At 42.1% G+C, this 57,671-nt stretch carries 49 protein-coding genes; 34 read left to right on the top strand and 15 right to left on the bottom strand.

Annotated features, from left to right (window positions below; all coding sequences use genetic code 11):
- Positions 1–442: 442 nt before the first annotated feature.
- The 6 genes from tig (at position 443) to CWC17_RS03240 (ending at position 9,015) form a co-directional block, all read left to right on the top strand.
- On the top strand, positions 443–1,747 hold the full coding sequence (gene tig / locus CWC17_RS03215) for a trigger factor (protein WP_055015794.1): 1,305 nt from the start codon (positions 443–445) through the stop codon (positions 1,745–1,747).
- A gap of 163 nt (positions 1,748–1,910) precedes the next feature.
- Positions 1,911–2,528, top strand: coding sequence for an ATP-dependent Clp endopeptidase proteolytic subunit ClpP (gene clpP / locus CWC17_RS03220; protein ID WP_055015793.1), 618 nt, complete (start codon positions 1,911–1,913; stop codon positions 2,526–2,528).
- Between the two features lie 135 nt (positions 2,529–2,663).
- Positions 2,664–3,947 carry an ATP-dependent protease ATP-binding subunit ClpX gene (gene clpX, locus CWC17_RS03225; RefSeq protein WP_004586896.1) on the top strand — a complete coding sequence of 428 codons (1,284 nt, stop codon included), beginning with the start codon at positions 2,664–2,666 and terminating at the stop codon, positions 3,945–3,947.
- 150 nt (positions 3,948–4,097) lie between these two features.
- Positions 4,098–6,458, top strand: coding sequence for an endopeptidase La (lon, locus tag CWC17_RS03230; protein ID WP_138612070.1), 2,361 nt, complete (start codon positions 4,098–4,100; stop codon positions 6,456–6,458).
- A gap of 183 nt (positions 6,459–6,641) precedes the next feature.
- Complete coding sequence (locus CWC17_RS03235; RefSeq protein WP_286247754.1) at positions 6,642–6,941, top strand: HU family DNA-binding protein; 300 nt, start codon at positions 6,642–6,644, stop codon at positions 6,939–6,941.
- Positions 6,942–7,113: 172 nt separating this feature from the next.
- A complete protein-coding gene (locus CWC17_RS03240) occupies positions 7,114–9,015 on the top strand; it encodes a SurA N-terminal domain-containing protein (protein WP_055015791.1) in 1,902 nt (633 codons plus the stop codon).
- 65 nt (positions 9,016–9,080) lie between these two features.
- On the opposite strand, the gene CWC17_RS03245 is transcribed toward CWC17_RS03240, so the two are convergent.
- The 6 genes from CWC17_RS03245 to pspF are packed head-to-tail and all read right to left on the bottom strand — an operon-like array spanning position 9,081 to position 15,436.
- A complete protein-coding gene (locus tag CWC17_RS03245) occupies positions 9,081–9,842 on the bottom strand; it encodes an ATP-binding cassette domain-containing protein (protein ID WP_138612071.1) in 762 nt (253 codons plus the stop codon).
- The gene (locus CWC17_RS03250; protein ID WP_055015789.1) at positions 9,842–10,834 is read right to left on the bottom strand and encodes a peptide ABC transporter ATP-binding protein; all 993 of its coding nucleotides are present in this window, start codon (positions 10,832–10,834) and stop codon (positions 9,842–9,844) included. The genes CWC17_RS03245 and CWC17_RS03250 overlap by 1 nt, the downstream gene beginning before the upstream one ends.
- Positions 10,835–11,728, bottom strand: coding sequence for an ABC transporter permease subunit (locus CWC17_RS03255; protein ID WP_055015788.1), 894 nt, complete (start codon positions 11,726–11,728; stop codon positions 10,835–10,837).
- Positions 11,715–12,749, bottom strand: a complete 1,035-nt coding sequence (locus CWC17_RS03260) for an ABC transporter permease (protein WP_004586903.1) — start codon at positions 12,747–12,749, stop codon at positions 11,715–11,717. The genes CWC17_RS03255 and CWC17_RS03260 overlap by 14 nt, the downstream gene beginning before the upstream one ends.
- A complete protein-coding gene (locus tag CWC17_RS03265) occupies positions 12,749–14,356 on the bottom strand; it encodes an ABC transporter substrate-binding protein (protein ID WP_138612072.1) in 1,608 nt (535 codons plus the stop codon). The genes CWC17_RS03260 and CWC17_RS03265 overlap by 1 nt, the downstream gene beginning before the upstream one ends.
- 15 nt (positions 14,357–14,371) lie before the next feature.
- The gene (gene pspF, locus CWC17_RS03270) at positions 14,372–15,436 is read right to left on the bottom strand and encodes a phage shock protein operon transcriptional activator (RefSeq protein ID WP_138612073.1); all 1,065 of its coding nucleotides are present in this window, start codon (positions 15,434–15,436) and stop codon (positions 14,372–14,374) included.
- Positions 15,437–15,622: 186 nt separating this feature from the next.
- On the opposite strand from pspF, the gene pspA reads away from it, so the two are divergent.
- From pspA to CWC17_RS03310, 8 genes are all read left to right on the top strand, one after another.
- Positions 15,623–16,282, top strand: coding sequence for a phage shock protein PspA (gene pspA / locus CWC17_RS03275; protein WP_004586906.1), 660 nt, complete (start codon positions 15,623–15,625; stop codon positions 16,280–16,282).
- A gap of 66 nt (positions 16,283–16,348) precedes the next feature.
- Positions 16,349–16,582, top strand: coding sequence for an envelope stress response membrane protein PspB (gene pspB / locus CWC17_RS03280; RefSeq protein ID WP_004586907.1), 234 nt, complete (start codon positions 16,349–16,351; stop codon positions 16,580–16,582).
- Positions 16,579–16,980 carry an envelope stress response membrane protein PspC gene (pspC, locus tag CWC17_RS03285; RefSeq protein ID WP_138541630.1) on the top strand — a complete coding sequence of 134 codons (402 nt, stop codon included), beginning with the start codon at positions 16,579–16,581 and terminating at the stop codon, positions 16,978–16,980. The genes pspB and pspC overlap by 4 nt, the downstream gene beginning before the upstream one ends.
- Before the next feature lie 57 nt (positions 16,981–17,037).
- Positions 17,038–18,462 (top strand): YcjX family GTP-binding protein, encoded by a 1,425-nt coding sequence (locus tag CWC17_RS03290; RefSeq protein ID WP_138612074.1) that lies wholly within the window; start codon positions 17,038–17,040, stop codon positions 18,460–18,462.
- A complete protein-coding gene (locus CWC17_RS03295) occupies positions 18,459–19,487 on the top strand; it encodes a TIGR01620 family protein (RefSeq protein WP_138541628.1) in 1,029 nt (342 codons plus the stop codon). Before CWC17_RS03290 ends, CWC17_RS03295 begins: the two co-directional genes overlap by 4 nt.
- Positions 19,488–19,945: 458 nt before the next feature.
- Positions 19,946–21,127, top strand: coding sequence for a methionine gamma-lyase (megL, locus tag CWC17_RS03300; protein WP_138612075.1), 1,182 nt, complete (start codon positions 19,946–19,948; stop codon positions 21,125–21,127).
- 237 nt (positions 21,128–21,364) lie between these two features.
- Positions 21,365–22,162, top strand: a complete 798-nt coding sequence (phhA, locus tag CWC17_RS03305) for a phenylalanine 4-monooxygenase (RefSeq protein ID WP_055016174.1) — start codon at positions 21,365–21,367, stop codon at positions 22,160–22,162.
- Positions 22,163–22,200: 38 nt separating this feature from the next.
- The gene (locus tag CWC17_RS03310) at positions 22,201–22,545 is read left to right on the top strand and encodes a 4a-hydroxytetrahydrobiopterin dehydratase (RefSeq protein ID WP_055016173.1); all 345 of its coding nucleotides are present in this window, start codon (positions 22,201–22,203) and stop codon (positions 22,543–22,545) included.
- A 92-nt stretch (positions 22,546–22,637) separates the two neighbouring features.
- Here CWC17_RS03310 and CWC17_RS03315 read toward each other — a convergent pair whose 3' ends face one another.
- The 4 genes from CWC17_RS03315 to map form a co-directional block, all read right to left on the bottom strand.
- Positions 22,638–24,668, bottom strand: coding sequence for a BCCT family transporter (locus CWC17_RS03315; protein WP_138612076.1), 2,031 nt, complete (start codon positions 24,666–24,668; stop codon positions 22,638–22,640).
- Positions 24,669–24,948: 280 nt separating this feature from the next.
- Positions 24,949–25,776 carry a 2,3,4,5-tetrahydropyridine-2,6-dicarboxylate N-succinyltransferase gene (gene dapD / locus CWC17_RS03320; RefSeq protein ID WP_055016171.1) on the bottom strand — a complete coding sequence of 276 codons (828 nt, stop codon included), beginning with the start codon at positions 25,774–25,776 and terminating at the stop codon, positions 24,949–24,951.
- 9 nt (positions 25,777–25,785) lie between these two features.
- Entirely contained in the window at positions 25,786–28,404 is a 2,619-nt protein-coding gene (gene glnD / locus CWC17_RS03325; RefSeq protein WP_055016170.1) for a [protein-PII] uridylyltransferase, read from the bottom strand.
- Positions 28,405–28,473: 69 nt separating this feature from the next.
- Positions 28,474–29,292, bottom strand: a complete 819-nt coding sequence (gene map, locus CWC17_RS03330) for a type I methionyl aminopeptidase (RefSeq protein WP_268795581.1) — start codon at positions 29,290–29,292, stop codon at positions 28,474–28,476.
- A gap of 238 nt (positions 29,293–29,530) precedes the next feature.
- Here map and rpsB point away from each other — a divergent pair, with 238 nt between their 5' ends.
- The 14 genes from rpsB to CWC17_RS03400 all read left to right on the top strand — a co-directional run bounded on the left by rpsB (position 29,531) and on the right by CWC17_RS03400 (position 42,910).
- A complete protein-coding gene (gene rpsB, locus CWC17_RS03335; RefSeq protein WP_004586918.1) occupies positions 29,531–30,259 on the top strand; it encodes a 30S ribosomal protein S2 in 729 nt (242 codons plus the stop codon).
- 98 nt (positions 30,260–30,357) lie between these two features.
- Positions 30,358–31,209 (top strand): translation elongation factor Ts, encoded by an 852-nt coding sequence (gene tsf / locus CWC17_RS03340; RefSeq protein WP_055016169.1) that lies wholly within the window; start codon positions 30,358–30,360, stop codon positions 31,207–31,209.
- A gap of 159 nt (positions 31,210–31,368) precedes the next feature.
- Positions 31,369–32,118 carry a UMP kinase gene (gene pyrH / locus CWC17_RS03345; protein ID WP_055016168.1) on the top strand — a complete coding sequence of 250 codons (750 nt, stop codon included), beginning with the start codon at positions 31,369–31,371 and terminating at the stop codon, positions 32,116–32,118.
- Between the two features lie 13 nt (positions 32,119–32,131).
- Positions 32,132–32,689: a ribosome recycling factor gene (gene frr, locus CWC17_RS03350; RefSeq protein WP_055016167.1), complete on the top strand. Its 558-nt coding sequence runs from the start codon at positions 32,132–32,134 to the stop codon at positions 32,687–32,689.
- An 81-nt stretch (positions 32,690–32,770) separates the two neighbouring features.
- Positions 32,771–33,550: an undecaprenyl pyrophosphate synthase gene (gene uppS / locus CWC17_RS03355; protein WP_055016166.1), complete on the top strand. Its 780-nt coding sequence runs from the start codon at positions 32,771–32,773 to the stop codon at positions 33,548–33,550.
- A 21-nt stretch (positions 33,551–33,571) separates the two neighbouring features.
- On the top strand, positions 33,572–34,438 hold the full coding sequence (locus tag CWC17_RS03360; RefSeq protein WP_138612077.1) for a phosphatidate cytidylyltransferase: 867 nt from the start codon (positions 33,572–33,574) through the stop codon (positions 34,436–34,438).
- Positions 34,435–35,640, top strand: a complete 1,206-nt coding sequence (ispC, locus tag CWC17_RS03365; protein WP_138612078.1) for a 1-deoxy-D-xylulose-5-phosphate reductoisomerase — start codon at positions 34,435–34,437, stop codon at positions 35,638–35,640. Before CWC17_RS03360 ends, ispC begins: the two co-directional genes overlap by 4 nt.
- Before the next feature lies 1 nt (position 35,641).
- Positions 35,642–36,994, top strand: coding sequence for a sigma E protease regulator RseP (gene rseP / locus CWC17_RS03370; protein WP_055016163.1), 1,353 nt, complete (start codon positions 35,642–35,644; stop codon positions 36,992–36,994).
- Between the two features lie 102 nt (positions 36,995–37,096).
- Positions 37,097–39,568 carry an outer membrane protein assembly factor BamA gene (bamA, locus tag CWC17_RS03375; protein ID WP_055018260.1) on the top strand — a complete coding sequence of 824 codons (2,472 nt, stop codon included), beginning with the start codon at positions 37,097–37,099 and terminating at the stop codon, positions 39,566–39,568.
- A gap of 11 nt (positions 39,569–39,579) precedes the next feature.
- Entirely contained in the window at positions 39,580–40,098 is a 519-nt protein-coding gene (locus tag CWC17_RS03380; protein ID WP_138612079.1) for an OmpH/Skp family outer membrane protein, read from the top strand.
- A 7-nt stretch (positions 40,099–40,105) separates the two neighbouring features.
- Positions 40,106–41,128 carry a UDP-3-O-(3-hydroxymyristoyl)glucosamine N-acyltransferase gene (gene lpxD / locus CWC17_RS03385; RefSeq protein WP_055016161.1) on the top strand — a complete coding sequence of 341 codons (1,023 nt, stop codon included), beginning with the start codon at positions 40,106–40,108 and terminating at the stop codon, positions 41,126–41,128.
- Between the two features lie 27 nt (positions 41,129–41,155).
- Positions 41,156–41,608 carry a 3-hydroxyacyl-ACP dehydratase FabZ gene (gene fabZ, locus CWC17_RS03390; protein WP_138612080.1) on the top strand — a complete coding sequence of 151 codons (453 nt, stop codon included), beginning with the start codon at positions 41,156–41,158 and terminating at the stop codon, positions 41,606–41,608.
- Between the two features lie 2 nt (positions 41,609–41,610).
- Positions 41,611–42,381: an acyl-ACP--UDP-N-acetylglucosamine O-acyltransferase gene (lpxA, locus tag CWC17_RS03395; RefSeq protein ID WP_055016159.1), complete on the top strand. Its 771-nt coding sequence runs from the start codon at positions 41,611–41,613 to the stop codon at positions 42,379–42,381.
- A 136-nt stretch (positions 42,382–42,517) separates the two neighbouring features.
- Positions 42,518–42,910, top strand: coding sequence for a septal ring lytic transglycosylase RlpA family protein (locus tag CWC17_RS03400; RefSeq protein WP_055018254.1), 393 nt, complete (start codon positions 42,518–42,520; stop codon positions 42,908–42,910).
- On the opposite strand, the gene cydC is transcribed toward CWC17_RS03400, so the two are convergent.
- The 5 genes from cydC to CWC17_RS03425 are packed head-to-tail and all read right to left on the bottom strand — an operon-like array spanning position 42,893 to position 49,286.
- On the bottom strand, positions 42,893–44,635 hold the full coding sequence (cydC, locus tag CWC17_RS03405; protein ID WP_138612081.1) for a thiol reductant ABC exporter subunit CydC: 1,743 nt from the start codon (positions 44,633–44,635) through the stop codon (positions 42,893–42,895). The genes CWC17_RS03400 and cydC overlap by 18 nt on opposite strands.
- A complete protein-coding gene (gene cydD, locus CWC17_RS03410) occupies positions 44,628–46,400 on the bottom strand; it encodes a thiol reductant ABC exporter subunit CydD (protein WP_138612082.1) in 1,773 nt (590 codons plus the stop codon). Before cydD ends, cydC begins: the two co-directional genes overlap by 8 nt.
- Positions 46,390–46,554, bottom strand: coding sequence for a cytochrome bd-I oxidase subunit CydX (gene cydX, locus CWC17_RS03415; protein ID WP_004586934.1), 165 nt, complete (start codon positions 46,552–46,554; stop codon positions 46,390–46,392). Before cydX ends, cydD begins: the two co-directional genes overlap by 11 nt.
- Positions 46,555–46,566: 12 nt before the next feature.
- Positions 46,567–47,706, bottom strand: a complete 1,140-nt coding sequence (gene cydB, locus CWC17_RS03420; protein ID WP_138612083.1) for a cytochrome d ubiquinol oxidase subunit II — start codon at positions 47,704–47,706, stop codon at positions 46,567–46,569.
- Positions 47,703–49,286: a cytochrome ubiquinol oxidase subunit I gene (locus tag CWC17_RS03425; RefSeq protein ID WP_138612084.1), complete on the bottom strand. Its 1,584-nt coding sequence runs from the start codon at positions 49,284–49,286 to the stop codon at positions 47,703–47,705. Before CWC17_RS03425 ends, cydB begins: the two co-directional genes overlap by 4 nt.
- 290 nt (positions 49,287–49,576) lie before the next feature.
- Here CWC17_RS03425 and lpxB point away from each other — a divergent pair, with 290 nt between their 5' ends.
- The 6 genes from lpxB to CWC17_RS03455 all read left to right on the top strand — a co-directional run bounded on the left by lpxB (position 49,577) and on the right by CWC17_RS03455 (position 57,547).
- Positions 49,577–50,734 (top strand): lipid-A-disaccharide synthase, encoded by a 1,158-nt coding sequence (lpxB, locus tag CWC17_RS03430; protein ID WP_138612085.1) that lies wholly within the window; start codon positions 49,577–49,579, stop codon positions 50,732–50,734.
- Positions 50,724–51,326, top strand: a complete 603-nt coding sequence (gene rnhB, locus CWC17_RS03435) for a ribonuclease HII (RefSeq protein WP_055019460.1) — start codon at positions 50,724–50,726, stop codon at positions 51,324–51,326. Before lpxB ends, rnhB begins: the two co-directional genes overlap by 11 nt.
- Positions 51,327–51,329: 3 nt before the next feature.
- On the top strand, positions 51,330–54,821 hold the full coding sequence (gene dnaE, locus CWC17_RS03440) for a DNA polymerase III subunit alpha (protein WP_138612086.1): 3,492 nt from the start codon (positions 51,330–51,332) through the stop codon (positions 54,819–54,821).
- A gap of 16 nt (positions 54,822–54,837) precedes the next feature.
- Positions 54,838–55,794 (top strand): acetyl-CoA carboxylase carboxyl transferase subunit alpha, encoded by a 957-nt coding sequence (gene accA, locus CWC17_RS03445; protein WP_055016150.1) that lies wholly within the window; start codon positions 54,838–54,840, stop codon positions 55,792–55,794.
- A gap of 91 nt (positions 55,795–55,885) precedes the next feature.
- Positions 55,886–57,190 carry a tRNA lysidine(34) synthetase TilS gene (gene tilS / locus CWC17_RS03450; RefSeq protein WP_138612087.1) on the top strand — a complete coding sequence of 435 codons (1,305 nt, stop codon included), beginning with the start codon at positions 55,886–55,888 and terminating at the stop codon, positions 57,188–57,190.
- Positions 57,191–57,547, top strand: coding sequence for a hypothetical protein (locus CWC17_RS03455; RefSeq protein ID WP_138612088.1), 357 nt, complete (start codon positions 57,191–57,193; stop codon positions 57,545–57,547).
- Positions 57,548–57,671 lie beyond the last annotated feature (124 nt).

Raw genomic sequence — 57,671 nt, forward strand, 5'->3', positions numbered from 1 at the left:
AAAGAATATCTTCCGATTAGCGCAGTTTGGTAGCGCACTTGGTTTGGGTCCAAGGGGTCGCAGGTTCAAATCCTGCATCGCCGACCACTTTCTTAACCTTAAAGAAAGTAAACGAGTAATCACTCAGCAATAACGTCTATTTACTTCCTACTAAAATATCGCTTTAACGTACCTGTTAGTCTTTTTTTTACGCAGTTGGTCGCGATCGTAGCTAAACTAGTCCAAATAATTGCCCCCTACACTCGACTATCATAATTATTAGGTTATAATGCCGCGTCTATTGTTTAACATAGTGCCCGAAGGGCAGAGCAGCAATGGGATCTCATGGTAGTGACGGATGCTTTTTAGTGAAAAATCGCTTTAAAATTTATCAAGACTCATGAAGATTACTTTGTTTGTAAGGAAGGCGAACAGTCGCCAAAATTGAATATTGAGGTAAATCATGCAAGTTTCTGTTGAGACGACTCAAGGCCTTGAGCGCCGTCTGACCATCACCGTTCCTGCAGAGAACGTTGAGACCGAAGTAAAAAAACGCTTACAACAACTGTCAAAAACGCAGCGTATTGATGGCTTCCGTGCTGGTAAAGTACCAGTTTCAGTAATTAACAAGCGTTTTGGACCTGCGGTTCGTCAAGAAGTAGCTGGCGAAGTAATGCAGCGTAATTACATTGAAGCAATTGTTTCTGAAAAAATTAACCCAGCTGGCGCACCATCATTTGCACCAAAATCACTTGAAGCAGGTAAAGATTTAGAATTTACTGCAACATTTGAAGTATACCCTGAAATTGAAGTTCAAGGTTTAGACAAAATTGCAGTAGAAAAACCAGCTGTAACAGTAACTGACGAAGATTTAGCAAACATGCTAGAAACACTTCGTAAGCAACATGCTTCTTGGGCTGATGTTGATGCAGCTGCTGGCGAAAACGACCGTGTAACAGTTGATTTCGTAGGTACTATTGACGGCGAAGAGTTTGAAGGCGGCAAAGCTGAAGACTTCCCACTTGAACTTGGCCAAGGTCGTATGATCCCAGGTTTCGAAGACAACATCGTTGGCAAAAAAGCAGGCGAAGAAGTCGTTGCTGATGTAACTTTCCCTGAAGATTACCACGCTGAAAATCTTAAAGGTAAAGCAGCTCAATTCACTATCACAGTGAAAAAAGTTGAAGCACAAGAGCTACCTGAATTAAGCGAAGAGTTTGCAACTAAATTCGGTGTTACCGAAGGCGGTGTAGACGCGCTTAAAGAAGAAGTTAAAAAGAACATGACACGTGAGCTAGACCAAGCGGTTAAAGCTAACGTAAAAGACCAAGCAATTAAAGGTCTTTTAGAAAACAACGAAATCGAAGTGCCTAAAGCACTTGTTGATCAAGAAGTTGACGCATTACGTCAGCAAGCAGCTCAACGTTTTGGCGGCGACGCTAAAAACATGCCTGAGCTTCCAGCTGAATTGTTCCACGAGCAAGCAGTAACTCGCGTTAAAACTGGCCTATTACTTGGTGAAGTGATCAAAGCAAACGATATCAAAGTTGATGATGAAAAAGTTGAAGCATTAATTGCTACAGTTGCATCTGCTTACGAAGATCCAACTGAAGTAGTAGAATACTACAAATCAAATGATCAACTTATGCAGCAAATGCGTAATGTTGCAATGGAAGAGCAAGCTGTTGAAGCTATTTTAGCTAAAGCAAACGTGTCTGACGTTGAAAAAGCATTTGATGACATCATGAATCCTCAGCAAGGTGCTTAATAAGTCATTGACTTAAGCGCTCGCTAACGATTAAATGGCTCGTGTTACTCTGTTTATGCAGTGTGCCCGGGCCATTTTAGTTTGTGCCCCATAATTTGCGAAAAATGATAACTATGCTTCCTTTAGTAAGAAAAAGCATAAGCGCATAAGGAATTAAAAAAGTATGAACACTGGTATGACAGATCCCCTAAATGCATTAGTCCCCATGGTTGTTGAACAAACAGCTAAAGGTGAGCGCTCGTATGACATTTACTCGCGTCTATTAAAAGAGCGAATTATCTTTTTAACGGGCCAAGTTGAAGACAACATGGCAAACCTAATTTTAGCGCAAATGCTATTTTTAGAATCAGAGAACCCTGAAAAAGATATCTTTTTATATATTAATTCACCAGGTGGTTCGGTAACCGCTGGTATGGCAATTTACGATACAATGAACTTTATCAAACCAGATGTAAGTACTATTTGTGTTGGCCAAGCTGCAAGCATGGGCGCATTCTTGCTTACTGCTGGCGCTAAAGGTAAGCGTTTTTGTCTACCAAACTCACGTGTAATGATTCACCAACCATTAGGTGGTTTCCAAGGTCAAGCATCTGACTTTGAGATACACGCAAAAGAAATTCTGTCTATTAAAGACAAACTTAACCGCTTAATGGCAGAGCATACCGGCCAGCCATTAGAGGTTATTTCACGCGATACTGACCGTGATAACTTTATGAGTGCATCACAAGCTGTAGATTACGGCTTGGTTGACTCAGTGTTTACAAATCGCGAAAGCAAGTAAGCGTGTAGGCAAGCAAATAATTGCTTGCCACTTTGAGTTACTATGCGAAAACCAGTAAATTTTGGTATAGTTAAAAGCGAATTTGAAATAGTTGCCAACCTTATTTGGCAGCCAACGTATAAAAGAGGTAGCTGAATGTCTGACACTCCTACAGACGGCGACAAAAGTAATAAATTGTTATACTGCTCTTTTTGTGGCAAAAGCCAACACGAAGTGCGTAAATTAATTGCAGGTCCTTCAGTATACATTTGTGATGAATGTGTAGAGCTGTGTAACGATATTATCAGGGAAGAAATCAAAGACATTGCTCCTAAGCATAATTCGTCTGATAAACTACCTGTGCCAAAAGAAATTCGTAATCACTTAGATGACTACGTAATTGGTCAAGACCATGCTAAAAAAGTATTGTCTGTAGCGGTATACAATCACTACAAGCGCCTACGCAACCAATCTACAAAGCAAGAAGTAGAACTAGGTAAAAGTAACATTTTGCTTATTGGCCCTACAGGTAGCGGTAAAACATTACTGGCAGAAACACTTGCGCGTTTACTTGATGTACCGTTTACTATGGCAGATGCAACTACATTAACCGAAGCAGGTTATGTAGGTGAAGATGTAGAAAATATCATTCAAAAACTACTACAAAAATGTGATTACGACGTAGAAAAAGCCCAACGTGGTATTGTTTACATTGATGAAATTGACAAAATTTCGCGTAAATCAGATAACCCATCTATTACACGTGACGTGTCGGGCGAGGGCGTACAACAAGCGCTGCTTAAACTAATTGAAGGCACGGTTGCCTCAGTTCCACCACAAGGTGGTCGTAAGCACCCGCAGCAAGAGTTTTTACAGGTTGATACCTCTAAGATTTTATTTATTTGTGGTGGTGCATTTGCAGGCCTAGATAAAGTAATCGAACAGCGTAGCCATAAAAATACCGGAATTGGCTTTGGTGTAAACGTTAAAGAGTCAGCGTCGAGCCGCTCTTTAAGCGAAACATTTAAAGACGTAGAGCCAGAAGATTTAGTGAAGTACGGCTTAATTCCTGAATTTATAGGTCGTTTACCTGTTGTTGCTACATTAACTGAGCTTGATGAAGCGGCACTTGTACAAATATTAAGTGAACCTAAAAACGCCATTACTAAACAGTTCTCTGTATTGTTTGGTATGGAAGACGTTGAGTTAGAGTTCCGTGACGATGCACTGAGCGCTATTGCTCACAAAGCAATGGAGCGTAAAACAGGTGCTCGCGGACTTCGCTCAATTGTTGAAGGCGTGCTACTTGATACTATGTATGAACTTCCATCAATGGATGACGTAAGCAAAGTGGTTATAGATGAAACCGTGATTAAAGGTGAATCTGACCCAATCTTGATTTATGAAAATAATAATCAAGATAAAGCTGCGTCAGAGTAGTTTTTAAGCTATTTGTATAAAAAAGGAGCCTTAGGCTCCTTTTTTTATAATTAATTTGAACGAGTTGGGGAAATTTGTTGAACTTTAATTAGATTATCCCCATATACTTGAGTAATCTTTTAAATAAATGAAGTGCGAAGAGAAACTATAATGACGCTTGAGAGAACCGATCGAGTCGAAATCCCAGTGTTAGCACTGCGCGATGTTGTGGTATATCCGCACATGGTGATCCCGCTTTTTGTTGGCCGTGAAAAATCAATAAAATGCCTCGAAGCGGCAATGGATAAAGACAAACAAATTTTCTTGGTTGCACAAAAAGATGCAACTGTAGACGAACCTGTACAAGACGATATTTACCGTATCGGTACTATTGCGACTGTACTTCAGTTATTAAAATTACCAGACGGTACAGTTAAAGTTTTAGTCGAAGGTACGCAGCGCGCACAAATTGAAGAATTTGTAGATAACGATGAGTTTTTTGTAGCGAATGCTCAGTTCATCGAATCTGATTCAGTGGATGAGCAAGAACAAGATATTTTCATTCGAAGCGCTGTTAGCCAATTTGAAGGCTATGTAAAACTTAATAAAAAAATTCCGCCTGAGGTATTAACCTCTGTGTCAGGCATTGATGAGCCAGCTCGCCTTGCCGATACAATGGCAGCGCATATGCCCTTAAAAGTGCCTGAAAAACAAAAAGTGTTAGAGATTTCAAGCGTTACAGAGCGTTTAGAATACCTAATGGCACTGATGGAAGGTGAAATAGACTTATTGCAAGTTGAGAAAAAAATTCGTACCCGCGTTAAAAAGCAGATGGAAAAGTCTCAGCGCGAGTACTACCTCAACGAGCAAATGAAAGCCATTCAAAAAGAACTTGGTGAGCTTGATGATGTACCTGACGAATTTGAAGCGCTTAAAAAACGAATTGAAGAATCAGGGATGCCAGAAGAAGCGAAAGAAAAAGCATCAGCTGAGCTTAATAAGCTTAAGATGATGTCGCCAATGTCTGCAGAGGCCACGGTAGTGCGTTCATACATTGATACGTTAATTAACGTACCATGGAAAAAACGCTCTAAAGTGAAAAAAGACTTAGCAGGCGCGCAAAAAATTCTTGATAGCGACCACCACGGCTTAGATAAAGTTAAAGAACGCATAATTGAATACCTCGCGGTGCAACAACGCACCAATAAACTTAAAGGGCCTATTTTATGTTTAGTAGGGCCACCGGGTGTAGGTAAAACGTCGCTAGGGCAGTCTATTGCCCGCTCAACGGGTCGTAAATATGTGCGCATGGCATTAGGTGGTGTACGTGACGAAGCTGAAATTCGTGGCCATCGTCGTACTTACATTGGCTCTATGCCAGGCAAGCTGATTCAAAACATGACAAAAGTGGGCGTTAAAAACCCATTATTCTTGTTAGATGAAATCGACAAAATGTCATCAGATATGCGCGGCGATCCAGCATCAGCACTATTAGAAGTACTCGATCCGGAGCAAAACAGTCATTTTGCTGACCACTACTTAGAAGTAGACTACGATTTATCGGATGTAATGTTTGTAGCAACATCAAACAGCTTTAATATTCCTGGTCCACTATTAGACCGTATGGAAGTTATTCGCTTATCGGGTTACACCGAAGATGAAAAGCTAAACATTGCAAAAGAGCACTTAATTACTAAGCAAGTTAAACGCAATGGCTTAAAACCGTCTGAACTAGTAATAGAAGACAGTGCAATTATTGGTATTATTCGTTATTACACGCGTGAAGCGGGTGTACGTAATTTAGAGCGCGAAGTCTCTAAACTATGCCGTAAAGCTGTTAAAAATATCTTATTAGATAAAGAGACTAAAACGGTCACTATCAGTCAAGATAACCTAGAAGAGTTTTTAGGTGTACAACGCTACGACTACGGTAAAGCAGAAGACGGCGACCGCATTGGCCAAGTAACAGGCTTAGCGTGGACCGAAGTAGGCGGCGACTTACTGACCATTGAATGTGCGGCGGTGCCAGGTAAAGGCAAATTAAGTTACACCGGCTCACTGGGCGATGTAATGCAAGAGTCGATACAAGCGGCCATGACGGTAGTTCGAAATCGTGCTGATACGTTCCGTATTAATAGCGATTTTTACGAAAAACGCGACATTCATGTGCATGTACCAGAGGGGGCGACCCCTAAAGATGGCCCAAGTGCCGGTGCAGCAATGGTAACGGGTTTAGTATCGAGCTTAACAGGTAACCCCGTTAAAGCCGATGTAGCAATGACAGGTGAAATAACACTACGCGGTGAAGTACTGCCTATTGGTGGTTTAAAAGAGAAACTACTTGCTGCACACCGTGGTGGAATTAAAACAGTCATCATTCCTAAAATTAACGAACGTGACTTAAAAGAGATCCCAGATAACGTACTGGCAGGCTTAGATGTTCACCCAGTTACATGGATTGATGAAGTATTAAAGTTAGCTTTAGTGCACCCTGTTGAGAGTTTTTCAGTCGAAACACCGAAAAACCAATAAAAAACCCAAAAAAAGTGCTTTAAAGGGCTTTTCAAATCTAATCGGTATGATAAGTTAAGCACTGGTTTTCGAGCCTAGCCCTTACGGGGCCTAGGCTTAAGAAAAATATAATCATGTGAGCATTAAAAGTTTGCTCTAAAATTTTCAAAAAAGTGATGTTAGTTTAAAAAACAATCGCTCTTGATAATAACAATGAAAGAGGATGATATTGTGAATAAATCTCAATTAATCGATCAAATCGCAGCTGACGCTGACATTTCTAAAGCGGCTGCAGGTCGTGCACTAGATTCATTCATCGAGTCTGTATCTGGAGCGCTTAAAGATGGCGATTCAGTTGCACTTGTAGGTTTTGGTACTTTCTCAGTACGCGAGCGTGCTGCTCGTTCAGGCCGTAACCCACAAACTGGTGAAACTATCCAAATCGCTGCGGCAAATATTCCTTCTTTCAAAGCCGGTAAAGCGCTGAAAGACGCAGTAAACTAATCACTGTTTAAATACAGATTAGTTATGGCGAGTGTATATAAACTTAATTATCCTAATCGATGAATTAAGTAACTTCACCGCCAGTTACTTCAAGTGAAAAAGCGTATCTGGTAAGATACGCTTTTTTTACATATGACAAGGTAAAATACCTTGATCAATAAGAGATAAACAAATGCTTGAGAAAATCAGAGAGGGCTCACAGGGTCCTGTAGCCAAAATAATTTTAGGCGCGGTGATTTTATCTTTTGCCTTAGCAGGGATCGGTAGTTACTTAGGTCAAACCCCAGAACAACCCGTTGCTGAAGTAAATGGAATTAAAATTAGCCAAACCGAATTTAATCGTGCTTATCAAAACGAACGTAGCCGTTTAGAGCAACAATTTGGCGAATACTTTGCACAAATCAGTGCAGATCCAAATTACATGGCGCAAATTCGTCAAGGTGTAATTGACCGCTTAGTACAACAAGAATTGCAATCACAATTAGCGGCAGATTTAGGCCTTCGCGTAAGCGACGACAGCGTACGTAAAACAATTTTAGAACTTCCGTACTTTCAAATTGGTGAAAAATTTAATAACGACCGTTACCTACAAGTAATTCGTCAAATGAACTTTCAACCAGATGCTTTTCGTGAGTACTTACGTAAAGACATGACACGCAGCCAATTAGTGTCTGCGGTTGCTGGTACTGAGTTTGCACTTGAAAACGAGCTTAAACGCGCTGCAGCCCTACAGCAGCAAACGCGTAGCATAGACTACTTGGTGTTAAGCAAAGAAGCGTTACAAGCAAACGTAGACGTATCTGAGCAAGAAATTGCTGATTACTACGAACTAAATGCTTCGCAATTTTTGTCTCCTGAGCGTGTATCGGTTGATTACATTGAGCTTAAAGCCGAAGATATTAACGTAGAGTCGGTAACCGAAGACGATGTAAAAGCGTATTATGAGCAAAATAAAGCGCAATACATTGAGCCTGAAAAACGCCGTGTATCGCACATTTTAATTGATAACAGCGAAGATGATGATGCCGCGCTTGAAAAAGCCAATGCATTACATGAGCAGTTAGAACAAGGTGCTGATTTTGCAGAGCTTGCAGAGACATCATCTGATGATGTTGTGAGTGGCGAAATGGGCGGTGACCTAGAGTGGATTGAGCGCGATGTAATGGACCCGGCGTTTGAAGAGGCAGCATTTGCACTTCAAAACAAAGGCGATATTTCAGAGGTTGTAGCATCAGAGTTTGGTTACCACATTATTAAACTTACTGACTTACAGCCAGAGCAAGTAAAAGCGTATGACGAGGTAAAAGCCGATTTACGTGCAGAGCTTGAGCAAACTGAAAAAGTGGATGCGTTTTACGAAAAGCAAACAGAAATGGGCGCTTTAGCATTTGAGATTTCTGACCGTTTAGACGATGCAGCAGAAGTGGCAGACGTTGAAGTTAAAACCACACCACTTGTTGCACGCAATGCATTGCCAGAGCCACTTAATACACCTGCGGTAATTTCACAGTTGTTCTCAGTAGAATTACTTGAAGATAAAGTAAACTCAGAAGTGATTGAGCTAGGTGATGAGCACGTTATTGTAGTACGTGTAAATAAATACGAGCCATCTGCAACTAAACCGCTTGCGCAAGTGAGTGAGCAAATTAAAACACGTTTAGTTAACGAAAAAGCATCTACACTTGCTAAAGAAAAAGCACGTGAATTATTTGCACAAGTTCAGGCTGGTAAAACACTAAGCGATGTGGCCAGTGAGCAAAACCTAACGGTACGCGAAGAAGCAAGTTTAACGCGTCAAAGCTACACGGTTTCGCCTGCTATTGTAACGCAAGCGTTTAAAATGCCACGTCCTACTGATGCACCAAGCACAGACGTGGTTGATTTAAACAACGGTGATGCGGCCATTGTTGCACTTAAGTCGGTAAGCGATGCGCAAGCAACCGCAAATATCGACCCGCAACTACAGCAAAACATTACTATTGCGCAAGCTAACAAAAACTACTCAGCGTTTATTGAGTCTTTAAAGGCTAAAGCTGAGCTTAACCTACCTGTAGTTGAGCAAGCAGCAGAATAATTGCACTAAATATTAAAAAAGGCGCGTTACTTTCACAGTAACGCGCCTTTTTTAATGAACCGTTTCTAGCAGCAGATTAAGCGTTGTGTAACTTTAGATTGTGGGTCTTTAAAAATGGCTTCTGTAGCGCCGTACTCAACGACTTGACCTTTTTCAAGCACAACCAGTTGGTCGCTAATGTGCCGTACCAAGCTTAAGTGGTGGGTAATTAGCACGTATGTTAAGCCTGTTTCTTTTTGCAGCTTAAGTAATAAGTTAACAGTTTGCGCACGAACAGAGGGGTCTAAAGCCGACAGCGCTTCATCAAGCACAACCACTTTAGGGTCTAAAATGAGTGCTCGCGCCAACGCGACACGTTGCAATTGGCCTACACTAAACATATGTGGATAGTAATGTTGATGATCAATTAACAGCCCCACCTTAGACAGCGTGGCATCTATTTTTTCTTGGCGAGCGGGTTCATCAAAGTCAGTGTTATATTGTAAACAATCATCGAGCATTTCACCTATGGTCAGCCCTGGGTTGAGCGATGCTGCGGAGTCTTGAAAAATCATGCGAATATGTCGGCATTGGTCATCGCGCACGCCACCATCTTCAATAATATTACTTTCTAATAAAATTTGCCCACTGTCGGCATTATCGGCCCCTGCAAGTAATTTAGCGAGCGTGCTTTTACCCGCACCGGTTTCACCAATGACTGCTACTGTTTCGCCTTTGCCAACACAAAATGAAATATTTTTTAGGACTTCAAATTTTTTGCGACTAAATAAGCCAGCTCGCACGTTAAAAGTTTTACAAAGCGCTTGCACTTTCAATACTGGTTGCATTACTTCACCTCTTTGATAAGTGGAAAATGACACGCATAGCTATGTCCATGTTGCTTAGTAAGTGCAGGGGTAATTACGCATTCTTTTTGTGCTTGTGGACAGCGTGGGCCTAATCGGCACCCTATAGGTAAATGTTGCAAAGTAGGGATAGTACCTTTAAGTGCGTAAAAGGGCTCTTTGTGTGCTAAACCTTGCTCATAATTGGGCAGGCTTTTTAATAACGCTTGCGTATAAGGGTGGCGAGGCTGGCGAAAAATACGCTGTGTTGGGCCGGCTTCAACCATTTGCCCACAATATAAAACATGAATACCGTGTGACCAGTCGGCTATTTCTTCCAGCTCATGAGAGATCATTAAAATAGACATGTTTTTTAACTGGTTTAAGCTTTTTAATAGCCTGAATACTTGCGCACGGGTGGTGCTTTCAAGCGCTGTTGTAGGCTCATCGGCAATAAGTAACTTAGGAGTGCGTGCTATGGCCATAGCAATCATTACTTTTTGACACACACCTTCTGAGAGCTCGTGTGGGTAACTGTCAAGCACCGCGTCGTGGTTTTTAATCCCTACTTTATGGATCAGTGCTTTCACGCGGTCTTTGCGCTCTCTGTTGCGCTTTAAAAAAAAGCCTTTGGTGGATATTTCAGGCAGTGTTTCGGCGATTTGATCAAATATTTTTGCGGTCGGGTCAAGGCAGCGGCTAGGATCTTGGTAGATCATAGCAATATCTTGGCTCACTGTTTTTCTGCGTTGCTCTGGGGTTAAGCGCATTAAATCAACCCCACGCCAATGCATTCTATCAGCTGTTATGTCCCAGCGTTCGTTAAGTACTCCAACAATGGCTTTTGCAATTAAGCTTTTACCTGAACCTGATTCACCCACTAAGCCATGTACTTCACCTTCTTTTAGGCTAAAGCTGACTCTGTCTACGGCTCTAATTACGGTTTCAGAGGTACGCAGCTCTATGGTTAAATTTCTAACGTCGAGTAATTGCATTTAATCAGCCTTACGTGCTTTGAGCACTTTTCGTAGGCCATCACCTACTAAATTGGTAGACAAAACTGCTAAAAATAATAATACACCCGGTAGTGCAACGGTCCAAGGCGCTAAATATATTAGGCCTAAATTCTCAGCCAATATGGCGCCCCATTCGGTTGTGGGCGGCTGTGCACCTAGTTTTAAAAAGCCTAAAGCGGCAATATCTAAAATAGCAGTAGAAAGCGCGGTGGTAAAAATAACCACAATATGCTCATAAATATTAGGAAAAATACCCCGCGACAATATATGCCAATTAGAGGCGCCATCAAGCCTAAAAGCGGTAATATAGTCTTTACTTAGCTCATCAACAATTAAATTACGAATAGAGTGAATAAACTGCGGTAACAACGCCAGTATAATTGCCCATACCGTGTTCATTAACCCAGGACCAAGAACAGCAATAATAATAATCGCTAATAGCAAAGAAGGAATAGAGAGTGTGATATCAAGTAAATGATTTAAAAAGCTTGAACGAAGGCCGCGGCTTATACCTGCAAACGTCCCCACTAAAACGCCAATAATGGTGGTAATAAATGCAGCCACTACCGACAAGCCAAACGTGTAGGTTGCCCCATTCATTAGGCGCGAGAGCACATCGCGACCTAAATCATCGGTGCCTAAAATAAAGCGCACATCGCCCATTTCTCGCCATGATGGCGGTATAAGTAATGCATCACTATGTTGCTGGTTAACCCCATAAGGCGCTAAAAAGGGCGCACTGGCTGCTAATAATGCAAACGCAATAAAGATCCATAGCCCCACTAACGCAGGATGATTATTTTTAAATTTGCGCCAAAAACGCGCCAGCGGCGATTTATTCGACTCTTCAGAAAATAATTTAAACTTTACCATGTGCCTGATTCCGCGAAATTGGGTCGAACAGAGTATATGTAAGCTCGGCAACAATAGTGGCAATAATAACAAACATAGAGACCGCCATTAAACCGCCTTGAATAGCAGGGTAGTCACGTTGGTAAATGCTATCGATTAGCCAACGGCCTATACCTGGCCAAGAAAAAATAACTTCGGTTATCATTGCAAGCGTAATAAGCGTACTAAATTGCAGCCCTATTTGTTTTATTACCGGCAATAGTGCATTGCGTAGCGCATGATGCATGATTAACTGACGACGATTAAGGCCTTTTGCCCTGGCTGTTTTAATAAAGCTTTGATCCATTACTTTAAGCATAGAGTCGCGGGTAAAGCGTACTAAAACAGTGGTAGGAAACATGGCCAGTACTATGGTGGGCAGTGTTAAGTGATGCAGCGCATCTATAAAAGCCTCGCCTTTGTAAGGGAAACCCGCGAGCATAATATCGATTAATATAAACCCGGTATTAGGTGGTATTTCAAATAGTAACCCCATTCTACCCGACATAGGAAACCAGCCCAGCTTGAGCGAAAAAATCATAATAAGTAACAGCGCTAACCAAAAAACGGGAATAGAGTAGCCAATCATGGTGGTAGAGCTAATTAACTTATCCGGCCAACGGCGTGTGTATGCTGAGGCCAAAATGCCTGCTGGTACACCTACCACAACCGATACAATAAGAGCATAAACACACAGCTCTAATGTTGCGGGTATTAAATCTAAAATATGCTGAAAAACGTTATCTCCTGAGGCAAACGACACGCCCCAATCACCTTGAAATATACGCCCTAAAAACGCTAAATACTGCATAACGTAGTTGCTGTCATACATGTATTTATCTTCAAGTTCACTGTGCTGAGAAAAATTACCGCTAGGGATGCCACTTAAATTGCTAAGCGGATCACCAGGGAATAAATAGCTCAGCGAAAAGGTAAATATGCTGAGCATTAAAATCATGAATAAAAACAAGCCAAGGCGGCGTAATATATAATCAAGTATCATTATTTTTTCCTCGCGTTTGCGAGTGAAATAGCCCCAAATGGGCCAAGAGTTATCCCTTCTACATCGGCACTATTTGCTTGAAAACGCATGCCATGAGCAATAGGCACTAAAGGGAGCTGATCCATAATGAGCGCTTGAACCTGTTCGTAATACTGTTTACGTAAACTTAAATCAGTGGTGTCGAGCGCTTGGGTAAGCAATAAGTCAAATTGCGGGTTACACCAGTTAGCAGGGTTTTTACCGCTAAACGTGGCGGTGCAGCTCAGTAATGGGCTAAAAAAGTTATCTGGGTCGGGTGTATCGGCCGCCCAACCAAGTAATACGCTATCGTGGCGATGCTCACCTATACGCTGAATAAAAGTATTCCACTCGTACTCTACAATACTTACGTTAACCCCAATTTTGCGTAAATCGCTTTGCATCAGCTCTGCCATTTTGCGGGCATTAGGGTTATAAATTCGACTTACCGGCATAGCCCAAATGGTCATATCAAAGCCATTCGGTAACCCCGCTTCTATAAGTAGTTTTTTAGCCAGCTCTGGGTCAAACATAGGAATGTTTTCTTGTGGCTCAAACCCCCACGAGGTTGGCGGTAAAATCGATTGCGCGCGTATACCATTTCCGTAGTAAACAGCTTGCATTATTTTGTCTATATCAATTGCATGTGCAAGGGCTTTGCGTACTCTAATGTCATCAAAAGGGGCGCGCTCTGTATTAAAGGCCCAATAACCAATATTAAGGTTGGTTTCTTTTTCAACGTTTATATCATCTCGCTGCGCTAAGATACTCAATTGCGCGCTACTTGGGTGCGCGGTTACATCGCACTCTTTGGTCAGCATTTTTGCAATGCGCGTAGTGCCGTTAGTCGTAATATCATAAACCAGCTGTTCAAGGGCAACATCGTGCTTCCAATAAAGTGGGTTACGATAAAAGCGCACTAAGTGATCGCGGCGGTATTCTTTATAAATGTAAGGGCCTGTACCAATAGGGTACTGATCAAACAAATTAGTTTGATCGCGGGCTTTTAATTGCATGGCATATTCTTGCGACAGTACCACGGCGAAGTCAGTGGCCATATTAGTTAAAAAGCTGCTTTCTGGATGAAATAGCTCAAAGCGTACTTGATAGTCAGACACGCGTACTATTTTACGAATTAGCTGATCAATCCCCACACTTTGGAAATACGGGTAATTTGCATCGCCAACAAAATGGTACGGGTTGTACACGTCAAACAATCGGCTAAAGGTAAAAATAACATCGTCTGCATTAAAGTCGCGAGTAGGGGTAAAATAAGACGTTGTATGAAATTTAACGCCTTTACGCAGCGTAAAAGTGACCGACTTACCATCGTTGCTAATTTTCCAGTCGGTAGCCAACTCGCTTTTAAAATCTGCGGTAACAGGGTCAATACTAATTAAGCGGTCAAACAATTGATTAGCAATAATATCAATCGTTGAACCGGTGGTTGTTACTTGCGGGTTAAACGATACAGGGTTCGCTTCGGCGCAATAAACGAGGCCTTGGTTTTTTTCTTCTATTATTTCTTCTTTACTATCAAAGCAACCGGTTAGTGTGCTGGCTAGTAAAACAAGTAGTATTTTATGCACTCGCATAACCTCTAACTATTTATCTTCTAATAAATTGTATTTTTTAAGATAACCACGTAATTGATGATACGTTAAACCGAGGATTTCTGCAGTTTTCTTTTGATTAAATTGGCTATGCTCAAGCGCTTTATTAATCATATTTATTTCAAATTCGTTAGAGCGCTCTTTTAAGCTACAAGGGAACTCAATCGGGGCACTACGCGAGTTACTCGCTTCACTACTAGGCGCAGTAACGACTATAGGCTCAGGCGATGCACTTGGTGCTGCAATTGGGGCTTTAATACGCGCTTTGGGCCTAAACCGGCTTTCAAATGGGTCTAAAATAATTTGGTGAACGGGAATGTGTTCATTACCATGACGATACAAACTTCGTTCAACTACATTTTTAAGCTCCCGAATGTTACCTGGCCAGTCGTAATTTAGCAGGGTTTCGGTGGCGCTGCGGGTAAAGCCACTAAACAACTCCCATTCTAAATCGCGGGCCATATTCATCGCAAATTGCTCGGCAAGTAGCATAATATCGTCTTGACGCTCTCGCAGTGGGGGCAGGGTAATAACATCAAAAGCTAAGCGGTCAAGTAAGTCACTTCTAAATTTGCCCTGCTCAGCAAGGTGGGGTAAATCTTCGTTGGTGGCACACACTAAACGCGTATCTACCTTTACGGTGTGTTTACCGCCCACACGTTCAAATTCGCCGTATTCAATAACACGAAGAAGCTTTTCTTGTACCATAGCGGAAGTATTAGCCAACTCATCTAAAAATAAAGTACCGCTGTTAGCGCGCTCAAATCGGCCTTCGTGACGTTTACTTGCTCCGGTAAATGCACCACTTTCATGACCAAATAATTCGCTTTCGAGGAGGTTTTCGTTAAGGGCTGCACAGTTAAGCTTTACGTAGTTTTGATCCCAACGCTTTGATAAAAAATGCAAACGGGCGGCTATAAGCTCTTTACCGGTTCCTCGTTCGCCAATTATAAGCACCGGCTTATCTAAATTAGCTAACTGCGATACCTGATCAAGTACAGCTAAAAAGCTATCAGATTGGCCGAGTAAATTATCCTGTTGGCGATATTGGCTCATTTTTCCTAACTCTTGGTCATTTTTGCTAACAGTTAGTGTATTTCATAATCAGGGATAACTAAAGGAATTTGTATATTTAGTTTAACTTAATGAAAATAAAGTGTATTTTAGATTTTAAAAAGTTGGCAAGCATATTGATACTAGTTACAGCAGACCAACTAAGTTTATATTACAGAGGTAAATGTTATGGGAATTTTTTCGCGTTTTGCAGACATTGTTAATTCTAATATCAATGCCATTTTAGATAAAGCAGAAGACCCAGAAAAAATGGTTCGTCTTATTATCCAAGAGATGGAAGACACATTGGTAGAGGTTCGCTCTACGTCAGCTAAAACACTGGCTGAGAAAAAAGAATTAGTACGTCGTGTAGACACACTAAAAGCACAAGTAAGCGACTGGCAAGACAAAGCAGAGCTTGCACTGAGTAAAGACCGCGACGATCTAGCGCGTTCAGCATTACTTGAAAAGCAAAAATCGGCAGAAGCGGTGGCGGCAGTAGAGTCTGAGCTTGAGCATGTAGAGTCTCACATTGAGAAACTTCAACAAGAAGTGACCACACTACAAGAAAAGCTAGCCGATGCTAAAGCACGTCAAAAAGCAATTATTTTACGCCAACGTTCGGCTGAGTCGCGCCTTGAAGTGAAAAAAGCGCTTGATAGCTCTAAGGTAGAAGATGCACTTAATCGCTTTGAGCGTTACGAAACTAAAATTGATGGACTAGAATCTCAAATAGAGTCTTACGATTTAGGTAAAAAGTCGCTTGCAGATGAAATTGCCGACCTACAAAAAAATGAAAAGATAGATGATGAGCTTGCCGAACTTAAAAAGAAGCTAGCTGATAAATAACTTATAAAGGGGTACTTTAAGTGCCCCACTGCTTAAACATCGAATACGGATTGTCAGGAGAGGATTATGTTTGATCCAGAGATACTAATTGCACCCTTTATCTTGTTCATGATTTTTGTTGCGCCACTGTGGTTAATTTTACATTACCGGAGCAAAAAGCAAGTGAGCCAAGGGTTAAGTGAGCATGAACATCGCCAGTTATTGGAACTTGCCCACAAGGCCGAAAAAATGGCTGATAGAGTAGAAACCCTTGAAGCATTACTCGATCAAGAGTCACCACAATGGAGACGCAAAGTATGAGTGCCAAACGCGAATTATTAAGAGACCCACAGCGCGGTAAAATCGCCGGTGTATGTGCGGGATTAAGTGACTACTTTAATATGGAGTTATGGTTAGTTCGCATTATTTTTGTTAGTGCGGTACTGCTAACGGGTGGCCCATTATTTGTGGTAGCGTATATTGCAGCGTGGTTTATTTTAGATAAAAAAGACCCCACAACTATACATACAAGTAGCTCAACTAAAACTGACGATCCGCTAGAAGTTAAATTTAAAGTTTGGCAAAAAGGCGAGCCACCGCGCCGCGCTTTGCAAGACTTAAAAGAGCGTTTAGCGCGAATAGACACGCGCCTTCAAGATATGGAGCGCCATGTTACTTCAAGCGAATTTACGGTTAGCCGTGAAATCAACAAACTTTAAAGGATTTAATAGCACTTTATTCGGTGATTAACAGCATCAATGAAGTGCTAGCCCATTATGAGTAGCACTTCATTTGCCAAAAAAACCTTTAAAAGCATTAAAGGTTCAGCCCAAAAAGCCCTTCATCGTAGTTTAGATCAACACGTAAAATTGGCCGTAACCGGCCTAAGTGGTAGTGGTAAAACCGCGTTTATTACTGCACTTGTTAAGCACCTTACAACACAAAGTGATGATAAAAACCTACCGTTTTTTGATGTAATGCGAGAGCACCGCCACATAGCCACTAAAGTGGTACCGCAAGAGGCATTAAAAGTGCCTACGTTTGACTATCCGCGGGCGCTTAATGCCTTACTCCCAAGTGATGGGGAGCCTACATGGCCTGCATCAACCGAGCGTATTAACACCCTGCGTTTGGCCATTAAATACCAAAGTGCCTCAGGGTTACGTGGACATTTTTCGCCGCAATCTACGCTGTATTTAGATATTATTGACTACCCAGGTGAATGGCTACTTGATTTACCCATGCTTGAGCAAAGCTATAGCCAGTGGTGCGAGCAACAATACCCGCTGTTACTACATTACCCGCGTGTAAACGCCTCTACTGAATTTATAAACGCGCTTGAACAGCTTGATTTAAATGCCCCTGTAGATGAAAGCTTACTTGCACGCATTGCAGCGCTTTATCAAAGTATGCTGGTAGGGCTTAAAAAAGATACTAAGCTTGCCATGTTACAACCTGGGCGAATGCTTATGCCCGGCGACTTACAAGGTGCGCCGCTGTTATTGTTTTTTCCAGTAAATGCACAGCATATAAAAAGTGATGAGGTAGTGCCTGGCTCTAACTTAGCGCATTTAATTAAGCGCTTTAACGCCTATGTAAAAGAAGTGGTTAAGCCATTTTATAATGAGCACTTTAAACACTTTGACCGCCAAATTGTGTTGGTAGACGTACTCAGCGCTTTAAACGAAGGCCACGAAACACTCCAAGAGCAAAGTAGTGTTATAAACCAATTACTTGCTCACTTTAATTACGGCGAGTCGGGTTTTTTTAAGCGCTTATTTAAACCCAACATAGATAAAATACTCTTTGCAGCTAATAAGTCAGATCATATCAGTGCTAAACATCATAAAGACTTAGCACTGCTACTGGATTCACTCGTACATGAGCAAAGTAATCACTTAAAGTTTGACGGTGTACAAATAGAAACCATGGCTATGTCGTCAATTGCTGCAACGCAGCCGCGCCAAGTGGCCGATAAAGGCCAAACGTTAGATTGTATTTATGGCAAACCACTTAACGAGCAAGACTGGCTTACTTATTTACCTCCACAGCCACCAAAGCGCATGCTTAATAAAAACGAGTGGCCAGCGCAGGGCTTTGAGTTTTTATCGTTTTCACCTATGCCAAACCCCGATAAGCAACTTAAACATATTCGCCTTGATCATGTGATGCAGTATCTGTTAGGAGACAAATTATCATGAACGACACACAGCAAACATTTCAGGCGGGTAGGCGAATTGATACCCAAGCTGATGAGCAGGTTGAGGCAACGCTTGCCCCTGCAAAAATAATTACTCAAGGTCAAAGTGATTACATTGAAGAGCCTGAAGAAGAACTTCTTGATGAAGAAATAGACCTAGAGCCGGTATATAAAAAATCTAAGTGGCAAACGCTTAAAGGGGTGTTTGCTATAAGCTTTTTAGTGTTAGTGCTACTTGAGTTTGCATATTCGTTAGTATTTGCATTTCAGCAATCGGTAATTTTAGGCGGCGTTTATTTAACAGCCGTGGTAAGTGGTGTGCTATTAATTGGGCGCATGCTCTGGCGCGAATACAGAATGCTGCGCAGTTTAAAGCGCAATCAGTTACACCGCCATGAAGCCGATAGGCTTTTAAATAGTGAGCAAGTAGGCGGCGCATTACCTTGGCTTGAAAAGCTAAACAAGCACCAACAGCTCGACAACTTCGAGGCGTTTAAAAACCAAGTAGCTACCCATCATAGCGATAAAGAAATAATGACCCTTTACGCCAATAGCTTACTTATAACCCAAGACACGCAAGCTAAAAAGCTGATAAACCGCTTTGCGACAGAGTCAGCCTTGCTTGTTGCCCTAAGCCCCCTTGCGCTGGTGGACATGATGGCGGTGCTTTGGCGCGGTACTAAGTTAATTGAGCAAATTGGTAAAATTTATGGCATTGGTTTTGGTTACGCAAGCCGCATTAAGCTCTACCGAATGCTAATAAAACAAGTGATGTTTGTAGGTAGTGCTGAGCTTGTATCTGATTTAGCAGCCACAGCGTTAAGTGCTGAGCTTTTAGGCAAGCTTTCGGGGCGTGCTGCACAAGGTGTAAGCGCCGGTATTTTTACAGCGCGTATTGGTTACAAAGCAATGGAGCTTAGCCGCCCACTGCCAAGGCTTGAAAATAAACGCAGCTTGTTAAAAGGCACAGTGCAAAGTATCGCCAGTAAAATTATGAACCGAAAAAAGGGCGAGCCAACGCGATAGGGTCTGTTGAACTTTTAAGGTTAAACTTGCAGCAGTCTGTTTGGTATTTAGGTAAGGCAGAGCCTATGTAGTGTGGTTATTTCCCATAATTGGGCGATAACGTAGCATGTATGCCAAACAGGCGCTGCCCAAAGGGTTCTTCCTAGGAGCTATTTACTCTTTGTTGCTCGGTTTTTACTTATTCTTACATGGATGTAAGTCATTAGAATAACGCAGGAGCAGTTATCGAGTCTACTAGGTTACAAACCTCGCGCCGCGATTAAATAGCCCCTAGTTTGAACAAGTTTTAACCCGCAAAGATCAACAGACCCTAAAACAGCGTGGCAATATTTGTGTACAAAACCGCGCTGAGCGGTTTTTGCACAAATAGCCGTCTGAGCATCCGGCATGCTTGTGATTTAAACTGCGGTGCGTTTTATTTATGTAATTGACACACATAATAAAAACGAGATCCCACAATGAGCAAGCATCATATTAATACCCAATGTATTCATGGCCCACAAAAAGCAAACGATCCGCACGGCGCACTCACGTCACCTTTGTATCAAACCTCTACCTTTCATTTTGAAAACGCCGCACAAGGCGCTGCTCGTTTTGCAGGCGAAGAGCCAGGTTATATTTACACCCGCTTAGGTAACCCAACCACCACCGAACTTGAGCAAAAAGTAGCACAGTTAGAAGGCTGCGAAGCTTCAGCGGCAACGGCTACAGGTATGGGCGCTGTTTCGGCATCGGTATTAAGCTTTTTATCGCAGGGCGATCACCTTGTTGCATCAAGTGCGTTGTACGGTTGTACATTCGCGTTTTTTGCACATATGTTGCCGCGCTGGGGAATAGAAGTCACGTTTGTTGATATGACCTGCGAAGACGAACTCCGCGCTGCCATTAAACCTAATTCAAAAATGATATTTGTAGAAACGCCAATTAATCCCACTATGGCGGTTATTGATTTGGCACTGATTGGCGCAGTTGCAAAAGAGCACAATTTAATAAGTGTGGTCGACAACACCTTTTTAACACCATTACTGCAATCACCTAAGCAGTACGGTATAGATATTATTATGCATAGCGCCACCAAATATTTAAACGGCCATGGTGATGTAGTAGCCGGGCTTGTGTGCGGAACGCAAGAGCACATTACCTTAATAAAAATGACAGTACTTAAAGATATTGGTGCCACCATAAGCCCGCACGACGCTTGGCTAATAAACCGCGGCTTAAAAACCTTAGCCATACGCATGGAGCGTCACTGCCAAAGCGCGCAAACGGTTGCCGAATATTTAGAGGCGCATCCACAGGTTAATATTGTTTATTACCCCGGGCTTAAATCGCATCCTGGTAACAAATACATAGGCAATCAAATGAAAGCTGCAGGTGGCGTTATTGCATTTGAAATTAAAGGCACCCTTGCTCAGGGAGCGCAGTTTATTGATAGCATGAAGCTTTGCACGCTTGCTGTAAGTTTAGGTGATGCTGAAACGCTTATTCAACACCCTGCATCAATGACTCACTCGCCTTATACACCCGAGGAGCGAGCAGCCGCAGGCATAAGTGATGGCTTAATAAGGCTCTCAGTAGGGCTTGAAGATGTTAACGACATTATTAGTGATTTAAACCAAGCTTTTACTAAAATTGGTTAAGTGTATTTAATTGTATACGGTACATTTGGCTTTTAAGGCCTTTATAAATGGAGGTGTTTACTATTCGTTCCTTTTGTGTAATTTTAAATTTACAGTTTAGGTGATCGTGCCAAATGTCGATATACGCTTAACTATTAAACTTTTCTTCACTTTTGCATAGTATGGCTGCATTAGATATTCACTCATCTTGAGTATCACACTGACACACATTTAGGGCTTAACCCCAAGAAGGTTATTATGGCTAAAGCAAGTAAGTACACCTCTAAAACACCTGATGAAAATGGTGTTATACATTGGAGCGAAGAAGAAAATAAAATTTGGTCTGAGCTTGTAGCACGCCAACTTGCGTGCATAGAAGGCAAAGCGTGCGATGAATATATGGAGGGGCTTAAAAAAATAAACCTACCTCTGGATCGTATACCGCAGTTAAGCGAGCTTAACGAAGTGCTTCTTGCCTCTACTGGTTGGCAAGTAGCGCCTGTGCCTGCGCTTATCGATTTTGATGAGTTTTTTAGGTTGTTGGCAAACAAACAATTTCCGGTAGCCACGTTTATTCGTAGCCGTGAAGAGTTTGACTACCTTCAAGAGCCAGATATTTTCCATGAAATATTTGGCCACTGCGCCATGTTAACCAACCCTGACTTTGCCGAATTCACACACAAATATGGCCAATTAGGGTACGCAGCGCAGAAAAAAGATCGCGTGTACCTTGCGCGTATGTATTGGTTTACGGTTGAGTTTGGTTTAATGCAAACCGAAAACGGCCTACGCATTTATGGCGGCGGTATTTTATCAAGCCCGGGTGAAACGCAATACGTGTATTCAGATACACCAGAGATAACGCCCATGAGCGTCATTGATGTGCTGCGTACGCCGTACCGTATTGATATTATGCAACCACAGTACTACACCATTAACTCGATTCATGATCTGTTTGATATATCGCAAATGGACATTATGTCTTTGGTTGAGCAAGCTAAAGCGCTTGGTTTGCACGACCCAAAATTTCCACCAAAAGAAAAATTAGCCAGTTAACTTTAATTTAAAAAGAAACGCTAAAGTAAGGATTTAAAATGTCTTCATTAAGTGAACAAAAATGCGAAGCTTGCCACGTAGATGCACCAAAAGTATCTGACGAAGAGCTTGCACAATTAATTACTAAAATCCCAGACTGGGTACCCGAGGTACGCGACGGCATCATGCAGCTAGAGCGTGTTTATAAGTTTAAAAACTTTAAGCAAGCTATGGCGTTTACTAACAAAGTAGGCGATATGGCAGAAGATGAAGGCCATCACCCAGGTTTATTAACCGAGTGGGGTAAAGTAACGGTTACATGGTGGAGCCATTCAATTAAAGGCCTACACAAAAACGACTTTATTTGCGCAGCTAAAACAGACGACGTATTTAACGCGCTGTAATTAAAAAATTAATTGAGCAGATTAAAAAGGCACTTATTTTTATAAGTGCTTTTTTATCGCAACAAAATTACGTAGTTAAATAAAGCGCTTATTTAAGGTTTTTCGCTATTTAACATGTCATCGTGTTCGGCCATATCCCACGGAAGTTCCCCTGGGCTATTACCTAAAAAGTGTAAGTAATTCTCAAATTGATCAAGAATGTCCTTCACAATATCATCTTCACTGTAGCCATATACATCGTAAGATAAGCCACCGCGGCGCAAGAAAACATCTGCCTTGTAATACATCTCGGTGTTATCACCATCAGGCTTTAGCTCTGTGTAGGCAAAGCTTGGCATTGAGTGCTCAGTGAGCCGGATATCATACACAAAATCAACATGATCATGGCGTAGTACTGTTAAATGGGCGCGGCCTAAGTCAGAATCAAAATCGACCTCTGCATGCCACTGGCGTGCTTTTAATTCTGCTTGGACTGCTTGCATTGCTTGTACCACCGCACTACTAATGAAAGTATGCACTTTTTCCTTATTAGGGTAATTAACCATAGCGGCTAATCGGCGCTTCCAATGTGATAGGTTAACATTGCGGCTATTGAGCGCATGTGCTTGTAAGCTCGTATCGCGGTGCCCTTCAATGGTAAGTGCGCGCCAAAGTCCTGCAGTTGCAATAAGCATAATAATAGCAAAGGGTAAGGCACTGGCTATGGTCATGGTTTGTAGCGCGCTAAGCCCACCCGCTACTAATAGAACAGCGGCTACGGCGCCCTCAAGCACAGCCCAAAACACTCGTTGCCATGCAGGCGTATCTATACTCCCGCCAGAGGCGAGGGAGTCAATAACTAACGAGCCCGAATCAGATGATGTAACAAAAAAGGTAATGATTAAAATAACCGTCAGTAGCGAAATAATAAACGATAAAGGTAGCACTTCAAATAATTGAAATAATGCAACGGCATGGTTTGCTTGAACATCGGTTATTAATGTATTAAACCCTTCATTCATTATTAAATTTAGCGCGGTATCACCAAACACAGAAAACCATAAAAAGGTAAAAATAGTCGGAACTAGCATCACGCCAACTACAAATTGCCTAATGGTTCGTCCGCGGCTAATTTTAGCGATAAACATACCAACAAAGGGGGCCCACGCTATAGTCCAGCCAAATATAAATAGAGTCCAGTTACCAATCCAATCACTACGGCTATAGGCTTGTAAATTAAAAGTACGCTCAACAATACCACTGAGGTAGCTGCCGGTATTTTGTAAAAACGATTCAAGAATATGAATAGTCGGGCCAATAAAAAACACAAAGGCCATTAACGATACGGCAAGTGTCATGTTTATTATAGATAAACGCTTTACACCTTTATCCATACCTGCCACTACAGAAAACGTTGCCGCTGCAGTAATAATAACAATAGCGGTAATTTGTACTGTGGTATTAATAGGGATGCTTGGCCATAAGTAGTGTAACCCTGCATTAATTTGAGTAACCGACAGCCCTAATGTTGTGGCAATACCAAATAGCGTGCCTAATATGGCAAACACATCAACAGTGTGCCCAATAGGACCATATATTTTATCACCAATAAGTGGATACAAGGCTGAGCGAATAGACAGCGGAAGACCATGGCGAAATGCAAAGTAAGCAAGCACTAAACCAACAATCCCATAGATTGCCCATATATGAAAACCCCAATGAAAAAACGCAATTTGCATAGCCTGCTTAGCGGCATCAACGGTTTCTGCGGCGCCGGCGGGCGGAGATGCGTAATGGAGTACGGGCTCTGCGACACCAAAATAAAGTAATGCGACTCCGTAACCGGCCGAAAATAGCATGGCAAACCATTCACCAAAGCTGTATTGCGGCTGTGCATGATCAGGGCCCAGCTTGATATTTCCCCAGCTGGAGGCGGCAACACAAACGATGAAAACTAAGAAGATGGCAACTGATAACATATAAAACCAGCCAAAGGTTTCTGTTATCCACTTGAGGGCGACACTGAATGCTTGCCCTGCCAGTTCAGGGTTGCTACTTGTACCAATGACCAAAAGCAGAATAATAAATACCGCGGGCAAAAATACCGGTAGCAAAATAGTTGAGCGTAAAGCAGTTTTTGTCATATTAATCCTTAATATTAATTGCTAACTTTCAAGTATGCTTTACTACCTTATTATATCTTTGGTGTGTTGGCTAATTCAGTCGTTTGTTTGTATGCGTATATTGCTTTGATTTAAGGTTGAGTTGAGCACAGAGAAACCCAACAGTTTAGTTATTTGAGAGATAAACTCTAATTTAAACAAAAAGCCCTAAACCCAAAGGGCTTAGAGCTTTTTATATACTTAACTTTAAAGTATCGTTGGGTTTCGTTTCACTCAACCCAACCTACGCTTACAGCTTCTTTTAATCATCAATTGAGCGTAGTAGGGCGTTGATGCCTACTTTTTCGCGTGTTTGTTGATCTACTTTTTTCACGATAATTGCAGCGTACAGGCTGTGGGTGCCATCTTTTGATGGGAGTGCGCCTGGTACTACTACTGCGCCTGCTGGGACGCGGCCGTAGTGAATTTCGCCAGTTTCACGGTCGTAAATACGGGTGCTTTGGCTGATGTAAACGCCCATTGAAATTACAGCGCCTTCTTCTACGACTACGCCTTCAACAATTTCAGAACGTGCGCCAATAAAACAGTTGTCTTCAATGATGGTTGGGTTAGCTTGTAGTGGCTCTAAAACGCCGCCTATGCCAACACCACCCGATAAATGTACGTTCTTACCAATTTGTGCACACGAGCCCACTGTGGCCCATGTATCAACCATGGTGCCTTCGTCTACAAATGCGCCAATGTTTACGTACGATGGCATAAGTACCACATTTTTACCTACAAAGCTGCCTTTGCGGGCTACCGCATTGGGTACTACGCGCATACCGCCTTGCTGAAACTGCTCCGGCGTATAGTCGCTAAATTTAAGCGGTACTTTGTCGTAAAACTGATTTACGCCGTCGTTCATTGGTTGGTTGTCGCGAATACGAAACGACAGTAAAACGGCTTTTTTAAGCCATTGGTGTACAACCCATTCGCCTGATATTTTTTCAGCAACGCGGGCAGCGCCGCTATCTAGTAGTTCTAGTGCATCGATAATAGCTTGTTTAACATCGCTAGACACGGTGCTTGGGCTAATGTTGTCGCGGTTGTCCCACGCGTTTTCTATCATCGTTTTTAAATCTGACATGGTGTGTCCTTATTCTGTTTCGGCGTTGAATTTTTTACGTAATGCCTGATGAATTTTGGCTTGCTCTTCATCAGTCAGCGCTTGGTATTCGTTATTTGATACGACAAAGAAATCCTCAGCACGTTCACCTACCGTTGTGATACGGGCAGCGTGAATGTGCAATAAATGCGCTTGGAAAACTTCGGCAATTTTGGTTAGTAAACCGGGTATATCTACAGCTTGAATTTCTATTAGGCTGCGATCTTTACGCGCGTGCGGGCGCAGTACAATTTTGGGTTTAATATTAAAGTCTTTAAATCGTTGCGAGCGATTCTTTTTAAAGCGTATTTTTTTACGTGGCTCGTTCAGTGCTTGCTCAAGCCCACGTTTAATTGACTGAGCACGGCTACTTGCAATAGGGTCGCCGCTCACTTCAAGTATTACAAAGTTAAATAGGGCGTAGCCATCTTTAGTTGTAAGCACCTGCGCGTGTTGTATTTGCGCCTTTTTAGAACCAATTACGCTAACTAAGCGAGCGAATAACGGCCCAGAGTAGGGGCTATAAGCAAACACTTGCGTGCCACCATGCATTGCTTTATCAGAAACAATGACACTGGGTAGGCTCAAGTCTGCGCATTTTAATAGGTGTTCACTTTGCCATGATATTTGCTGCTCGCTAAAGGCAGTAAAGTAATTGGCTTTAAAGCGGCTCCAAATTAAATCAATTTGGTTTTCTAGGTAGCCCAAATTAAGTAAGCGCTGTTTAGCTTGGTGTTTTTTATCGCGTATTTGGTCGCGTTGATCCATTGGGTTTTCAAGCCCTAGGCGCAATGCGCGCTGAGTATGCAGGTAGAGTTCGCGCAGTAACGTGTTTTTCCAATCATTCCATAAATTATCGTTGGTAGCGCGTATATCGGCAACGGTTAAACAATAGAGGTAGTCGAGCTGGCGCTCATTTTTTACCCGTGATGCAAAGTCTTTAATTACACCTGGGTCATTTATATCTTTACGTTGTGCTGTAACCGACATAAGTAAATGGTTACCAACGAGCCACGAAATAAGCTTGCCATCAGATGAGGGGAAACCATGCAATTTAGAAAAAGCAATAGCATCAACCGATCCAAGCTCTGAATGATCGCCCCCACGGCCTTTCGCAATATCATGAAAAATACCCGCTAAATAAAGCAGCTCGGGCTTATCCATACGGGTTACTATTTCACTACAAATAGGAAACTCGCTCACTTTAGATTTATCAAAATATTGGTAAATATTATTGATTAATTTATGGGTGTGCTCATCTACCGTGTAGGCATGAAATAAATCAAACTGCATTTGCCCAAATATATTACGCCACTGTGGTAAATAGGCGGCCAACATGCCGTGCTTGTGCATGAGCGTAAATGCGCGGCCCATGCCGTTTGGGTGTTTTACAATACGCATAAATGCTTCGCGACATGCCGCATAATCTTGTAAATCACCTAATAGGCGCCTGCGTACTTGCCTAATGGTACGAATAGTACTTGGGTAAATATGCGTAATTTCGGGATTGTCGGCAATATGCTCAAACAAAACAAACAGTTGATCGCGTCTAAAAAATACCGATGGGTTTTTAACCCTTATTTGGTGGCCAACACGTTCAAAGTCTTTGTCTAACTCAATTACTGGTGCTTCGCTGCTCTCTGGCATGATACTTTCTTCAAAGTAAGATAACAGCATTTGATTAAGCTCGCGTACGCGGCTCATTATTCTAAATAAGCGTTTCATCATACGCTCAACTGACGCTTTACCATCACTTCCAAACCCGAGTATTTCTGCGGCGTTGGGTTGGTGGTCAAACAGTAAGCGGTTTTCTGAGCGCCCAGCGGCTAAATGCAATGCAAAGCGAATATTCCAAAGGTTTTCTAGGCACTCTGAAAGCTCTTGAAACTCTTCATGCGTTAAGTAGCCGTGGTTAATGAGCTCTTGTAAGGTTTCGGCTCTAAAGTGCTTTTTAGCAACCCAAATAATGGTTTGCAAGTCGCGCAGTCCACCTGGGTTTTCTTTAATGTTTGGCTCTAGGTTATACGCTGTGCCATGGCATTTTTTATGACGTAAGTTTTGCTCTTGTACTTTGGCCACAAAAAATTCGCCGGAGCGCCAAACGGGGGTCTCGATAATATGTGTTTTAAGTTTTTCAAACTCAATGTGGTTACCAAAAATAAGGCGACTTTCAAGCAAGCTGGTAGCAAAGGTAACGTCTTCACGCTTTTGCTCTATGGCTTGTTCAATGGTACGCACACTGTGGCCTATCTCAAGGTTGAGATCCCAAAGCATGGTAACAAACTGGCCTATTTTTTCGCAGATTTGCTCGCTAGGCGGTTGCGTAACGAGCAATAAAAAGTCAATGTCGGAGTAGGGGTGTAACTCGCCACGCCCGTAACCGCCCACAGCAATAAGGGCTAGATCAGGTTCATGAGCTAAATCGTAAACATGAAACAGTTTAATTAGCAGGCGGTCTATAAACTCTGCCCGGGCATTAATTAAATTACCAACTGGTTGCTTAGAGAATTCGTTATGTAACCACTTATAAAAATAGCTAGAACAATCGCGATAATCGCTCAGCTGCTCAGCATCGCTAAGCAACTTTTTTACTTTGTTGGGTAATGCCACGTGGGCTGGCTCCTTATTGAACCTTTCACATATAACAAGCTGTACTTATCATATGCTGTGGTTTTGTTATTAGTGTTCGATAATCCTGTCGATAGTATCATCCGATCGCAGCGTTAAAATTTCAACACCATTTTCAGTCACTAATAAGGTATGTTCCCACTGTGCAGACAAACTACGGTCGCGTGTAACAACAGTCCACTCATCTTTTAAAAGTTTACACTGGCGCTTACCTGCGTTAACCATTGGCTCTATTGTTAAACACATACCCGCTTTAAGGGTTTCGCCAGTACCGGCTTTACCGTAGTGCATTACTTGTGGCTCTTCGTGGAATTCGCTACCTATACCGTGGCCGCAGTATTCACGTACAATAGAGTAATTAAAGCTCTCAGCGTATTTTTGGATTGCTTCACCAATATCGCCTAAACGCACACCAGGTTTTACCATTTTTATGGCAAGGTATAAGCTTTCTTGTGTTACTTGTGCAAGACGCTTACCTTGAATATTAGGTGTACCTACATGAAACATTTTAGAGGTATCGCCATGGTATCCATCTTTAATTACGGTGACATCAATGTTGACGCTATCGCCATCTTTTAACGGTTTGTCATTTGGAATGCCATGACAAATTACATGATTTACAGAGGTACATACCGACTTAGGAAAACCGTGGTAATTTAACGGCGCAGGGATAGCATCTTGCACATTTACAATATAATCATGACAAATTGTATTTAGCTCATCAGTAGTCACACCCGGCACTACATGTGGTTCAATCATTTCAAGTACGTCTGCCGCTAAACGCCCGGCTACACGCATTTTTTCAATTTCTTCAGGGGTCTTGATCACAGCGCTCATTGAGGCTCCAAAGTTGCATTTTTTAACATTTATCGTCGCACAAATTTTGCACGCGACGTTGAGTATTTAATTTTAATATGGTATAAAGCGCGCCGTCTTTTTACAAATAAATTCTTAAATGATTTTTTGTATTTAAGGCAAACACAATTTTATTTTAACACACACACGTATCGTCACATACACTTGGGTGCATTTGAAGTTTAAATACTTCGGTGTTGGTGCTATGGGATATGTGGAGGCCTAACCCTAAACTACATAGAGGATTTACAAAATGGCAAACGTTTCAATGCGCGATATGCTTCAAGCTGGTGTTCACTTTGGTCACCAAGCACGTTACTGGAACCCTAAGATGAAGCCTTTCATCTTCGGCGCACGTAACCGTGTACATATCATCAACCTTGAGCAAACAGTACCAATGTTCAACGACGCACTTAAGTTTTTATCAAGTGCTGCTGCAAACAAAGGTAAAGTTCTTTTCGTTGGTACTAAGCGCGCAGCAAGCGAAGCAGTTAAAGAAGCTGCTTTACAAAGCGACCAGTTCTTCGTTAACCACCGTTGGTTAGGTGGTATGTTAACTAACTGGAAAACAGTTCGTCAGTCAATCAAGCGTCTTAAAGACCTTGAAGCGCAAAGCCAAGACGGTACTTTCGAGAAGTTAACTAAGAAAGAAGCGTTAATGCTTACTCGCGAAATGGAAAAGCTTGAAAAGAGCCTTGGCGGTATCAAAAACATGGGTGGCCTTCCAGACGCTATCTTCGTTATCGATGCTGATCACGAGCACATTGCTATCCGTGAAGCTAACAACCTAGGTATTCCAGTTGTTGCAATCGTTGATACTAACTCTAACCCTGACGGTGTTGATTACATCGTACCTGGTAACGATGATGCTATCCGTGCAATCAACCTTTACACTAGCTCTGTTGCAGCTGCTATCACTGAAGGTCGTGAGAACAACATCGTTGCTCAAGCTGAGAAAGACGACTTTGTAGAAGCTGAGTAATTAGCTGTCATCAAGTCTTCACCTTTTTAAGGTGAAGACTTGCTATTCTTGTAGAGCGGTTTACCCGCTTATCTAATACCTGATTTGAGGATTTACTAATGGCTGTAACTACTGCCCTAGTTAAAGAATTACGCGAGCGTACTGGCGCTGGCATGATGGATTGTAAAAAAGCGTTAACTGAAACTGATGGCGACATCGAGTTAGCGATTGAAAACATGCGTAAGAGCGGTGCTGCAAAGGCTGCTAAAAAAGCAGGTAACATTGCTGCTGAAGGTACTATCATCATCAAGAAAAACGATGGTGTTGCAGTACTTGTAGAAGTTAACTGTCAAACTGACTTCGTAGCAAAAGACGAAAGCTTCTTAGCATTTGCTAACAAAGTTGCTGACGCTGCTATCGCTGAAACAATCACTATCGAAGACTTACAAGCTAAGTTTGAAGAAGACCGTGTTGAGCTAGTAACTAAGATTGGCGAAAACATCAACGTACGTCGCCTTCAGTACATCACTGGCGAAACACTTGTTGAATACCGTCACGGTGAGCGTATTGGTGTTGTTGTTGCAGGTGTTGCTGATGAAGAGACTCTTAAGCACATTGCAATGCACGTTGCTGCATCAAACCCAGAGTACTTAACGCCTGAAGATGTACCTGCTGACGTTGTTGAAAAAGAAAAGCAAGTACAAATCGACATCGCGATGAACGAAGGTAAGCCTGCTGAAATCGCTGAAAAAATGGTTGTTGGCCGCATGAAGAAATTTACTGGTGAGGTTTCTCTTACTGGTCAAGCTTTCATCATGGAGCCTAAAAAATCTGTTGGCGAAATTCTTAAAGAGAAAAACGCAACAGTTACTAGCTTCGCACGTGTAGAAGTTGGTGAAGGTATCGAGAAGAAAGAAGAAGATTTTGCTGCTGAAGTTGCTGCTCAAATTGCAGCTGCTAAAGGCGAGTAAGATTAACTATTTGTGATGCATAAGGAAATTAGATGCCATTAAAGTACTATTTGCTTTTGCGTCACGCTTAGAAATTCTTTAAAATAACCGCGCTTTTATGTTTATCATAAGCGCGGTTATTTTTTACCCATAATTCAATAAAAAGTTGGCCCCAATACTATGACTATCAATCGTAAACCTATTTTTAGACGTGTTCTTCTTAAATTAAGTGGTGAAGCTTTAATGGGAGACGAAGGCTTCGGCATCGACCCTAAAGTATTAGATCGTATGGCTCAAGAGATTAAAGAGCTGGTAGAGCTTGACGTAGAAGTGGGTTTGGTTATCGGCGGTGGTAACTTTTTACGTGGTGGCTCGCTAGCTGAGGCTGGCATGAACCGCGTAGTGGGCGATCACATGGGTATGCTTGCAACGGTAATGAATGGCCTTGCAATGCGTGATGCGCTACACCGTGCATTTGTTAATTGTCGTTTAATGTCGGCAATTCCACTAAACGGCGTATGTGACGCATATAACTGGGCCGAAGCAATTAGCTTATTGAAATCTGGCCGCGTTGTTATTTTTTCAGCAGGCACAGGTAACCCGTTCTTTACCACTGACTCTGCTGCGTGTTTACGCGGTATTGAAATTGAAGCCGACACGGTAATTAAAGCCACTAAGGTTGATGGGGTATTCAGTGATGATCCGGTTAAAAACCCAGATGCCACGCTTTATCGTCATTTAAGCTACAATGAAATCATTGATAAAGAACTAAAAGTAATGGATTTAGCGGCGTTTACACTCGCTCGCGATCATAATATGCCATTGAGCGTATTTAACATGAATAAATCAGGCGCGTTAAAACGCGTAATTATGGGTGAAGAAGAAGGCACGCTTATCTCTTCACAAGCCTCAGATGAAGTAATCAAATAATTAGGATTAAACCGTGATTAACGATATTCAAAAAGATGCGCAAGAGCGCATGCAAAAAAGTGTAGCAGCACTAGGTAGTCAATTATCAAAAATCCGTACGGGCCGTGCTCATCCGGCAATATTAGACGGTATCATGGTATCGTACTACGGCGCTGATACACCACTTAACCAAGTGGCTAATGTAACAATTGAAGACTCTCGTACTCTAGCTATTGGCGTATTCGATAAGTCTTTAGCGCAAGCTGTAGAAAAAGCAATTATGGCGTCTGACTTAGGCTTAAACCCAATGTCTGCAGGTACGGTAATTCGTGTGCCACTTCCTCCGCTTACAGAAGAGCGTCGTAAAGATTTGATTAAAATTGTACGTGGCGAAGTAGAAAGCGGCCGTGTTGCTGTGCGTAACATTCGTCGTGATGCTAACGGCGATATTAAATCGTTATTAAAAGATAAAGAAATTTCTGAAGATGAAGCGCGTCAAGCAGAAGATACAATTCAAAAGCTTACAGATAAATTCATTAAAGAAATGGATACGCAGTTAACTGCTAAAGAAGCTGAATTGATGGAAATCTAAGCAGCTAAATAACCTCAATGTAGGTTATGAAATATATTAGTTTTGAAACGCCGTCTAGGGTATACTAGGCGGCGTTTTTTTATGGAATACTCAATATTTATGGTTCTAGACGCTGACACAATTTCACAGCAATGCTTACCTAAACATGTTGCCATCATCATGGATGGTAACGGGCGTTGGGCACAAGCTAGAAATAGACCTCGTGTGTTCGGGCATAAAAAAGGCGTGGACGCAGTTCGTCAATCTGTTCAGTTTTGTACTAAATTAGGGATACAATCGTTAACCTTATTTGCTTTTAGTAGTGAAAACTGGCGCCGCCCCGAAGACGAAGTAAACACGTTAATGGAGCTTTTTTTGTTTGTTTTAACAAAGGAAGTCAAAAAGCTTCATAAAAATAATGTAAAACTGACCATTATTGGAGATTTATCACGATTCTCTGAAAGTTTACGTAGCAAAGTAAACGCTGCGCATGAACTAACAGCAGATAACACCGGTTTGCATTTAAATGTAGCCGCTAATTATGGCGGTAGATGGGATATGGTAAATGCAGCAAAGCAACTTGCATTACAAGTTGAAAACGGACAACTCAAGGCTGAGGATGTTACAGAAGAGCGCATAGCACAGCATATGAGCATGGCAGACCAAGCCGAGCCGGATTTATTAATTCGCACGGGTGGTGATGTTCGTATTAGTAACTTTTTACTATGGCAAGCTGCATACGCGGAACTTTACTTTACCGACACTCTTTGGCCTGATTTTAACGAAGCCGCATTTGCAGAGGCCATTGCGTGCTACGTTGCCAGAGAAAGACGTTTTGGTTGCACGGGCGAACAAATAAAACAACTACTCGCTCAAACCTAAAATAGAATAAGGGTCACAATTTTGTTAAAACAACGAATTTTAACCTCGGTTGTATTAGCGCCGTTAGCGCTAGCCTTGGTTTTTTATACTCCACTAACACTGTTTAGTTATTTCGCCGGTATTATTGTTTTACTTGGCGCGTGGGAGTGGTCTGCATTTATGGGTCTGTGTGGAAAATTAAAGCGCGGCGCATTTGTCGTGTTAATCGCCGCCTTATTGGCGCTATTAAATTTACATTGGCCAATAGAGTCTTTGTGGCAAAACGGCCAGTTGGTTGGTGATGCTAATTACCTGTTTACGCTCTCGTTTGCATGGTGGATTGTGGCCAGTTATTTAATTTGGCGCTACCCAGCTATGGCTAAAGCATGGAACGAAGGCCTAGTAATGCGTGGTATTGCAGGGTTGCTTACCTTGGTTCCTCTTTGGCTAGCACTTAACACCTTACGCAGCGCCCAATACGCTGAATCAACGCATTTTGGCTCGGTACTGATTTTAGTTGTACTGGGTATTGTGTGGAGTGCCGATGTAGGGGCTTACTTTACAGGTAAAAGTTTTGGTAAGCACAAGTTAATGCCAAAGGTAAGCCCAAACAAAACCATCGAAGGTCTAGCCGGCGGTGTGGTTGCATCAATTATATTTGTTTTAGCATTTTGTCACTTCACTGGTGTGGACTTTTCTGTATGGCCTATTTATGCCTTAATGACCGCATTTATCGCTTTATTTTCAGCTGTTGGTGACTTGCTCGAAAGTATGTTTAAACGTGAAGCAGGCCTAAAAGACAGCGGCCGCTGTTTACCTGGGCATGGCGGTATTTTAGACAGAATCGACAGCTTAACTGCTGCAGCACCTATGTTTGTAATGTGTTATGCATGGACCTTGAGTTTATGAGCCAACAGCAACAACTTGTTATTTTAGGCGCCACAGGTTCAATCGGTTTAAGCACATTAGACGTAGTCGCAAGAAATAAAACGTTATTTAACGTATTTGCTTTAACAGCAGGCAATAATGCAAAAAAAATGGCTGAGCTGTGTATTGAGCACGAACCGTTATATGCAGTTATGGCTACACAAAGCGCGGCAGAGCAACTATCGTCTTATTTAAATAATACGCCATGCCAAACCTTAGTAATGCATTCACAGCAGGCTATGAGCGATTTATGTGCCCACCCTGATGTAGATACCGTTATGTCGGCTATTGTGGGCGCTGCCGGTTTACTGCCTACACTAAGTGCTGTTGAGGCCGGTAAAAAAGTACTCCTGGCCAACAAAGAATCGTTGGTTATGTCAGGGCAATTGTTTATTGATAAGGTAAAACAGCACAAAGCCACATTGTTACCCATTGATAGCGAGCACAACGCTATTTTTCAGTGCTTACCTCACTCACTTCAAAACGCAAATGCTGATCAAAGTTTACAAGAAAATGGCGTAAGCAAACTTTTACTTACCGGCTCAGGTGGGCCTTTTTTAACGCGTGATATTAATACCTTAAAAGATGTAACAGTTAGCGAAGCCGTCGCGCACCCTAATTGGTCTATGGGACAAAAAATATCGGTAGATTCAGCCACCATGATGAACAAAGGCCTAGAGTTTATTGAGGCAAAATGGTTATTTAACTGCGATACCAGCGATATTGACGTGGTTATTCATCCGCAAAGTATTATTCATTCTATGGTGCAATACCACGATGGCTCTATTTTAGCGCAAATGGGTAACCCTGATATGCGCACGCCTATAGCGCATGCGCTTGCTTATCCTGAGCGGATAGATGCTGGCGTGAAGCCACTAAACTTTTCGGATCTTTGTGATTTTTCGTTTACTAAGCCCGACTTCGACCGTTATCCAAATTTACAACTCGCTATTAACGCGTGCAGTGCCGGGCAAGGTGCAACTACCACCGTTAACGCGGCAAACGAAATTGCTGTTGCGGCATTTTTAAAAGGTCAAATTGGCTTTACTGACATTTATAAAATTAATGCACAAACACTCGACGATGCGACATTTACGAACGTACAAAGTTTGGAAGAAATTTTAGAGTGTGACAAATTAGCCCGTGAACGTGCGGCGCAGCTAGTAACAAAAGTGATTCATTAATATGTTAGATTTTTTTTGGAACCTTGGCTCGTTTATTTTAGCGTTAGGTATTTTAGTTGCTATTCATGAATATGGACACTTCTGGGTTGCCCGTAAGATGGGCGTTAAAGTACTGCGCTTTTCAATTGGTTTTGGTAAACCACTTATAAAATGGCACGATAAGTATAATACAGAATATGTAATAGCTGCTATCCCACTGGGTGGCTACGTTAAAATGCTTGATGAGCGTGTTGATGAAGTACCTCAAAGTGAGCGTCATTTATCATTTAACGCTAAATCTGTTCAGGCGCGTATAGCGATTGTTGCCGCCGGACCGTTGGCAAACTTTTTATTCGCCATTGTAGCGCTTGCTACTATGTATATGGTGGGCGTACAGTCGGTAAAACCTGTGGTAGGTAGCATTACCGAAGGAAGCCGTGCAGAGCAGGCGGGCATTATGCCCTCAGAGCAAATCATTAAAATTGGCGGTGATGATATTACTACTTGGCAAGATGCAACGTTTGCACTTATGTCGAGCTTAGGTGAACAAAGCGTGCCCGTTGTTGTGCGTAATCAGAACTACCAAGAGCAAACAAAAATACTCAACGTCGAAGGTTGGAAGCTTGATAAACAAGATGTGCCACCACTGAGTTCGTTAGGTATTGTCCCCTTTAGACCCCAAGCCACATTAACGATTGCGGCTATTACTAAAAACTCTGCTGCCGAAGTGGCAAATTTACAAGTTAACGATACGATTATCGCCGTAAATGGTGAAACAATAAGCGATTGGCAGCAATTAGTTAATCTTATTACGCAATCGGCTAACAAATCTTTACAATTTAGTGTAAAAAGACAAGATAGTATAAATAGCGTAATAGTAACGCCTAAATCGCGTATTAATGAACAAGGTGTTGAGCAAGGGTTTTTAGGCGTTGCGCCGGTTGTTCAGCCTTGGCCTGAGGGCTATGTTGAGACCAGAAGCTTTGGTCCGCTTGATAGTATTGCTCGTGGTACTCAAGAGACTTGGCGCCTTATAACGCTTAGCTTTGACATGATTGGTAATTTAATTACAGGTCAGGTTTCGGTTAAAAATTTAAGTGGTCCTGTGGGCATTGCAGTTGGGGCAGGAACTAGCGTAAGCTACGGACTAGTTGCCTTTTTAAGCTTTTTAGCGCTAATTAGCGTTAACTTAGGTGTATTTAATTTATTGCCTCTGCCAGTGCTTGATGGTGGACACTTAATGTATTACATAATTGAACTTTTCCGTAAAAAGCCGGTCTCTGAAAAGACACAAGAATTTGGTTTTAAAGTGGGCGCCTTGCTGCTCATATTTTTAACATGTTTCGCTTTGTTCAATGATGTATCGCGTTTGTAGTTACAGCGTGACAATTACTAATTAGAACACGATTGTAAGCATCACTAACTATTAGTTTTGATGTTAAGCGGTAATACAGTTGTAAAGGATAAAGATAATAAAATGGCTATAAAAAAACATTTGGCAGTTTCAAGTTTATTGGGTGCAAGCTTTGCAGCCCTAGGCCAAAACTCCTTTATTGTTGAAGATTTAAAAATTGAAGGCTTGCAACGTGTAGCACTTGGTGCAGCACTTACGCATGTTCCTATCAATGTGGGCGATAACGTTGATGACTATACGATTTCAAAAACAATAAAGTCACTTTATCGTTCAGGTCACTTTGACAACATCAAAGCGTTACGCGATGGTAATAACGTTATTTTCAAAGTTACTGAGCGTCCTACTATTAGCTTTATTGAGTTTGAAGGCAATAAAGATATAAAAGATGAGCAGCTTAACGAATCACTCGATCAGCAAGATATTCGCCAAGGTGAACCACTTGATAAAACTGTTATCGATAATATCGAAAAGGGCTTAGTTGAGTTTTTCCACAGTATTGGTAAATACAACGCCACCGTTGATATTAGCGTAACTAAGCTGCCACGTAACCGTGTAAAGCTTAAGCTAGAATTTGACGAAGGCGAAGCCGCCTCTATTCGTCAAATCAACTTAGTAGGTAACGAATTATTCTCTAACGAAGAACTTTTAAAGCTTGCTGAATCGCAACAAGATTTACCATGGTGGCAGTTTATGGGTAGCGACCGTTACCAAAAACAAACCATTGAAGGCGATTTAGAAAAAATCCGTAGTTTTTATCTGGACCGTGGTTACTTACGTTTTAATATTGATTCAACGCAAGTATCAGTAAGCCCTGAGCGAGAGTCAGTGTATGTAACAGCTAACTTAACTGAAGGTGTTAAATATACGGTTAAAGGTTTTGACTTTATTGGTGATTTACTTGGCCGAGAAGAGCTAATCAAAAGCGTTATTCCACTTCGCGCCGGTGAGCTGTATAACGGCTCTGTAGTCACTTCATCTGAAGAATTTATAAAAAGCTATTTAGCGCGCTTTGGTTATGCCAATGCCGAAGTTCGTACAATTCCAGAAATTGACGATGAAAAACAAGAAGTGCAACTTACGCTGTCGGTAAATCCGGGTAAACGTGTATACGTTCGCCGTATTATTGTGGGTGGTAACCAAAATACCGCTGATGAAGTAGTTCGCCGCGAAATGACACAACTTGAAGGTGCATGGTTATCTAATCAAAACCTTGAGCGCTCAAAACTGCAAATCCAACGTTTACCGTACATGGAAACTGTTGATTTTAACGTAGTACCAGTACCGGGTGTGGATGACCAAGTTGATGTAGACTTTACGGTAAAAGAGCAATCGGCAGGTAGCTTTAATGCGGGCTTAGCATATGGTTCATATGCAGGTTTACAGTTTAATATTGGTGTCACCGAATCTAACTTTTTAGGCACGGGTAACCAAATTGGCTTAAATCTAAATACCTCGACAGGTTCTGAAAGCATTAGCTTGTCGTACACCGACCCTTACTTTACGCCAGATGGCGTATCGCAAGGCAGCAGTATTTTCTACAACAACTACGATGCCAGTAAATTTAGCTTAGTAGATTATAAGTCAACAAGTTATGGTATTGGTACCAACATTGGCTTTCCAATTGATGCGGTGAACCGTGTTAACTTTGGTGTACGTTGGATTCAAGAAGAACTATCAGAAATTGCTGAGTACGAGCAAACACGTGTACTTCGCGAAACCTTCTTAGATGAAGAAAACCCAGATGCTGGCTTTGACTTTACTAAATATGAGCTAAGCGTTGGTTGGTCGCGTATTACCGTTAACCGTGGTTTATTCCCAACAGCGGGTTCGCGCCAAACATTAAATTTAACAGCCACAACGCCTAATTCAGATCTTCAGTACTTTAAACTGAACTATGATTCGCGTTTTTACTGGCCTATTTCTAATGACCACCGTTGGGTGTTCTCAACACGTGCAGCGCTTGGTTACGGTAATGGCTATGGGTCGACTAATGGCTATGAGCAAACACTGCCGTTCCAAGAGTACTTCCGTATAACTGAAATGGAACTACGTGGCTTTGACCGTAATACAATATTACCTCGTGCTGTATCGCGTATTCCTTTATCAATTCCTGGTACTCCAAATGCTGATGGGACGACAACCGGTAGTATTGGTGGCTCAGAAGAGTTTGATATTTTAGTACCACAAGGGCGTATCGGTGGTAATGCAAAAGCGGTTGCAGGTATGGAGCTAATTGTACCTACGCCGTTCTTAGATGAAGAAAACACCAGCTCTGTACGTACCAGTTTCTTTGTAGATGCTGCTAACGTGTGGGATACTGAATTTAACGTTGACCGTTTCCAAAACTTAGCGCCAGATGAGCGTGCTAAGTTGGACGATTACTCTGATCCAATGCGCTTTAGGGTATCGACCGGTTTATCTTTACAATGGATCTCTCCAATGGGTCCAATGCTGATTAGTTTTGCGTATCCATTGCAAAAAGAAGAAGATGACGATACAAAGACCATCAGCTTTAATATTAGTAACACTTTCTAAAGGAGTTTTTTGTGAAAAAATTATTTAAATCAACAGCAGTAGCCGTGTTAGCAACATTGATGATGGGCGCCTCTGCAAGTGCTTTCGCTCACAAAGTAGGCATTGTTGATATGCAAGAGATCTACAAGCAAATTCCTCAAATGGCTAAAATTGAGCAGTCTTTACAAACTGAGTTTGCTGAGCGTCGTCAAGAGCTGGAAAAACTACAAGGCGATATCCGCTTTGAAGCAGAAAAATTTAAGCGTGAAAGCACTACTATGAGCCAAGCTCAAAAAGATGCATTACGCGATAAAATCCAAGGCATGCAAAAAAACCTTGCTGAAAAAGGCCGTCCTTTAGAGCAAGAAATTAAAGCACGTCAAAACCAAGAGCTTGCTAAAGTTCAAGGTTTAATCATTAAAACAATTGAAGAAATTGCTAAAGATGGCGACTTCGATGAAGTTAAAGTTAAAGACACAACTATTTACTTTAACCCTAAAGAAGTAACTGATCTTTCAAGCAAAGTTGTATCAGCAGTTAGTAAGAAATAATCACTCTATGCAAAATTATACGCTTTCGCATATTGCGGAACTTCTAGGCGCCGAGCTTCAAGGTGATGGCGCTTTAGAAATTACAAAAATAGCTACACTTGCAAATGCCCGTTCTGGGCATATTGCATTTTTAGCGAACTCAAAATATCGCACCCAGCTTGAAACCACGCAAGCCAGCGCAGTTATTCTTAGCGAAGCCGATGCGCCGTATTTTAATGGCGCAAAAATCATTGTTGGCAATCCGTATGTAAGTTACGCAAAGCTTGCACAATTTATGGATACAACCCCGCAATCGGCGCAGCAGGGTATTCATGCCAGTGCCACTATTCACCCAAGTGCAACGGTAAGTGCAAGCGCAGCTATTGGAGCAAATGCAGTGATAGAAGCCGGTGCTGTTATTGGCGATAATGCACAAATTGGTCCGAACAGTTTTATTGGCGAACGTGTTAAAATAGGTTCTGGCACAAAGCTTTGGCCGAGTGTAACTATTTATCACGATGTTGAAATTGGCGCTGATTGTTTGTTCCAAGCAAATACTGTGGTTGGCAGTGACGGATTTGGCTATGCAAACGAGCGCGGGCAGTGGGTTAAAATACCACAGCTAGGCTCTGTGATTATTGGTGACAAGGTTGAAGTGGGCGCAAGCACAACAATTGACCGTGGCGCACTTGATAACACGATTATACATAGCAATGTAATCATTGATAACCAATGTCAAATAGCACACAACGTTGAAGTTAACTCGGGTACTGCCATTGCAGGTTGTACTGTACTGGCTGGCAGTGTCACCATAGGCAAAAACTGCCAAATTGGCGGGATGACAGCAATTAACGGTCACATGTCAGTATGTGATGGTGTTATAATTACCGGCATGAGTATGGTGACTAAATCGATCACCGAGCCGGGTATTTACTCATCTGGTATGCCCCATACAACTAATAAAGAATGGCGTAAATCAATTGCTCACTTGCGTAATCTTTCAGACATGAAAGCTCGTCTTAAAGCGCTTGAAGCATTGGCTAAGTCATAAACGTTGAACACAAATAAGGATGCTATTTTGGCAAACGAATTAAATAGCCTTGATATTCAAGAAATTTTAAGTTTATTACCCCATCGTTACCCGATGCTTTTAATTGATCGTGTTATTGATTTTACACCAGGTGAAAAACTACATGCGATTAAAAACGTAACAGTTAATGAGCCAATTTTTACTGGTCACTTTCCAAACCAGCCAATTTTCCCAGGTGTGCTAATATTAGAGGCAATGGCGCAAGCAACTGGTTTACTTGGTTTTAAAACCGTTGAAAACCGTGGCGATAATGAGCTTTACTTATTTGCTGCAGTAGATAATGCGCGTTTTAAGCAGCCTGTAGTACCTGGCGATACTATGCATTTACATGTAGAGTTTTTAAAAGAGCGTCGCAATATATGGAAATTTGCCGCTGAAGCAAGAGTCGACGGCAAAGTAGTATGTAGTGCCGAAATTATGTGTGCGAGAAGAGAGTTTTAATAGTGATCCATTCTACAGCAATAATCGAACCTGGCGCTAAACTAGGCAACAATGTCTCAGTTGGTCCATATAGCTATATTGGCAATGATGTTGTGATCGGTGATGACTGTATTATTGAGTCTCACGTTGTTATTAAAGGGCCGTCTACAATTGGCTCTGGCAATCATATTTTTCAATTTGCGTCAGTAGGCGAAGCCTGCCAAGACAAAAAATATAACAACGAACCAACCACGCTTATCATAGGCGACAATAACGTTATTCGTGAGTGCGCAACGATTCACCGTGGTACTATTCAGGATCAAGGTGTTACTAAAATTGGTAGCAATAACTTATTTATGGCGTATACCCACGTTGCACACGATGCTGTAATTGGTAACAACGTTATATTTGCTAACAATGCAAGCGTTGCAGGCCATGTGCATGTAGGCGATTGGGTTATTTTAGGTGGTAACTCAGGTGTGCATCAGTTTTGTAAAATTGGTGATCATGCCTTTATTGGCATGTACTCAGGTGTTAATAAAGATGTACCGCCATTTGTAACCACCATTGGTATGCCTGCAGGCCCTGCAGCGACCAATAAAGAAGGTATGAAGCGCCGTGGCTTTGAAAGCGATGAGATTATGGCTGTACGCCGTGCTTATAAAGCGTTTTATCGTAAGAGCTTAAGTGTTGATGAAGCAATTGCCTCGCTCAGCGAAGATGCCGCTAAGTACCCTGCTGTACAAACTATGATTGATTTTGTAAAAAGCTCTGAGCGCGGAATCGTAAGATAAGCGTTTTATGCTTTAAAAAAACCACCTTGGAGTAATCGACGGTGGTTTTTTATTGTCTGAAACATACTTTAATTCAGTACACACTCAGCCTCGTAAGGTTAACCTTTGCGCGAATTTTTATAATTAAAGCGCAGTTATGTCTTTTACTAAGTTAATTTTTACCCTCAGTTTTTTGTCAATTTTAGCTGCGTGTAGCAGCCAACCTATAGTTACCTCTGCCAATGGCGAGCGTACTCAGTTAGGTAAAGCCTCTTATTACGCTAATAAATACCATGGCCGTACAACGGCAAACGGTGAAACATTTAGCCAAAACGCATCCACAGCTGCGCATTTAGATTTACCCTTTGGTACAAAAGTGAAAGTTACAAACTTGGCAAATAATAAATCGGTAATCGTAAGAATTAACGATAGAGGTCCTTACGTTAGAGGGCGGGTTATTGATTTATCGCTAGGTATGTTTAAAAAAATTGCCGACCCTAAAGTCGGCGTTATCGATGTATCAATCAGCGTTTTAAAACCGAGTAGTTAAGGCAACGTAATCGGTATACTCTTCGCTAAGCGCTTTATGAGTACCTTGTGCTACTAGGTTGCCATTTTCTAGCCAAATAATATTATCCATTTGCGCTAAAAGAGCTGGGTCGTGGGTAATGGTGAGTACACTTGCGTTACTCATTACCTGCATAATAGCGTTCATTACCGTTTGCTTAGATTGATTATCAAGCCCTTCAGTAGGCTCATCAAGGACTAAAATGGCTGGGTTTTGTAATAAAGCTTGCGCAATGGCTATACGCCTTGATTGGCCTTGAGAAACGCTTCTTCCGCCTGTGCCTAAACGTGTTTTTAGACCATCTTGTAGCGCATTAAACCAAGGCGCTAGCTGGGCAAGGTTAATGGCTTCAAGCATTTCTTCTTTTGTGGCGTTTGGCTTTGCATAGCGTAAATTTTCACTGAGTGTGCCATCGAAAATATGGTGCTGCTGCGCGAGTATATTAATAACGCTTGCGCGGGTGTTGCTGCTTAGTGCGTGAAGATCTTCTGCGTTATTTTCATCACTTAGCCTAATGCTGCCTTGCTGCACTGGCCATAAGCCGGTGAGTAAATTAACTAATGTGCTTTTACCACTGCCGCTTCTGCCTACAATCGCTACTTTTTGCTGTGCTTTAAGGGTAAAGCTGATATTAGTTAAAGCGGTGTGCTCTTGGTATTTATAGGCAATGTTATTAAGCGCTAAAGTTGTGTTGTTTTTATCAAACTGTATCTCAATTAACTTAGTGCTATTAGCTTCTTGCGCTGTGACTTTATCTTCAAGTGTAAATAGGCGCTCAGCGGCTTTGAGTACATTGGGCAGCTCTATAAACGCGTTAGGGAGCAGTAAAACACTTTCAAAGCTTGCTAATACAAATAGGCTTAGCATAGCCAGCTCAACATTTACCATAGCGCCGCTATAAACCAAAGGTACAATAGTGACTATTGCGCCAAGCATAGCGAGTTGTACCACCAACAAACTTAAACCGTCACTATTTGCTAGTGCTTTATGACGACTAAAAAGTTGTTGGTTATACTGCTCGTTTAGTTCATTACACTTTGAAATTTGCCCAGCACGAGCTTGATAAATACTCAGTTCTCTAAGGCCTGTTAGGGTGTCAGAAAGCTCTGATCTAAGTTGTGCACTGAGCTGTGTTTCTTTATGACTATTTTTATTTAATTTAGCACTTAATAGAGCTGGTAAAACAACACCAATTAATAAAATGCCGATAAAACAAATAAGCGCAACGTTAGCATTATAAGCTGCCATAAACACCATAATAATTGGCACACTCAATAGTGCCACTAGCATTGGCAGTAATATGTTTAAGTAAAATTTATCGAGCGCATCTACATCATTTTGTAAGCGGTTGACTAAATCGGCGCTGCGACTCATTGCTAAATCTACATTATTTAGCTTGCTTAGCGTGGCAAACATATTAACGCGTATTTCACTAAGTAGTAAAAATGTCGCGTTATGCGTTACTAAGCGCTCACCATAGCGTGATGCAGTTCGTACAATCGCTAAAAACCGAATGGTTCCTGCAGGGGTAAAGTAGTTCATGTGTACGCCAGCAATACCCGCTGCCGCCATAGAGGCTAAAAACCACCCTGATATGGCTAATAAGCCCACGTTTGCAAGTACCGTTAGCGTTGCTAAAAAGGTACCCAGTAGCATGGCTTTATAATGCGGGCGGCAAAGCGTTAATAGCCTAATAAAATTAGTCATTGTTTGCTCCTTGTGCTTGCAAATTAAGGAGTGATTTAAATGCGCCTTGTTGCTGCTCAAGTTGGCTGTAGGTGCCTTGCTGTGCTATTTCGCCATTTTGCATAACAAGGATGTTATTCGCGTTTTTCACCGTATTTAGCCGATGAGCAATGACCAACACTAAATGGTTTTTAGCGTAATGAGTTATAGCCTGCTGAATAAGCTGTTCGGTTTGGCTATCAAGGTGGGCTGTAGGTTCATCAAGCACTAAAATAGGGGCTTGTTTTAAAAACGCTCGAGCAAGGGCTATACGTTGTTTTTGCCCGCCAGAAAGCCCTTCACCTTGCTCGCCTATTAATGTATTAAAGCCATTAGGTAATGTGTTTATAAAATCTAAAGCGCCAGCTTGGTGCGCGGCTTGCTCAATTTCTAATTGTGTAGCATCTGGTTTGGCTATTTTTATATTATCGCTAATGCTTTGATAAAATAGCGTGGGTGTTTGGGGTATCCACGCGATTGAATTTTGTAATGTATTAATGCTTGTCGCATCAAGTGGTTTATTATTAATACTTATCTGCTCAATCACCTGTGGGTGAAACCCTAATAAACAATCAAATAAAGTACTTTTACCTGAGCCACTTGCGCCCACTAAAGCGACTAACCCTTTACCGGGTAACGTAAGGTTTATATTTTTGATGCCTTCATGACTATTGGGATAAGTAAAGTTTAAGTTGTTTATGCTTATTGAGTTTAAAGGCGCCGCAAACGTTGTTTCATTTTGCTGTGATTGTTCAGGAAGCGGAGCATTTAAAATAGCGATCATATCGGCTGCGGCACTAATACCTTGCAAACGGGCATGGTAATGGCTGCCTAATTGGCGCAGGGGTAAATAAAACTCTGGAGCGAGTAGTAAAACAACAAAGCCAGTTGCAAAATCAAGCGTGCCAAAAAACAGCCTAAAACCAATAATTACTGCCACCAGTGCCACACTAATAGTGGCTAAAAATTCCAGTGCGAATGATGATAAAAAGGCAATTTTTAAAACACTGAGTGTGGCGTGCCTAAAGTCATCAGAAATGTTGGCTATTTGTTTAAGCTCTTTTTGCGTTGCGTTAAACAATTTAAGTTGTGTTAAACCTTGTACGCGGTCAAAAAAGTAATTCCCAAGTACAGCAAGTTGTTTCCATCGCTGTTGATTAAGTGCTTCAGCTTTATGACCAACCAAAATCATAAAAAATGGAATAAGCGGGGCGGTTAATAAAAAGATTAAGCCAGCCTTATAATCGGTAGGGAATATAACCACTAATATTGCCAGCGGAATAAGCGCGCTGTAAGCAACGCCAGGTAAATATTTAGCGTAGTAATCGTGCAGTGCTTCAACGCCATCGTGTAAGGTGTTGAGTGTAGCGCCTTGGCCGTGTTGTTCAATATAACTTGGGCCAAGTTGCGTCAATTTGGTTAATAAGGTTTGGCGCATAGCCGATTTTATTTTAAGTGCCGCATAAGCACTGAGCCTTTCGCTAATAGCTAAAAATAGAGCCCTGAGTAAAATAATCCCCGCAAGCGGCCAAAGTAAGTGAGTTACTTGGCTAAGGCTTGCACCTGCAAACATAACGTTATGAATAGTGTGAGCCAGTAAATACGCACCTGCAATCATTAAAATAGCGTTAAATGTGCCCAGCGCAATACTTAACTTTAACCATGCACCCGCAGGCTTACTTTGCTTTTTTAAAAAAGCGCGCAGAGATTGCTGCTGCGCGCGATTTGGTCGGGGGTTAGTCGTCATCTTTTGTGTTGTTAGCTTCGTTTAGTAAATCGTGCATCGGTTGTTCATCATCAGCTATGCTGTTTTTATTTTGATGAAACTCGTACCACATTACATTTATAACACCTAAGGTACAGGCTAAAAGTACACCTAAAATCCAAGCGAAATACCACATAATTTAGTCTCCTTAGTAGCTACCGTGCGTGTTATTTTCAATTTCGTCTACCGTTACTCTGCGCCACATTTTTACGTAACACCAGGTGGTGTAGGCCAGTATTAACGGAATAAATATAACAACAGCAACAAACATAATATTAAGCGTTCTGTGGCTCGACACGGCATCCCAAATAGTTAAGCTAATATCAGGGTTATTAACAGATGGCATAATAAATGGAAACAACGACACACCTGCCGTCATAATAACGCCAATTAACATTATGCTGGTTGAAATAAGCCCAAGCGCTGGCTTGTTTAATTTTGAGAAAAGTAGTGCACTGAGTGCCATAACAAAGCCTAAAATAGGAAAGGTCATTGTCCATGGGCGCTCGCTGTAATTATTAAGCCATGCCCCTTGCGCTGTGCTGACGACTTTTGCCAACGGGTCCGCGTGGCTTTGCGTATCAGGCATAGACACAATTTGGTAGCCATCTATGTTTGCCACCCAAAAACCCGCAGCTGCAAACAATACAATAAATACCACTAAGGCGTAGCGCCCATATTGCGCTGAGCGCTGTGCAACCGCATCTGCTGTGCGCAGTTGTAGCCACATACCCGCATGGGCAATTAACATGGCTATACTAACTAAACCGGCCAGTAGGCCAAATGGGTTGAGTAAACCAAAAAACGAGCCTTGGTAACTTACACGTAATAAGTTATCTATGTTAAACGGTACCCCTAAAAATAGGTTACCAAATGCCACACCAAATACTAAAGCGGGTATAGCGCTGCCTGCAAATAGGCCCCAATCCCAGTTATTACGCCAACGTTTAGAGTCTATTTTTGAGCGATAATCAAAGCCAAGAGGTCTAAAAAATAGCGCAAACAGTACCAGCATCATGGCAAAGTAAAAGCCCGAAAATGCAGCGGCATACACCATAGGCCACGCTGCAAATAAAGCGCCGCCTGCGGTAATAAACCATACTTGGTTACCGTCCCAGTGTGCGCCAATGGTGTTAATTACCGTGCGGCGCTCTGAGTCTGTTTTACCCACGAGGCGAAGCAGCATAGCTACGCCCATATCCATGCCATCGGTGATAGCAAAGCCTATTAGCAGTATGCCAATGAGCAACCACCATAGCATTTTTAATGTTTCATAATCAAAAATCATAATTGCTCTCCTGCATCTTTATCTGCTTTGTTTGGTAACTCAAAGTGATACTTACCGGTATGCAACGAGCTTGGGCCTTGTTTAATAAAGCGCAGCATTAACCAGCCTTCTACAATGGCAAGGCCAGTGTAAAAAATAATAAACCCAGTTAAGCTAATTAAAATATCGTTTACCGTCAGTGACGAGGTGGCTAAAAAGGTCGGTAATATTTCTGATATAGCCCAAGGCTGGCGACCATATTCGGCAACGATCCAACCAAATTCTATTGCAATCCAAGGTAGTGGAATACTCAATACTGCAGCCCACAGTAGCCAACGTTTTTGCTCAATAATACGGTGTGCATTGTAGTAAAATGCCAATACAAATACTGCTAGCATTACTACCCCACAGGCAACCATTATTCTGAACGACCAAAACATAGGGCCAACTCTAGGGAACGAGTCTTTAACTGCCATTTGAATGTGCTCTTCTGTGGCATCTACCACGTTAGGGGTATAGCGTTTGAGCAATAAGCCATAACCTAAATCATCCTTAAGGGAGTCAAATTTAGCTAGGTTTTCTTCGCTGTCATCGCCATTTCTGAGCTTTTCGAGGTATTCGTACGCTATCATGCCATTACGAATACGTACTTCGTGTTTTTTCTCTAAATCAGAAATACCAACAACTTGCTCATCTAAAGAGCGGGTAGCAATAATGCCCAGTGCGTAGGGTATTTTTACTGCTGCATGAGTAACTTGCTCATCTGAATCAGGGAAACCAATAGCTGTAAATGCAGCAGGAGCTTCTTCGGTGTGCCACTCAGCCTCTATGGTAGCTAGTTTTACTTTTTGAACCTCGCCCACTTCGTAGCCTGATTCGTCACCTAATAAAATAACACACAGTATTGATGCTAAACCAAAGCCCGATGCCACCGAGAACGAGCGTTTAGCAAAGGCTAAATCGCGACCTTTTAATATGTACCAACTACTAATACCCAGCACAAACATAGAAGCGGCTACATAACCTGCCGATACCGTATGAATAAACTTAACTTGTGCTACCGGGTTAAATACAAGCTCTGCAAAGTTAGTCATTTCCATGCGCATAGTCTCGTAGTTAAACTCTGCCCCTACAGGGTTTTGCATCCAGCCGTTAGCAATCAAAATCCACAGCGCCGACATATTGGTACCTAGCGCCATTAAAAATGTAGCGCCCAAATGTTGGCGTTTAGTTAGCCTATCCCAGCCTAAAAAGAACATACCCACAAAGGTTGATTCTAAAAAGAATGCCATTAAGCCTTCAATAGCGAGCGGCGCACCAAACACGTCACCCACGTAATGCGAGTAATAAGACCAGTTAGTACCAAACTCAAATTCCATGGTCAGGCCCGTTGCCACCCCAATAGCAAAGTTAATACCAAACAACTTTCCCCAAAACTTAGTCATATCACGATAAATTTCGCGACCGGTCATCACATAAACCGATTCCATAATAACTAAAATCCAGGTCATACCTATGGTTAAAGGCACGAATAAAAAATGGAAGAGTGCGGTAACAGCAAACTGTAATCGCGATAGATCCACAAAGGTTTCATCTATCATTTTTGGCTCCTTGAGGGTGACGGATTAACAAGGCAATCAATAATTGGCAACGTTAAATATAATGAACTTTCAGTAATTACTGAAAGTTTGGAATATTATTGATGTTTGCACAATTTTTGTCAATAAACATATTAGAAAAAGTTAATATATATCCACCATGCTACATCAGTATTAAAAACATTCAATTGCTTGTGTCTATTTTGGTTGCAAAAACCATCTATTTAAAGCGTTTAATCAAACTCTAAAACACGGTAAACTAACCGCTATGAACGCCTGATAAACAAAGTCGAATGAATAAAGAGAAAAAACAACTACGTATTGGTATTGTGGCCGGTGAGCTGTCGGGCGATATTTTAGGCGAAGGCCTAATTAAAGCACTAAAAATGCACTTTCCTGATGCTATTTTTGAAGGCATTGCAGGGCCAAAAATGCAGGCGCAAGGCTGTAAAACCCTTTACGACATGGACGAGCTCTCGGTAATGGGGCTGGTTGAAGTATTAGGCCGATTGCCGCGTTTACTTAAAATACGCAAACAGCTCGTACAGCATTTTGTTGATAACCCACCCGATGTATTTATCGGCATTGATGCGCCCGATTTTAATTTACGCGTAGAAAAGCCTTTAAAAGATGCAGGCATTAAAACCATTCAATACGTAAGCCCATCAGTGTGGGCATGGCGTGAAAAGCGAATTCATACAATAAGTGCTGCTACTAACTTAGTGCTTGCTTTGCTACCGTTTGAAAAAGAATTTTACGATAAGCACCAAGTACCGTGCACATTTGTTGGGCACACCTTAGCTGACGATATAGCACTTGAACATGACGATAGCCAAGCGCGTGCAGAACTAGGGCTAAGCCTTGATGACAAAGTACTGGCATTACTACCAGGTAGCCGCGGATCAGAAGTGGGCTTATTAAGCGAAACCTACATAAAAACAGCAGCGCAGTTACAAGCGAAAGACCCAAGTCTTAAAATTGTGGTGCCATTGGTAAATGAAAAACGCAAAGCGCAATTTAGTGATATTTTAAATGCCACAGCGCCAAACTTAAATGTAAACCTACTTGATGGGCAGTCAAAACTAGCCATGCAAGCGGCAGATGCCATATTACTTGCATCGGGCACCGCCACACTTGAAGGCATGTTATATAAAAAGCCTATGGTTGTGGGTTATAAAATTAAGCCAATGAGCTATTGGATTTTTAAAACCTTGTTTACCTTTAACATTAAATATTTTTCGCTTCCAAACTTATTAGCCGATGAAGAGCTTGTGCCGGAGTTTTTACAAAGTGAATGCAACGTGGCTAATTTAACAAGCGCACTTACACCTATGCTAAATGCTGATAACAAAGAACTAAAGGCACGTTTTTTAGCTATTCACGAACAAATTAGATTAGATGCCAGCAAACAAGCAGCCAAAGCTGTGGCGGAGTTAATAAATGCAAATTGAACGACCTAACGTAACCTTTATTGCCGGAGTAGATGAAGTAGGGCGTGGCCCACTTGTCGGCGATGTTGTTACCGCTGCGGTAATACTTGACCCGGCCAACCCGATTGCGGGTTTAGCTGACTCTAAAAAGCTTACCGACAAAAAACGCCAAGCACTGGCTATTGAAATAAAACAAAAAGCCTTGTGCTACGCTATTGGTCGTTGCAGCCCAACTGAAATTGACGAGCTAAATATTTTACACGCAACGATGCTTGCAATGACGCGCGCAGTTGAAGGGCTAAGCACACAACCAGAGTTTGTATTTGTAGATGGTAACCGTTTGCCTAAATTAGTAATGCCTGCTCAGGCTGTTGTGAAAGGCGACAGCTTAGTAGCCGAGATTTCAGCAGCCTCTATTTTAGCTAAAGTAGCGCGTGATGAGGAAATGCTCGAGCTTGACAAACGTTACCCGCAATACGGGTTTGCAGGGCATAAAGGGTACCCAACTAAAGCGCATTTTGCAGCGCTTGAGCAATACGGTGCTATAAATGAGCACCGTAAAAGCTTTAAGCCGGTACAACGTGTGTTAATGCAAGCAAAAGGTGAGGCATAAATAATGGCCGCTCCAGATTTTGTACATTTACGCGTTCATTCAGACTTTTCGATGGTCGACGGCCTAGCTAAAACCAAACCTATTGTTGCTAAAGCGCAGGAGCTCGAAATGCCAGCGCTGGCAATCACAGATCAAATGAACTTTTGTGGTTTGGTACGGTTTTATGGTGCCACGCACAGTGCGGGTATAAAGCCGATTGTCGGCGCTGATTTTTGGCTGCGCAGCCCAGAATTTCCAGACGAACCTTGTCGCATTACGTTGCTAGCTAAAGACAACGACGGTTATAAAAATATTACCTTATTGATATCCGAAGCGTATCAACGCGGGCATATATTTCACCGCCCAGTGATTGACCGAGATTGGCTAATTAAGCACAAAGAAGGGCTTATTATTCTCTCAGGCGCAAAAGATGGTGACTTAGGTAAAGCCTTATTAAAAAATAACCCAGGCGTTATTGAATCTGTAGTGAGCTTTTATAAGCAGCATTTTAGCGATCATTACTATCTAGAGCTTATCCGTACCAACCGTCCACTTGAAGAAGACTACCTGCATATGGCGGTAGAACTGGCACACAAAGAGCAGCTGCCAGTTGTTGCCACCAACGAAGTGGTATTTTTAAAACCTGAGAACTTTGAAGCGCACGAAATTCGCGTGGCTATTTTTGATGGCTACACCCTTGATGACAAACGCCGCCCTAAGCGCTTTTCACAAGAGCAATATTTAAAAACGCCTGAGCAAATGGCAGAACTATTTAGCGATATTCCTGAAGCACTGCAAAACACGGTAGAAATAGCTAAACGCTGTAACGTAACGGTGCAATTAGGCACGTACTTTTTGCCTGATTACCCCACAGGCTCGTTAAAAATTGAAGACTTTTTGGTTAAAGTTTCACAAGACGGCCTTGAAGAGCGCCTACAGTTTTTATTCCCTGATGAACAAGAGCGACAAGAAAAACGGGGCGAATATGACGCTCGCTTAAAAGTAGAGCTTGATGTAATTAACCAAATGGGTTTCCCAGGCTACTTCTTAATCGTAATGGAGTTTATTCAGTGGAGTAAAGATAACAATATTCCAGTGGGGCCAGGGCGTGGTTCGGGTGCCGGTTCATTAGTGGCGTATGCCCTTAAAATAACCGACCTAGATCCGCTTGAATTTGACTTACTCTTTGAGCGATTCTTAAACCCTGAACGTGTATCAATGCCCGATTTCGATGTCGACTTTTGTATGGATAGGCGTGATGAGGTAATTGACCACGTATCGGCATTGTATGGGCGGGACGCGGTATCACAAATTATTACCTTTGGTACGATGGCCGCAAAAGCAGTAATACGTGATGTAGGCCGTGTACTTGGCCACCCTTATGGGTTTGTTGATCGCATTTCTAAATTGATCCCAGGCGATCCGGGGATGACCCTTGCCAAAGCGTTTGAAGTAGAGCCGCGTTTACAAGAAGCCTACGATGGCGACTCAGAGGTAAAAGATTTAATCGACATGTGTCGCATCCTTGAAGGGTGTACACGTAATGCCGGTAAACACGCCGGTGGTGTTGTAATATCGCCGACGACCATTACCGACTTTGCTGCGCTTTATTGCGATGACGAAGGTAAGTTTCCGGTTACCCAGTTTGATAAAAACGACGTAGAAACAGCGGGGCTGGTAAAGTTCGATTTCTTGGGCTTACGTACACTGACCATTTTACAATGGGCGGTAGATATGACCAACGAGCGAATGAAGCGCGAAGGTAAAGACCCCGTTGATATAAACACCATTCCACTGGATGATAAAAAAAGTATAGAGCTATTGCTGCGCGCCGAAACAACCGCGGTATTCCAGCTAGAATCGCGCGGCATGAAAGACCTCGTACGCCGATTAAAGCCCGATTGTTTTGAAGATATGATTGCATTGGTAGCCTTGTTCCGCCCAGGCCCGCTGCAATCAGGCATGGTAGATAACTTCATCGACCGTAAGCTTGGCCGAGAAGAAATTTCTTACCCCGATGCCCAATATCAACACGAAAGCTTAAAACCCATACTTGAGCCTACTTACGGCATTATTTTGTACCAAGAACAAGTAATGCAAATTGCCCAGGTACTCGCAGGTTATACGCTTGGTGGCGCCGACATGCTACGTCGTGCAATGGGTAAGAAAAAACCCGAAGAAATGGCTAAGCAGCGTTCAACCTTTGAAGAAGGCGCTCGCAATAATGGTATAGACGGCGAACTGGCAATTAAAATTTTCGACCTGGTAGAAAAATTCGCCGGTTATGGTTTTAATAAATCTCACTCGGCAGCGTATGCACTGGTATCGTACCAAACGCTGTGGATGAAAACGCACCATCCGGCAGAATTTATGGCTGCGGTAATGTCGGCCGATATGGATAACACCGACAAAATAGTGATCTTGGTGGATGAATGCGAAAACATGAAGCTCACCTTATTACCGCCTGATGTAAACGCCGGAGAATTTAAGTTTACGGTTAACCTCAAAGGTGAAATTGTTTACGGTATTGGTGCTATTAAAGGCGTAGGTGAAGCGCCGGTAGAGGCCATTTTAGAAGCGCGCGAAAAAGGCGGCCCGTTTAAAGACTTATTTGATTTTTGTGCCCGTGTAGATTTAAAGCGCTTAAATAAACGGGTGACCGAAAAATTAATTTACGCCGGTGCACTTGACCAACTAGGGCCAGAGAAAACCCAAGCAGGGCGCGCAACATTACTGGCAAGTTTAAAAGATGCCATGCGCGCAGCCGATCAGCACAACAAAGCTGAGCAACTTGGGCAAAGCGATTTATTTGGCTTACTGGCCACCGAGCCTGATGAAGTTGAACAAGCCTTTATTAAAGCCACGCCGCTTACCGATAACCAATGGCTTGATGGCGAAAAAGACACCCTAGGCCTTTATTTAACAGGACATCCGATAAATCAGTATCGGCGCGAGCTTAGACATTACACCAGCGGTAAGCTGGTGGATTTACAGCCAACTAATCGTGATGTACTCTCTACGGCGGCGGGGTTAGTTATTTCAGCGCGGACCTTAATTAATAAAAAAGGAAATCGTTGGGGCTTAATAACTTTAGATGACAAGAGCGCCCGTATTGATGTACGCTTGTTTCCTGAACAGTTCGAAATGTACCAAGAAATGCTTCAAGTAAACAATATCTTGGTAATATCTGGACAGGTCAGCTTTGATAACTTCTCCGGTGGCATTACAATGACCGCCAGAGAAATAAACACCATTGCTCAAGCGCGTGAAAAACGCCTCAAAGCGATTAAAATGACGCTGAACATGGTGCAAATCGAGGCAGGTTTCTTCGATAAATTACAAAAAGTACTCGAACCTTATAAAATGGGAACGTGTCCGATCAAGGTTTATTACCAGCGCCCCGATGCGTTGGCCCAATTAACCCTAGGGATCGAATGGTGTGTTACGCCCAGCGACGACTTAATTCATAAGTTATCACTCATGGCGGCACAAGATGTAGAACTAGAATTTAACTGATTAGGTAGTTTAGAGCATGAGCCTCAATTATCTTGATTTTGAGCTTCCGATTGCAGAATTAGAAGCAAAAATTGAAGAATTACAAAGCATAAGCCGCGCTGGCGAATTAGACCTTGAGTTAGAAGAGGAAGTCAGCAAACTAAAAGAAAAAAGCGCTAAGCAAAAAGAGGAAATATTCTCAAACTTAGGCGCTTGGCAAGTATCGCAGTTAGCACGTCATCCGTTGCGTCCTTACACTCGAGATTATATCGAGCGCATTTTCACGGAATTTGACGAGTTGGCAGGCGATCGTACTTTTGCAAACGATCCGGCTATTTTAGGCGGTGTAGCGCGTTTAGATGGCGAGCCAGTTATGGTTATTGGCCAGCAAAAAGGTCGTGATACAGCTGAAAAAATTAAACGTAACTTTGGTATGCCAAAACCAGAAGGCTACCGCAAGGCCTTACGTTTAATGGAAATGGCTGAGCGTTTTAAAATGCCAATTATGACCTTTATCGACACACCAGGGGCATACCCAGGCGTTGGCGCTGAAGAGCGCGGTCAGTCTGAGGCAATTGCACGTAACCTAAAAGTAATGGCGGCACTTAAAGTACCCACAATTTGTACGGTTATTGGCGAAGGCGGCTCAGGTGGTGCATTAGCCATTGGTGTTGGCGACAGAGTAAACATGTTGCAATACAGCACGTACTCAGTAATTTCGCCAGAAGGCTGTGCCTCAATTTTATGGAAAAGCGCAGACAAAGCACCACTAGCAGCAGAAGCTATGGGTGTTACAGCAGAGCGTGTTAAAGAGCTTGATTTAATTAACAACTTAGTTGAAGAGCCTTTAGGCGGTGCACACCGCAATTACGATGCTATGGCACGTAACTTAAAAACACGTTTAAAGCGCGACCTTGCAGACTTACAAGCGCTATCGCTTGAAGAGATGCTAGAGCAGCGCTACAAGCGTTTAATGTCGTTTGGTTACTGCTAGTTAGCTAATCATTGCATTTATTATTAAAAAAGGCCGCTTATGCGGCTTTTATGTTTTAAAATACTGCAAACATTAAATTTAAAGCGTATCCATGCAAGCTTCACCCATTTATCAGCACGTTAAACAGGCCCTTGAGCACTTTTTTAAGCACCAGCAATATAATTTTACGGTGGCGCTTTCGGGTGGCGTGGATTCGGTGGTGTTGCTTCATGTAATGCATTTACTAAAGCAAGAAATACCAACGTTAAACGTAAACGCGATTTATGTTAATCATGGTTTAAGCCAATACGCTAATGACTGGCAGCGCTTTTGCCAAAACGTATGTACTGAGCTAAATGTTCCGTTTAATGCCGCGCAGGTAACAATCAACCCACAAACACGAACAAGTCTTGAAGCGCAAGCTCGAGAGGCACGTTACAAAGCACTTGATGGGCTAAGCCCCGTGGGCAGTGTTATTTTGCTAGGGCAGCATTTAAACGATCAAATAGAAACATTTTTACTGCGTTTAAAGCGCGGCTCTGGCTTAAAAGGGTTAGGCGCAATGCAAAAGTTGCGTAAATTACCTAGCGGGCGAATATGCTACAGGCCGCTTTTAAACATAACGCGCAGTGATATAGAGCACTTTGCCGCAGAGTTTAATATTACGCATATTACAGATGACTCAAATACCGATGAGCGATTTGATCGTAACTTTTTGCGTGCACGTGTAGTCCCCTTACTTGCAAAGCGTTTTACGGGATTTGAGCACTGTGCAAGGCGCAGCATTGAGTTACTACAGCAACAACAAGCGCTACTTGATGAATACACTGAGCTAGACTTAAAACAAAGTATAAACGCCCAACAAGCATTGAGTGTTAGCCAAATAACCACTTACAGCGATGTGCGTATAACTAATGTAGTGCGTGCTTGGCTTAGCTTATTTACCCAAGTCATGCCCTCACAAAAGCAGCTTTTGCAAATAATTAATCAAGCCATAAATGCGCAGGTAGATGCGCAAATGCAAGTTGATTTAAGTGAGGGGCAAATACGTCGCCATCAAGGTTTTTTGTATTTTGTAACACCACACATGCCCTTAGCTGATGAAGCGCTAACAAGTAATGAGCTTTTACTTAATGATGGGCGCGTATTAATAAAGCAACAAGGTAAAGGCCTGCGAGTCCCATTACCTAACGAACAAGTAACAGTGCGCTTTAATTGCAATAGTGTGCGTATAAAGCCAGTAAATAAACCCGGCAGCAATACGCTTAAACATTGGTTTAAAGATGCAAAAGTAGCCCCATGGCTAAGAGGGCGTGTGCCGTTAATATTTTATAACGATGAACTTGTACAAGTAGTGGGCTATTTTGTAAGTGAAAAGCATAAAGACGACAATGGTATTTTTTGGGAGTGTAAATAAATGAGTCAACAGCCACATGTAGGCTTATCGTTAGTTAATAAAGCACCTATAGGCATGATAATAACAGCGTTAGTTGCCGTTATAGCCAATGTATTGCTAGAACTAAATATTATTACGCTTGGTTATGCTGTAATCGGCGGCATCGTTTCGGCCGTTTTATTACTTGCTTATTGGCTAGGCAAAGGCGGGTTATTTTTTATTTTAGGGGTGAGTATTCCACTGGTATTAGTGCTATTAACACCGCTTGCAAGTATTGCTGCATTATTAAATTTAGTGAGTGGCTTCTTTTTTGGCTTTTGTGCAGCATTGCTTATTTATAAATTAGTTAAGCCAGCTGATATAAATAAACCTAATTAGGGCGTGTTGAACTTTGGTGGGTGAATTTGCAGCAGTATGTTTGGTTTTTAGGCAAGGCAGAGCCTATGTAGTGTGGTTATTCCCCATGAATAGGCGATAACGCAGCATAAATACCAAACATGCG

Source organism: Pseudoalteromonas sp. S3785 (assembly GCF_005887365.1).
Taxonomy (GTDB): Bacteria; Pseudomonadota; Gammaproteobacteria; order Enterobacterales; family Alteromonadaceae; genus Pseudoalteromonas.

What these genes read in the sequence shown, in the direction of transcription:
- tig (WP_055015794.1), top strand. Translation starts at nt 443, where the DNA reads ATGCAAGTTTCTGTTGAGACGACTCAAGGCCTTGAGCGCCGTCTGACC.
- clpP (WP_055015793.1), top strand. Translation starts at nt 1,911, where the DNA reads ATGAACACTGGTATGACAGATCCCCTAAATGCATTAGTCCCCATGGTT.
- clpX (WP_004586896.1), top strand. Translation starts at nt 2,664, where the DNA reads ATGTCTGACACTCCTACAGACGGCGACAAAAGTAATAAATTGTTATAC.
- lon (WP_138612070.1), top strand. Translation starts at nt 4,098, where the DNA reads ATGACGCTTGAGAGAACCGATCGAGTCGAAATCCCAGTGTTAGCACTG.
- CWC17_RS03240 (WP_055015791.1), top strand. Translation starts at nt 7,114, where the DNA reads ATGCTTGAGAAAATCAGAGAGGGCTCACAGGGTCCTGTAGCCAAAATA.
- CWC17_RS03245 (WP_138612071.1), bottom strand. Translation starts at nt 9,842, where the DNA reads ATGCAACCAGTATTGAAAGTGCAAGCGCTTTGTAAAACTTTTAACGTG.
- CWC17_RS03250 (WP_055015789.1), bottom strand. Translation starts at nt 10,834, where the DNA reads ATGCAATTACTCGACGTTAGAAATTTAACCATAGAGCTGCGTACCTCT.
- CWC17_RS03255 (WP_055015788.1), bottom strand. Translation starts at nt 11,728, where the DNA reads ATGGTAAAGTTTAAATTATTTTCTGAAGAGTCGAATAAATCGCCGCTG.
- CWC17_RS03260 (WP_004586903.1), bottom strand. Translation starts at nt 12,749, where the DNA reads ATGATACTTGATTATATATTACGCCGCCTTGGCTTGTTTTTATTCATG.
- pspF (WP_138612073.1), bottom strand. Translation starts at nt 15,436, where the DNA reads ATGAGCCAATATCGCCAACAGGATAATTTACTCGGCCAATCTGATAGC.
- pspA (WP_004586906.1), top strand. Translation starts at nt 15,623, where the DNA reads ATGGGAATTTTTTCGCGTTTTGCAGACATTGTTAATTCTAATATCAAT.
- pspB (WP_004586907.1), top strand. Translation starts at nt 16,349, where the DNA reads ATGTTTGATCCAGAGATACTAATTGCACCCTTTATCTTGTTCATGATT.
- pspC (WP_138541630.1), top strand. Translation starts at nt 16,579, where the DNA reads ATGAGTGCCAAACGCGAATTATTAAGAGACCCACAGCGCGGTAAAATC.
- CWC17_RS03290 (WP_138612074.1), top strand. Translation starts at nt 17,038, where the DNA reads ATGAGTAGCACTTCATTTGCCAAAAAAACCTTTAAAAGCATTAAAGGT.
- CWC17_RS03295 (WP_138541628.1), top strand. Translation starts at nt 18,459, where the DNA reads ATGAACGACACACAGCAAACATTTCAGGCGGGTAGGCGAATTGATACC.
- megL (WP_138612075.1), top strand. Translation starts at nt 19,946, where the DNA reads ATGAGCAAGCATCATATTAATACCCAATGTATTCATGGCCCACAAAAA.
- phhA (WP_055016174.1), top strand. Translation starts at nt 21,365, where the DNA reads ATGGCTAAAGCAAGTAAGTACACCTCTAAAACACCTGATGAAAATGGT.
- CWC17_RS03310 (WP_055016173.1), top strand. Translation starts at nt 22,201, where the DNA reads ATGTCTTCATTAAGTGAACAAAAATGCGAAGCTTGCCACGTAGATGCA.
- CWC17_RS03315 (WP_138612076.1), bottom strand. Translation starts at nt 24,668, where the DNA reads ATGACAAAAACTGCTTTACGCTCAACTATTTTGCTACCGGTATTTTTG.
- dapD (WP_055016171.1), bottom strand. Translation starts at nt 25,776, where the DNA reads ATGTCAGATTTAAAAACGATGATAGAAAACGCGTGGGACAACCGCGAC.
- rpsB (WP_004586918.1), top strand. Translation starts at nt 29,531, where the DNA reads ATGGCAAACGTTTCAATGCGCGATATGCTTCAAGCTGGTGTTCACTTT.
- tsf (WP_055016169.1), top strand. Translation starts at nt 30,358, where the DNA reads ATGGCTGTAACTACTGCCCTAGTTAAAGAATTACGCGAGCGTACTGGC.
- pyrH (WP_055016168.1), top strand. Translation starts at nt 31,369, where the DNA reads ATGACTATCAATCGTAAACCTATTTTTAGACGTGTTCTTCTTAAATTA.
- uppS (WP_055016166.1), top strand. Translation starts at nt 32,771, where the DNA reads ATGGAATACTCAATATTTATGGTTCTAGACGCTGACACAATTTCACAG.
- ispC (WP_138612078.1), top strand. Translation starts at nt 34,435, where the DNA reads ATGAGCCAACAGCAACAACTTGTTATTTTAGGCGCCACAGGTTCAATC.
- rseP (WP_055016163.1), top strand. Translation starts at nt 35,642, where the DNA reads ATGTTAGATTTTTTTTGGAACCTTGGCTCGTTTATTTTAGCGTTAGGT.
- bamA (WP_055018260.1), top strand. Translation starts at nt 37,097, where the DNA reads ATGGCTATAAAAAAACATTTGGCAGTTTCAAGTTTATTGGGTGCAAGC.
- lpxD (WP_055016161.1), top strand. Translation starts at nt 40,106, where the DNA reads ATGCAAAATTATACGCTTTCGCATATTGCGGAACTTCTAGGCGCCGAG.
- CWC17_RS03400 (WP_055018254.1), top strand. Translation starts at nt 42,518, where the DNA reads ATGTCTTTTACTAAGTTAATTTTTACCCTCAGTTTTTTGTCAATTTTA.
- cydC (WP_138612081.1), bottom strand. Translation starts at nt 44,635, where the DNA reads ATGACTAATTTTATTAGGCTATTAACGCTTTGCCGCCCGCATTATAAA.
- cydD (WP_138612082.1), bottom strand. Translation starts at nt 46,400, where the DNA reads ATGACGACTAACCCCCGACCAAATCGCGCGCAGCAGCAATCTCTGCGC.
- cydX (WP_004586934.1), bottom strand. Translation starts at nt 46,554, where the DNA reads ATGTGGTATTTCGCTTGGATTTTAGGTGTACTTTTAGCCTGTACCTTA.
- cydB (WP_138612083.1), bottom strand. Translation starts at nt 47,706, where the DNA reads ATGATTTTTGATTATGAAACATTAAAAATGCTATGGTGGTTGCTCATT.
- CWC17_RS03425 (WP_138612084.1), bottom strand. Translation starts at nt 49,286, where the DNA reads ATGATAGATGAAACCTTTGTGGATCTATCGCGATTACAGTTTGCTGTT.
- lpxB (WP_138612085.1), top strand. Translation starts at nt 49,577, where the DNA reads ATGAATAAAGAGAAAAAACAACTACGTATTGGTATTGTGGCCGGTGAG.
- rnhB (WP_055019460.1), top strand. Translation starts at nt 50,724, where the DNA reads ATGCAAATTGAACGACCTAACGTAACCTTTATTGCCGGAGTAGATGAA.
- dnaE (WP_138612086.1), top strand. Translation starts at nt 51,330, where the DNA reads ATGGCCGCTCCAGATTTTGTACATTTACGCGTTCATTCAGACTTTTCG.
- accA (WP_055016150.1), top strand. Translation starts at nt 54,838, where the DNA reads ATGAGCCTCAATTATCTTGATTTTGAGCTTCCGATTGCAGAATTAGAA.
- tilS (WP_138612087.1), top strand. Translation starts at nt 55,886, where the DNA reads ATGCAAGCTTCACCCATTTATCAGCACGTTAAACAGGCCCTTGAGCAC.
- CWC17_RS03455 (WP_138612088.1), top strand. Translation starts at nt 57,191, where the DNA reads ATGAGTCAACAGCCACATGTAGGCTTATCGTTAGTTAATAAAGCACCT.